This is a genomic window from Stenotrophomonas sp. YJH_SMC_94-11, assembly GCF_059370435.1.
Window position 1 is genome coordinate 1 of sequence record NZ_JCAFTR010000009.1, and the last position, 55,100, is coordinate 55,100.

The 55,100-nt window shown below is 66.3% G+C and carries 55 protein-coding genes, 1 tRNA gene and 1 pseudogene (1 of these 57 running past the window's edge); 21 read left to right on the plus strand and 36 right to left on the minus strand.

All coding sequences use genetic code 11. The annotated features are described in order from the left end of the window. Positions 1-227: 227 nt before the first annotated feature. Genes AC5P74_RS15345 through AC5P74_RS15355 form a run of 3 tightly spaced genes read right to left on the minus strand, consistent with a single transcriptional unit; the run spans position 228 to position 2,248 of the window. Positions 228-1,178, minus strand: a complete 951-nt coding sequence (locus tag AC5P74_RS15345) for an aspartate carbamoyltransferase catalytic subunit (RefSeq protein WP_049410639.1) — start codon at positions 1,176-1,178, stop codon at positions 228-230. Between the two features lie 16 nt (positions 1,179-1,194). Continuing rightward, positions 1,195-1,689 carry a Holliday junction resolvase RuvX gene (gene ruvX / locus AC5P74_RS15350; RefSeq protein ID WP_005408378.1) on the minus strand — a complete coding sequence of 165 codons (495 nt, stop codon included), beginning with the start codon at positions 1,687-1,689 and terminating at the stop codon, positions 1,195-1,197. Further along, positions 1,682-2,248 (minus strand): YqgE/AlgH family protein, encoded by a 567-nt coding sequence (locus AC5P74_RS15355; RefSeq protein WP_049410646.1) that lies wholly within the window; start codon positions 2,246-2,248, stop codon positions 1,682-1,684. Before AC5P74_RS15355 ends, ruvX begins: the two co-directional genes overlap by 8 nt. Before the next feature lie 91 nt (positions 2,249-2,339). Here AC5P74_RS15355 and AC5P74_RS15360 point away from each other — a divergent pair, with 91 nt between their 5' ends. After that, on the plus strand, positions 2,340-4,127 hold the full coding sequence (locus AC5P74_RS15360; protein WP_346607314.1) for a DUF4153 domain-containing protein: 1,788 nt from the start codon (positions 2,340-2,342) through the stop codon (positions 4,125-4,127). After that, positions 4,124-4,669: a DNA-3-methyladenine glycosylase I gene (locus AC5P74_RS15365; RefSeq protein ID WP_053500765.1), complete on the plus strand. Its 546-nt coding sequence runs from the start codon at positions 4,124-4,126 to the stop codon at positions 4,667-4,669. Before AC5P74_RS15360 ends, AC5P74_RS15365 begins: the two co-directional genes overlap by 4 nt. An 82-nt stretch (positions 4,670-4,751) precedes the next feature. Here the strand turns inward: AC5P74_RS15365 and AC5P74_RS15370 are convergent, their stop codons facing one another. Continuing rightward, positions 4,752-5,459: a YitT family protein gene (locus AC5P74_RS15370; protein ID WP_005415543.1), complete on the minus strand. Its 708-nt coding sequence runs from the start codon at positions 5,457-5,459 to the stop codon at positions 4,752-4,754. 117 nt (positions 5,460-5,576) lie between these two features. Further along, complete coding sequence (locus AC5P74_RS15375; protein WP_053500763.1) at positions 5,577-5,789, minus strand: DUF4287 domain-containing protein; 213 nt, start codon at positions 5,787-5,789, stop codon at positions 5,577-5,579. 406 nt (positions 5,790-6,195) lie between these two features. Between AC5P74_RS15375 and AC5P74_RS15380 the strand changes: the two genes are divergently transcribed. Beyond that, positions 6,196-7,092, plus strand: coding sequence for a LysR family transcriptional regulator (locus tag AC5P74_RS15380; RefSeq protein ID WP_053499791.1), 897 nt, complete (start codon positions 6,196-6,198; stop codon positions 7,090-7,092). A gap of 82 nt (positions 7,093-7,174) precedes the next feature. Here the strand turns inward: AC5P74_RS15380 and AC5P74_RS15385 are convergent, their stop codons facing one another. The 3 genes from AC5P74_RS15385 to AC5P74_RS15395 form a co-directional block, all read right to left on the minus strand. Next, entirely contained in the window at positions 7,175-8,158 is a 984-nt protein-coding gene (locus AC5P74_RS15385) for an aldo/keto reductase (RefSeq protein WP_346607312.1), read from the minus strand. A 121-nt stretch (positions 8,159-8,279) separates the two neighbouring features. After that, the gene (locus tag AC5P74_RS15390; protein WP_005415539.1) at positions 8,280-9,422 is read right to left on the minus strand and encodes a PilT/PilU family type 4a pilus ATPase; all 1,143 of its coding nucleotides are present in this window, start codon (positions 9,420-9,422) and stop codon (positions 8,280-8,282) included. A 98-nt stretch (positions 9,423-9,520) separates the two neighbouring features. Then, a complete protein-coding gene (locus AC5P74_RS15395; protein ID WP_004147099.1) occupies positions 9,521-10,558 on the minus strand; it encodes a type IV pilus twitching motility protein PilT in 1,038 nt (345 codons plus the stop codon). A gap of 87 nt (positions 10,559-10,645) precedes the next feature. Between AC5P74_RS15395 and AC5P74_RS15400 the strand changes: the two genes are divergently transcribed. Together AC5P74_RS15400 and proC are read left to right on the plus strand one after the other, a co-directional pair. Next, the gene (locus AC5P74_RS15400) at positions 10,646-11,323 is read left to right on the plus strand and encodes a YggS family pyridoxal phosphate-dependent enzyme (RefSeq protein WP_065197107.1); all 678 of its coding nucleotides are present in this window, start codon (positions 10,646-10,648) and stop codon (positions 11,321-11,323) included. A gap of 18 nt (positions 11,324-11,341) precedes the next feature. Continuing rightward, the gene (gene proC / locus AC5P74_RS15405; protein WP_065197108.1) at positions 11,342-12,163 is read left to right on the plus strand and encodes a pyrroline-5-carboxylate reductase; all 822 of its coding nucleotides are present in this window, start codon (positions 11,342-11,344) and stop codon (positions 12,161-12,163) included. 60 nt (positions 12,164-12,223) lie between these two features. Here proC and AC5P74_RS15410 read toward each other — a convergent pair whose 3' ends face one another. Then, positions 12,224-13,099 carry a LysR family transcriptional regulator gene (locus AC5P74_RS15410; RefSeq protein WP_065197109.1) on the minus strand — a complete coding sequence of 292 codons (876 nt, stop codon included), beginning with the start codon at positions 13,097-13,099 and terminating at the stop codon, positions 12,224-12,226. Between the two features lie 98 nt (positions 13,100-13,197). On the opposite strand from AC5P74_RS15410, the gene AC5P74_RS15415 reads away from it, so the two are divergent. Then, a complete protein-coding gene (locus tag AC5P74_RS15415) occupies positions 13,198-13,800 on the plus strand; it encodes a short chain dehydrogenase (protein ID WP_171957813.1) in 603 nt (200 codons plus the stop codon). 78 nt (positions 13,801-13,878) lie between these two features. On the opposite strand, the gene soxR is transcribed toward AC5P74_RS15415, so the two are convergent. After that, positions 13,879-14,313, minus strand: a complete 435-nt coding sequence (gene soxR, locus AC5P74_RS15420; RefSeq protein ID WP_111175615.1) for a redox-sensitive transcriptional activator SoxR — start codon at positions 14,311-14,313, stop codon at positions 13,879-13,881. Positions 14,314-14,394: 81 nt separating this feature from the next. Between soxR and AC5P74_RS15425 the strand changes: the two genes are divergently transcribed. Further along, positions 14,395-15,765: an MFS transporter gene (locus tag AC5P74_RS15425; RefSeq protein ID WP_053499781.1), complete on the plus strand. Its 1,371-nt coding sequence runs from the start codon at positions 14,395-14,397 to the stop codon at positions 15,763-15,765. 86 nt (positions 15,766-15,851) lie between these two features. On the opposite strand, the gene AC5P74_RS15430 is transcribed toward AC5P74_RS15425, so the two are convergent. Both AC5P74_RS15430 and AC5P74_RS15435 read right to left on the minus strand, forming a co-directional pair. Further along, positions 15,852-17,873, minus strand: coding sequence for an esterase/lipase family protein (locus tag AC5P74_RS15430; RefSeq protein ID WP_495204981.1), 2,022 nt, complete (start codon positions 17,871-17,873; stop codon positions 15,852-15,854). Further along, complete coding sequence (locus AC5P74_RS15435) at positions 17,873-18,847, minus strand: Lnb N-terminal periplasmic domain-containing protein (protein WP_346607327.1); 975 nt, start codon at positions 18,845-18,847, stop codon at positions 17,873-17,875. The genes AC5P74_RS15430 and AC5P74_RS15435 overlap by 1 nt, the downstream gene beginning before the upstream one ends. 171 nt (positions 18,848-19,018) lie before the next feature. Here AC5P74_RS15435 and AC5P74_RS15440 point away from each other — a divergent pair, with 171 nt between their 5' ends. Next, on the plus strand, positions 19,019-19,423 hold the full coding sequence (locus AC5P74_RS15440) for a GFA family protein (protein WP_138953024.1): 405 nt from the start codon (positions 19,019-19,021) through the stop codon (positions 19,421-19,423). A 278-nt stretch (positions 19,424-19,701) separates the two neighbouring features. Here AC5P74_RS15440 and AC5P74_RS15445 read toward each other — a convergent pair whose 3' ends face one another. Beyond that, positions 19,702-21,219, minus strand: coding sequence for an MFS transporter (locus tag AC5P74_RS15445; protein WP_346607310.1), 1,518 nt, complete (start codon positions 21,217-21,219; stop codon positions 19,702-19,704). A 107-nt stretch (positions 21,220-21,326) separates the two neighbouring features. Here AC5P74_RS15445 and AC5P74_RS15450 point away from each other — a divergent pair. Beyond that, positions 21,327-22,251, plus strand: a pseudogene (locus AC5P74_RS15450) (LysR family transcriptional regulator). 48 nt (positions 22,252-22,299) lie between these two features. On the opposite strand, the gene AC5P74_RS15455 reads toward AC5P74_RS15450, so the two are convergent. Further along, complete coding sequence (locus AC5P74_RS15455; protein ID WP_053499773.1) at positions 22,300-23,163, minus strand: DMT family transporter; 864 nt, start codon at positions 23,161-23,163, stop codon at positions 22,300-22,302. A gap of 132 nt (positions 23,164-23,295) precedes the next feature. Between AC5P74_RS15455 and AC5P74_RS15460 the strand changes: the two genes are divergently transcribed. Together AC5P74_RS15460 and AC5P74_RS15465 are read left to right on the plus strand one after the other, a co-directional pair. Next, on the plus strand, positions 23,296-24,675 hold the full coding sequence (locus AC5P74_RS15460; protein WP_346607308.1) for an aminotransferase-like domain-containing protein: 1,380 nt from the start codon (positions 23,296-23,298) through the stop codon (positions 24,673-24,675). A gap of 99 nt (positions 24,676-24,774) precedes the next feature. Next, positions 24,775-25,449 (plus strand): class I SAM-dependent methyltransferase, encoded by a 675-nt coding sequence (locus AC5P74_RS15465; RefSeq protein ID WP_346607307.1) that lies wholly within the window; start codon positions 24,775-24,777, stop codon positions 25,447-25,449. 3 nt (positions 25,450-25,452) lie between these two features. On the opposite strand, the gene smqnr is transcribed toward AC5P74_RS15465, so the two are convergent. After that, positions 25,453-26,100 (minus strand): SmQnr family pentapeptide repeat protein, encoded by a 648-nt coding sequence (gene smqnr / locus AC5P74_RS15470; RefSeq protein WP_134808564.1) that lies wholly within the window; start codon positions 26,098-26,100, stop codon positions 25,453-25,455. A gap of 162 nt (positions 26,101-26,262) precedes the next feature. Between smqnr and AC5P74_RS15475 the strand changes: the two genes are divergently transcribed. Next, entirely contained in the window at positions 26,263-27,039 is a 777-nt protein-coding gene (locus AC5P74_RS15475; protein ID WP_495204982.1) for a DeoR/GlpR family DNA-binding transcription regulator, read from the plus strand. Positions 27,040-27,050: 11 nt separating this feature from the next. After that, positions 27,051-28,184 carry an MFS transporter gene (locus AC5P74_RS15480; protein ID WP_111205527.1) on the plus strand — a complete coding sequence of 378 codons (1,134 nt, stop codon included), beginning with the start codon at positions 27,051-27,053 and terminating at the stop codon, positions 28,182-28,184. 9 nt (positions 28,185-28,193) lie between these two features. On the opposite strand, the gene AC5P74_RS15485 is transcribed toward AC5P74_RS15480, so the two are convergent. The 3 genes from AC5P74_RS15485 to AC5P74_RS15495 form a co-directional block, all read right to left on the minus strand. Continuing rightward, positions 28,194-29,699: a PepSY domain-containing protein gene (locus tag AC5P74_RS15485; protein ID WP_053499762.1), complete on the minus strand. Its 1,506-nt coding sequence runs from the start codon at positions 29,697-29,699 to the stop codon at positions 28,194-28,196. An 11-nt stretch (positions 29,700-29,710) separates the two neighbouring features. Next, positions 29,711-31,849, minus strand: coding sequence for a TonB-dependent receptor (locus tag AC5P74_RS15490; protein WP_329841401.1), 2,139 nt, complete (start codon positions 31,847-31,849; stop codon positions 29,711-29,713). Positions 31,850-31,978: 129 nt separating this feature from the next. Then, a complete protein-coding gene (locus AC5P74_RS15495; protein ID WP_346607305.1) occupies positions 31,979-32,374 on the minus strand; it encodes a DUF2946 family protein in 396 nt (131 codons plus the stop codon). Positions 32,375-32,615: 241 nt separating this feature from the next. On the opposite strand from AC5P74_RS15495, the gene AC5P74_RS15500 reads away from it, so the two are divergent. Beyond that, entirely contained in the window at positions 32,616-33,191 is a 576-nt protein-coding gene (locus tag AC5P74_RS15500; RefSeq protein WP_346607304.1) for a hypothetical protein, read from the plus strand. Positions 33,192-33,430: 239 nt separating this feature from the next. Then, complete coding sequence (locus tag AC5P74_RS15505; RefSeq protein WP_495222498.1) at positions 33,431-34,330, plus strand: XVIPCD domain-containing protein; 900 nt, start codon at positions 33,431-33,433, stop codon at positions 34,328-34,330. Between the two features lie 34 nt (positions 34,331-34,364). Here AC5P74_RS15505 and AC5P74_RS15510 read toward each other — a convergent pair whose 3' ends face one another. Continuing rightward, positions 34,365-34,745, minus strand: coding sequence for a tautomerase family protein (locus AC5P74_RS15510; protein WP_235647416.1), 381 nt, complete (start codon positions 34,743-34,745; stop codon positions 34,365-34,367). 566 nt (positions 34,746-35,311) lie between these two features. Here AC5P74_RS15510 and AC5P74_RS15515 point away from each other — a divergent pair. Then, entirely contained in the window at positions 35,312-35,719 is a 408-nt protein-coding gene (locus AC5P74_RS15515) for a hypothetical protein (protein ID WP_346607302.1), read from the plus strand. Between the two features lie 52 nt (positions 35,720-35,771). Then, the gene (locus AC5P74_RS15520) at positions 35,772-36,335 is read left to right on the plus strand and encodes a hypothetical protein (protein WP_346607301.1); all 564 of its coding nucleotides are present in this window, start codon (positions 35,772-35,774) and stop codon (positions 36,333-36,335) included. Between the two features lie 209 nt (positions 36,336-36,544). Here AC5P74_RS15520 and AC5P74_RS15525 read toward each other — a convergent pair whose 3' ends face one another. The 16 genes from AC5P74_RS15525 to AC5P74_RS15600 form a co-directional block, all read right to left on the minus strand. Beyond that, complete coding sequence (locus tag AC5P74_RS15525; protein WP_425524660.1) at positions 36,545-37,456, minus strand: DUF6414 family protein; 912 nt, start codon at positions 37,454-37,456, stop codon at positions 36,545-36,547. Positions 37,457-37,573: 117 nt separating this feature from the next. After that, entirely contained in the window at positions 37,574-37,984 is a 411-nt protein-coding gene (locus tag AC5P74_RS15530; protein ID WP_134955755.1) for a hypothetical protein, read from the minus strand. Positions 37,985-38,146: 162 nt separating this feature from the next. Continuing rightward, a tRNA-Val gene (locus tag AC5P74_RS15535) sits at positions 38,147-38,221 on the minus strand. A 174-nt stretch (positions 38,222-38,395) separates the two neighbouring features. Further along, positions 38,396-38,749: a PilZ domain-containing protein gene (locus AC5P74_RS15540; protein WP_005412452.1), complete on the minus strand. Its 354-nt coding sequence runs from the start codon at positions 38,747-38,749 to the stop codon at positions 38,396-38,398. After that, the gene (locus AC5P74_RS15545; protein ID WP_171955845.1) at positions 38,746-39,702 is read right to left on the minus strand and encodes a DNA polymerase III subunit delta'; all 957 of its coding nucleotides are present in this window, start codon (positions 39,700-39,702) and stop codon (positions 38,746-38,748) included. Before AC5P74_RS15545 ends, AC5P74_RS15540 begins: the two co-directional genes overlap by 4 nt. Beyond that, positions 39,699-40,364, minus strand: a complete 666-nt coding sequence (tmk, locus tag AC5P74_RS15550; protein WP_171957833.1) for a dTMP kinase — start codon at positions 40,362-40,364, stop codon at positions 39,699-39,701. Before tmk ends, AC5P74_RS15545 begins: the two co-directional genes overlap by 4 nt. Further along, a complete protein-coding gene (gene mltG / locus AC5P74_RS15555) occupies positions 40,361-41,422 on the minus strand; it encodes an endolytic transglycosylase MltG (protein ID WP_346607300.1) in 1,062 nt (353 codons plus the stop codon). Before mltG ends, tmk begins: the two co-directional genes overlap by 4 nt. A 232-nt stretch (positions 41,423-41,654) precedes the next feature. Next, the gene (locus AC5P74_RS15560) at positions 41,655-43,019 is read right to left on the minus strand and encodes an aminodeoxychorismate synthase component I (protein WP_495204983.1); all 1,365 of its coding nucleotides are present in this window, start codon (positions 43,017-43,019) and stop codon (positions 41,655-41,657) included. A gap of 134 nt (positions 43,020-43,153) precedes the next feature. Continuing rightward, positions 43,154-44,416: a beta-ketoacyl-ACP synthase II gene (fabF, locus tag AC5P74_RS15565; protein ID WP_329841386.1), complete on the minus strand. Its 1,263-nt coding sequence runs from the start codon at positions 44,414-44,416 to the stop codon at positions 43,154-43,156. 142 nt (positions 44,417-44,558) lie between these two features. Continuing rightward, positions 44,559-44,798 carry an acyl carrier protein gene (gene acpP / locus AC5P74_RS15570; protein ID WP_005415509.1) on the minus strand — a complete coding sequence of 80 codons (240 nt, stop codon included), beginning with the start codon at positions 44,796-44,798 and terminating at the stop codon, positions 44,559-44,561. A gap of 152 nt (positions 44,799-44,950) precedes the next feature. Beyond that, the gene (gene fabG / locus AC5P74_RS15575) at positions 44,951-45,694 is read right to left on the minus strand and encodes a 3-oxoacyl-ACP reductase FabG (RefSeq protein ID WP_005408312.1); all 744 of its coding nucleotides are present in this window, start codon (positions 45,692-45,694) and stop codon (positions 44,951-44,953) included. An 82-nt stretch (positions 45,695-45,776) separates the two neighbouring features. Beyond that, entirely contained in the window at positions 45,777-46,721 is a 945-nt protein-coding gene (gene fabD / locus AC5P74_RS15580) for an ACP S-malonyltransferase (RefSeq protein WP_005415507.1), read from the minus strand. 160 nt (positions 46,722-46,881) lie between these two features. Further along, positions 46,882-47,664 (minus strand): BUD32 family EKC/KEOPS complex subunit, encoded by a 783-nt coding sequence (locus AC5P74_RS15585; protein ID WP_053499577.1) that lies wholly within the window; start codon positions 47,662-47,664, stop codon positions 46,882-46,884. 76 nt (positions 47,665-47,740) lie between these two features. Beyond that, the gene (locus AC5P74_RS15590; protein ID WP_014036188.1) at positions 47,741-48,718 is read right to left on the minus strand and encodes a beta-ketoacyl-ACP synthase III; all 978 of its coding nucleotides are present in this window, start codon (positions 48,716-48,718) and stop codon (positions 47,741-47,743) included. A 91-nt stretch (positions 48,719-48,809) separates the two neighbouring features. Then, entirely contained in the window at positions 48,810-49,004 is a 195-nt protein-coding gene (gene rpmF / locus AC5P74_RS15595) for a 50S ribosomal protein L32 (protein ID WP_005408308.1), read from the minus strand. 107 nt (positions 49,005-49,111) lie between these two features. Next, complete coding sequence (locus AC5P74_RS15600; RefSeq protein WP_005415504.1) at positions 49,112-49,621, minus strand: YceD family protein; 510 nt, start codon at positions 49,619-49,621, stop codon at positions 49,112-49,114. A 113-nt stretch (positions 49,622-49,734) separates the two neighbouring features. Between AC5P74_RS15600 and AC5P74_RS15605 the strand changes: the two genes are divergently transcribed. Then, on the plus strand, positions 49,735-50,304 hold the full coding sequence (locus AC5P74_RS15605; RefSeq protein ID WP_005415503.1) for a Maf family protein: 570 nt from the start codon (positions 49,735-49,737) through the stop codon (positions 50,302-50,304). 102 nt (positions 50,305-50,406) lie between these two features. On the opposite strand, the gene AC5P74_RS15610 is transcribed toward AC5P74_RS15605, so the two are convergent. Then, positions 50,407-52,242 (minus strand): glycosyltransferase family 39 protein, encoded by a 1,836-nt coding sequence (locus AC5P74_RS15610; protein WP_053499579.1) that lies wholly within the window; start codon positions 52,240-52,242, stop codon positions 50,407-50,409. Positions 52,243-52,284: 42 nt separating this feature from the next. Between AC5P74_RS15610 and AC5P74_RS15615 the strand changes: the two genes are divergently transcribed. The 3 genes in view from AC5P74_RS15615 to AC5P74_RS15625 are tightly spaced (at most 23 nt apart) and all read left to right on the plus strand, a layout consistent with a single transcriptional unit that may run on beyond the window. Then, positions 52,285-53,238: an AAA family ATPase gene (locus tag AC5P74_RS15615; RefSeq protein ID WP_005415501.1), complete on the plus strand. Its 954-nt coding sequence runs from the start codon at positions 52,285-52,287 to the stop codon at positions 53,236-53,238. A 23-nt stretch (positions 53,239-53,261) separates the two neighbouring features. Then, positions 53,262-54,185: a DUF58 domain-containing protein gene (locus AC5P74_RS15620; protein WP_053499582.1), complete on the plus strand. Its 924-nt coding sequence runs from the start codon at positions 53,262-53,264 to the stop codon at positions 54,183-54,185. After that, positions 54,178-55,100, plus strand: the 5' end (the start) of a protein-coding gene (locus AC5P74_RS15625) for a transglutaminase TgpA family protein (RefSeq protein WP_171957838.1). It continues 1,027 nt past the right edge of the window; only the first 923 of its 1,950 coding nucleotides appear in the window; the start codon lies at positions 54,178-54,180; the stop codon falls past the right edge of the window. Before AC5P74_RS15620 ends, AC5P74_RS15625 begins: the two co-directional genes overlap by 8 nt.

The window sequence follows — 55,100 nt, forward strand, 5'->3', positions numbered from 1 at the left end:
CAACCTAGGCTGGTACCCACCACACCAGCAGTGCCAACCTAGGCTGGTACCCACCACACCAGCAGTGCCAACCTAGGCTGGTACCCACCACACCAGCAGTGCCAACCTAGGCTGGTACCCACCACACCAGCAGTGCCAACCAAGGTTGGCATCTACCAGAGCGGTGCGCGGAAAAGCCGCGCGGCAAGTGTGTCAACCAAGGTTGACACCTACCGCACCCAGGGCGATCAGCCCAGCAAGGTTTCCAGCACGGCCATGCGCACGGCGACGCCGTTGGCGACCTGGCGCAGCACCCACGATTGCGGGCCGTCGGCCACGTCGTCGGTCACTTCCACGCCGCGGTTGATCGGGCCCGGGTGCAGTACCGCAGCGTCCTTGCCGGCACGCGCCAGGCGCTCGCGGGTCAGGCCGTACTGCGCGTGGTACTGCTCCAGCGACGGCACCAGGCCTTCTTCCATGCGCTCGCGCTGCAGGCGCAGCATCATCAGCGCGTCGACACCTTCCAGCATCGCGTCGAAATCATCGCCGACCACGCAGCCCTTCAGGGTCTCATCATCCGGCAGCAGCGACTGCGGGCCGCACACGCGGATCTCGCCCACGCCCAGCGTGCGCAGCGCATGCAGGTCGGTGCGGGCCACGCGCGAGTGCTTCACGTCGCCGACGATCACCACTTTGAGCTTCGAGAAATCCGGGCCCTTGGCCTGGCGCAGGGTCAACATGTCGAGCAGGCCCTGGGTCGGGTGCGAGCTGCGGCCGTCGCCGGCATTGATCAGCGCGGTGCCCTCGCCCGCAGCGTCGGCAAGCGCGGCCACGGCGCCGTCATCGGGGTGGCGCACCACGAAGCCGCGCACGCCCATCGCTTCCAGGTTGCGCAGCGTGTCGCAGGCGGTTTCGCCCTTGCGCGTGGACGAGGTCGAGGCATCGAAGTTCAGCACGTCGGCCCCGAGGCGCTGCGCGGCCAGCTGGAACGAGCTGCGGGTGCGCGTGGACGGCTCGAAGAATAGCGTGCACACCGCCGAACCAGCCAGCACGTGGCGCTTGTTGCCGACACGGCCGACTGCGGCGTCGCGGATCTGCCCTGCCCGATCGAGCAACTGCAGCAGGGTTTCGCGCGGCAGGCCCTCCAGGGTCAGCAGGTGGCGCAGGCGTCCGGAGGCATCGATTTGCTGGGCAGTCATGGCGGGAGTCGTGCAGTCAGGGAATGGGGGTGGCGTCGTCGGGGGACGACAGCCAGCGGTCGATGATCACCGCCGCGGCCACGGCGTCGAGGGCGGCCGCATCACGGCGACGCTTGCGCCCTTCGGCGCGCTCGACGGCGAAACGGCGGGCAGCCTCGACCGAGCTGGAACGCTCGTCGATCATCACCACCGGCAGCTTGAAGCGCTCCCGCAGCTGGCGGGCAAAGCCCTGCGCACGCTTGCGGTTGGGCTGGTCCTGGCCGTCCAGGGTCAGCGGGTCGCCGACCACCAGGCCGTCGGGCTTCCATTCCTTGAGCAGGCGTTCGATCGCGGTCCAGTCCGGGCCGTTGCCGTGCACATCGACCACCGCCACCGCGCGCGCATGGGCGGCGAAGGCACTGCCGATGGCCACGCCGATCCGCCGCGAGCCGACATCAAAACCCAGGACCGTGCCGTCACGACGGATGGCCGGGGCAGCAGAATCCGGTGCGGGCGTGATGGGCTCAGACATGGCCGCTGTAGTCAGTCAGCCGGAACAGGTCGACACCGATACGCGAAGCCGCACCCTGCCAGCGCTGCTCCAGCGGCAGCTGGAACACCAGCTCGGCATCGGCCGGCACGGTCAGCCAGCTGTTCTCGGACAGCTCGCTTTCCAGCTGCCCTGCGCCCCAACCGGCACAGCCGAGGGTGACCACCGCATTGGCCGGGCCTTCACCGCGCGCCATCGCTTCGAGGATGTCGCGCGAGGTGGTCAGGTACAGGCCGTGGCCCACGGTCAGGCTGGAATCCCACGCGCGCGCGTCGTCATGGATGACGAAGCCGCGCTCGGGATGCACCGGGCCGCCATTGAGCACCATGCGCGCCTGCAGGTCGCCATCACCGGTGGTGATGTCCATCTGCGCGAGCACTTCACCCAGCGTGTATTCGGAAGGCTGGTTGACCAGCACGCCCATCGCCCCGTTCTCGTCGTGCTGGCAGATCAGCGCGACGCTGCGGGCAAAGGTCGCGTCGAGCAGCGACGGCAGCGCGACGAGCAGGTGATCGGCAAGGGAGGTCGGCATTACAGGCATGGGCCCATTCTACCTGCTGGGGGCCGGATGGTCGCGCGATGGCGCCGAACCACGATGGGCTAGGATGGTGCTTTGCCACGGAAGGTCATTGATGCCGTCTTCTTCGCCCCTGACCCTGCCGGCACGCAGCGCCATCGTCCTGCTTGCCCTGCTGCAGGGCCTGATGCTGTATGCCGCGCAGGAGCTGTCCGATGCGTGGCCGTTCCGCGATATCGGCTGGCGCTATTGCTGGTACGCCTGGGTGCTGGCCATTCCCAGCGCAGTGGCGCTGAGCCTGGTGGAACTGGGCCAGCGCCGCCTGTGGCTGCAGGCCGTGCTTGGCTCGACGGTGGTGCTGGCGCTGGCCGGCTGGATCGGCTGGAACCTCAATGGCGAAACCGCACTGGAATCGGGCGCGCTGCAGTTTCCGTTGACCCTGGGCATGGCCGTGGCGGTGTTCGTGGCCCTGCCCTGGTGGCAGTTCCAGCTGCAGCATGGGCACTGGCGCGCCAGCTACCCCGAGTTGTTCGAGCGCGCCTGGCAGAACGGTTTGACCCTGGCCCTGGCGGCGCTGTTCACCGGGCTGACCTGGCTGCTGCTGTGGCTGTGGGCAGCGCTGTTCCAACTGCTGGACGTGAATGTCTTCCGCGACCTGTTCCGGCAGGACGCTTTCATCGCACTGGCCACCGGCAGCCTGGCCGGGTTCGGCGTGCTGATCGGGCGCACCCAGCACCGCGCGATCCAGATCACCCGCCAGGTACTGTTCGCGATCTGCCGCGGGCTGCTGCCGCTGCTGTCGTTCATCGCCGTATTGTTCGTGCTGAGCCTGCCGTTTACCGGGCTGGAGCCGCTGTGGAAGACCCGTTCGGCCGCCAGCCTGCTGGTGGTGGTGTCGCTGCTGCTGGTGACGTTCACCAATGCGGTCTACCAGCAGGGGGAAGACAGTGCCCCCTACCCTCTCGTGCTGCGCAGGCTGGTCGAAGCCAGCCTGCTGACACTGCCGGTTTACGCCGCGCTGGCACTGTATGCATTGGGCCTGCGCGTGGCGCAGTACGGCTGGACCCTGGATCGCTTCTGGGCGGTGCTCGTCGCATTGGCCACGGCCGGCTATGCCGTGGGCTACGCGCTGGCGGTGCTGCGCCGGCAGCGCCGCTGGCTGCAGATGCTGGAGCCGGTCAACCGCTGGATGTGCTGGGCGGTGCTGGCACTGGCACTGCTGGGCAACTCGCCGCTGCTGGATCCGGTGCGGCTGACCCTGTCCAGCCAGCTGGCGCGCCTGCGTGCGGATCCGCCGGCGATCACCAGCAGCGACGTCAACGTGCTGCGCTTCGATCTGGGGCGCCGTGGCGTGCGGGCGCTGCGCGAACTGCAGCGCGATCCGGCCATCACCGCCGATGCCAACGCGCCACAGGTGATCGCTGCTGCACTGGCACGCACCTCACGCTGGGACGACGGCCACCGCCTCGACAAGGGGCCGCAGGACGTCGCCGCCCTGCAGCGCGCGCTGAAGCTGGCCAAGGGATCCAGTTCGCCACCGGACGACTGGTGGAAAGCTCTGGCCACCCGATCGATCAATGGCGAATCCTGCGCCCAGAGCGAGCGCGACTGCCTGATCGTGCATCGCGACCTGGACGGCGATGGTACCGGCGAGGTGCTGCTGTGCGAGCTGAACACCCACCGTGGACCGGACTGCGTGCTGTACGCACGTGGCAAGGATTCCCAGTGGCGCCGGGCCGGTGCGCTCTTCGGCACCGTCAGCGGCCAGGCCGAGACGATCAACCAGGCCCTGCGTGACGGCAGACTCACGCTCATTCCACCGCGCTGGCCGATGCTGTCCATCGGCGGGCACCCTGCGGTGGCCATCGATCCCGAATCCGATTCCAACGAGCCTTCCCCATGAGCGGCTACTGCCTCATCGCCCCGGGCCATCCGGTGCACGACCATTACCACGCCAACGAGTACGGCTTCCCGCAGCGTGACGAGCGCGAGCTGTTCGAGCGGCTGGTGCTGGAAATCAACCAGGCCGGCCTGAGCTGGGAAACGATCCTGAAGAAGCGCGAGGGCTTCCGCGCGGCCTACGACGGCTTCGATGTCGACCGCGTGGCGGCGTATGCCGAGCAGGACATCGAGCGCCTGCTGTCGGACGCAGGCATCATCCGCAACCGGCTGAAGGTACGGGCGGCGATCCACAACGCGCAGGTGATCCAGCAGTTGCGGGCCAGCCATGGCAGCTTCGCAGCGTGGCTGGATGCGCACCACCCGCGCAGCAAGGCCGACTGGGTGAAGCTGTTCAAGAAGACGTTCCGCTTCACCGGCGGCGAGATCACCGGCGAATTCCTGATGAGCCTGGGCTACCTGCCCGGTGCGCACGCCGAGGATTGCCCGGTGCATGCACGGCTGCTGATGCTGTCGCCGCCGTGGTTGAAGGCCGCCGCCCGCTGATGGATATCCGCCGGGCATGGCCCGGCGCTGCCATGCATGGGTTCCGGTAGTGCCGGCCGCTGGCCGGCAACACCGTTGAACGTCACACGCCCATGTAGCGGCCGGGGCGGTGGTTGAACATCAGCACCAGGCTGAGCACCACCGCGCCGATGGCCGAATACAGCACCTTCGACGGCGACAACACGAAGAACGCGGCCACCATCAGGCACGCGTCGTAGGACATCTGCACCTTGCCCGCGCTCCAGCCACGGGTGCGCTGCAGGTACACCGCCAGGATGCCGATGCCGCCAAGGCTTGCACGGTGGCGGATGAAGAACAGGATGCCCAGGCCGGACAACGCACCGCCGACAATCGCCGAGTACAGTGGGTTGATGTGCGAGAAGTCGATCCAGCGCGGCAGCAGGTCGGTCAGCACGCCACAGGCGGTGACCGCGGCGAAGGTCTTCAGGGTGAATTCCCAGCCCATGCGGCGCAGCGCCACCCAGTAGAACGGCAGGTTGACCAGCACGAACACCAGGCCGAAGTTCCAGCCCATCGCGTAGTGCAGCAGGAAGGCCATGCCCGCCATGCCGCCGATCATCAGCCCGCCCTTGGCGAAGATGGCCAGGCCCAGCGAGGCCACCATCGTGGCCAGCACCATGCCCTGCACGTCCTCGGCGATCGAGTGACGCAGCGCTTTGTCGTCGGCGGTGGTGCCGGCGCTGTCGGGCGGCGGGGTCAGCGGACCGGCGGTGACCAGGTGGCCGTCAGCGTCGTCGCACGGCGCGGGGCCATGGGAGGGAAGGGACATGCGGGTGGGGAACAGCAGGTGGGGAGCGGTATTAGACACGATCTGCATGACAGTTGCAGATGAAATCGTTCAGCTGAATGCGCCCCAGCCCGCCCTCCGCCGGCCGCCGGCCGCCGGTCACCCCTTGCCGGCGAGATGGTGCGCCACCAGCGCGTTGGCGTGCCCATGGCCCAGGCCGTGTTCGCTCTTCAGGAAGCTGACCAGTTCCATGTGCTTGAGGCCCTTCTTTTTCGACAGCAGGCCGAACCAGTGCGCCACCGGCTGCCCGTAGGTCTTCTCGATTGAGGGGAAGTACGAGGCCGGGCCTTTCGGATTGGTGTCAGTGCTCATCTGCAGCTCCCGTTGAAGTCATTCATTCGACGAACCACAGTCCCTGAAATCGACATCCCTACACGCCCGCCCCAGTGCCGACCAACGGTCGGCACCCACCAAAGCAGAATGCCGTTCCAACAGCTCGCGGGAAACTGTCGAAGGCGGGGTGGGTCCGGTTGAGGGGGCGTGAGCCGCATGGGCCCGAGGCATGCCTCGGGCGGGTTGGGCAAGACGCCCAACCCGGTCTTGCCGTGTGCGCAGGACAGCGCACACGAGCAAGCGGCGACCGCGCCTGCATGGACGTATTTACGGCGCCCCCCTCAACCGGGCCCACCACGCCATCCCACGGAATGCACGCATTTGACGTTGACGTTGCCTTGGCTTGAAGCAGGTGCCGGGCGCAGCCCGGCCGTATCATCCCCGCATGCCCCGCGAAAATCTCAACGATCTGCAGGCCTTTGTCCACGTTGCCCGCGAGGGCAGCTTCACCAAGGCTGCCGCCCAGTTGGGCGTGTCCCAGTCCGCGCTCAGCCATGCCATGCGCGGACTGGAGCAGCGCCTGGGCGTGCGCCTGCTGACCCGCACCACCCGCAGCGTCTCGACCACCGAAGCCGGTGCCCGCCTGCTCGATACCCTGGCCCCGCGCCTGGCCGAGATCGAGGACGGGCTGGCCGCGCTGGCCGAGTACCGTGAACGCCCGGCCGGCACCATCCGCATCAATGCCACCGGCCACGCCGCCGAGTACATCGCCTGGCCCAGACTGGCGCCGCTGCTGCGGCAGTATCCGGATTTGAAGGTGGAACTGGCGGCCGACTACGGGTTGGCCGACATCGTGGCCGAGCGCTACGACATCGGCATCCGCCTGGGCGAGCGGCTGGCGCGCGACATGATCGCCGTACCGATCAGCCCGCCGCTGCGCATGCGCGTGGTCGGGGCGCCCAGCTACTTCCGCCAGCACCTGGTGCCGCGGCACCCGGACGACCTGGCCGGGCACAACTGCGTGACCCTGCGGCTACCCACGCATGGTGGGCTGATGCCGTGGGATTTCGGCCAGGACGGCAATGAACTGAGCGTGCGCGTGAGCGGCCAGTGGACGTTCAACACCATGGGCATGACCCGCACCGCTGCGCTGGCCGGCAGCGGATTGGCCTGGCTGCCGCAAGACCAGGTGCAGCCGATGCTGGACGATGGACGGCTGCAATCAGTGCTGGACGACTGGTGCCCGCACTTCGATGGTTACTACGCGTATTACCCTTCGCGCCGCCACGTGACCGTGGCGATGCGGACGGTGCTTGATGCGCTGCGCGGGCCGATGGGGTGAGGGTTAAGGAGTGCGGACCAACGGTCCGCACCCACCACCAACGGTCCGCACTCACCACCAACGGTCCGCACTCACCGGCTGGTCAGCCCTTGGCCTGTGCCGCACGCTGCGGGTTGTAGCGCTCGCCAACGATCGACACTTCGTCCAGCGCCTGCGCGATGCGTTGCAGTTCTTCCGGCGCCAGTTGCAGGTCGGCCGCGCCCAGGTTTTCTTCCAGGCGATGAACCTTGGTGGTGCCCGGAATCGGCACGATCCACGGTGCCTGCGCGAGCAGCCAGGCCAGTGCGACCTGCGCAGGCGTCGCACCGCGCGCTGCCGCAATCGTGCTGATGCGATCCACCAACGCCTGGTTGGCGCGGCGCGCCTCCACTTCGAAACGCGGCACGGTATTGCGGAAGTCGTTGGCGTCGAAGGTGGTATCGGCGTTGATCGCACCGGTCAGGAAGCCGCGGCCCAGCGGGCTGAACGGCACAAAGCCGATGCCCAGCTCCTGCAGCGTCGGCAGCAGCTCACGCTCCGGCTCGCGCCACCACAGCGAATACTCACTCTGCACGGCGGCGACCGGCTGCACGGCATGCGCGCGACGCACGGTGGCAGCACTGGCCTCGGACAGGCCGAAGTGGCCGACCTTGCCCTCGGCGATCAGGTCGCGCACGGTGCCGGCCACATCCTCGATCGGCACGTTCGAGTCGACGCGGTGCTGGTAGAACAGATCGATATGGTCGGTACGCAGGCGCTTGAGGCTGGCTTCGGCCACGGCACGGATGTTCTCCGGGCGGCTGTCCAGGCCAGCATCGGTGCGCGCGTCCTTGAAACCAAACTTGGTGGCGATCACCAGCCTGTCGCGGTGGGGCGCCAAGGCCTGGCCGAGCAGGTCTTCGTTGGTGTACGGGCCGTACACTTCGGCGGTGTCGAAGAAGGTCACGCCGCGCTCGACGGCGGCGTGCAGCAGGGCGATGCCCTGACTCGGTTCGACCGGCTGGCCGTAGGCATGGGTCAGGCCCATGCAGCCCAGTCCCAAGGCGGAAACCTTCAGGCCACTGCGGCCGAGTTCACGTGTCTGCATCGTCGTACTCCAGAGGGGGAGTGCTGACGATACGCCTGCAGTGGCGATGGATTGAACCGGTTGGACGGCAGTCGGTCATGACTGGAATTCATCAATCCGGTCATGACCGATGCCGGCCGGGTCAGCGGATTTCGGAGATTTCCACTCCATCCAGCCCCTGCGACAGGGTGCGCGCGTCGCCGCCCTGGCTGAGTTTGATGCGCAGGCGCACCTCGTTCTGCGAATCGGCGTAGCGCAGCGCGTCCTCGTAGCTGATTTCGCCGGCCTGGTACAGCTCGAACAGGCTCTGGTCGAAGGTCTTCATGCCCAGCTGGACCGAGTCCTTCATCACTTCCTTCAACTTGTGGATCTCGCCGTCGCGGATGTAGTCCTGTACCAGTGGCGTGCCCAGCAGGATCTCCATCGCCACCTTGCGCGAGCGGCCATCGGGCGATGGCACCAGCTGCTGCGCGACCACGCCCTTGAGGTTCAGCGACAGGTCCATCAACAGCTGGTTGCGGCGGTCTTCCGGGAAGAAGTTGACGATGCGGTCCATCGCCTGGTTGGCATTGTTGGCATGCAGCGTGGCCAGCACCAGGTGGCCGGTTTCGGCGAACGCGATGGCGTGGTCCATGCCTTCGCGGGTACGCACCTCGCCGATCATGATCACGTCCGGCGCCTGGCGCAGGGTGTTCTTCAGCGCGGCTTCCCAGCTGTCGGTATCGATGCCGACTTCGCGCTGGGTGATGATGCAGCCCTCGTGCTTGTGCACGAATTCGATCGGGTCTTCGATGGTGATGATGTGGCCGGTCGAGTTCTGGTTGCGGTAACCGATCATCGCCGCCAGCGAAGTCGATTTACCGGTACCGGTAGCACCGACGAACAGGATGATGCCGCGCTTGGTCATCGCCAGCGTCTTGATGATCGGCGGCAGGCTCAGCTCTTCCACGGTCGGAATGCGCGTCTCGATGCGGCGCAGCACCATGCCGACCTGGTTGCGCTGGTAGAAGCAGCTCACGCGGAAACGGCCGACACCGGACAGGCCGATGGCGAAGTTGCATTCGTGGGTCTTCTCGAATTCCTCGCGCTGTGCCGGGGTCATCACGTTGAGGACCAGGTCGCGGCTCTGCTGCGGCGTCAGTGGCGTCTGCGTGATCGGCGAGATCTTGCCGTTGACCTTCATCGCCGGTGGCATGCCGGCGGTGATGAACAGGTCCGAGGCGCGCTGGTGCGCCATCAGCTTGAGGAACGAAGTGAAATCGATGGTGGTCGCGGTGGTGTTCACGGCGGGCTCCCGGAAAGCGGTTTACCAGGTAACGGTCGGTGGAGGAAACAACACGGAGCGGCCGCGCCATTGCGCGCGCCGCCCGTCGCTGTCCCGCCTTACTCGAACAGGCGCTTATCCTTGGCGTACTCGCGGGCCTGGTTGCGGGTGATCAGGCTGCGCTTGACCAGGTCCTGCAGATGCTGGTCCAGGGTCATCATGCCGTACTGCTGGCCAGTCTGGATGGCCGAGTACATCTGCGCCACCTTGTCCTCGCGGATCAGGTTGCGGATGGCCGGGGTGCCGACCATGATTTCCCACGCTGCGGTACGGCCGCCACCGACCTTCTTCAGCAGTGCCTGCGAGATCACCGCACGCAGCGACTCGGACAACATCGAACGCACCATCGGCTTTTCGCCGGCCGGGAACACGTCGATGATACGGTCGATGGTCTTGGCCGCCGAGCTGGTGTGCAGGGTGCCGAACACCAGGTGGCCGGTTTCCGCGGCGGTCAGTGCCAGGCGGATGGTTTCCAGGTCGCGGAGTTCGCCGACCAGGATGATGTCCGGGTCCTCACGCAGTGCCGAGCGCAGTGCTTCGTTGAAGCCATGCGTGTCACGGTGCACTTCGCGCTGGTTGATCAGGCACTTCTGCGAGGTGTGCACGAATTCGATCGGATCCTCGACGGTGAGGATGTGGCCGTATTCGTTCTTGTTGATGTAGTCGATCATCGCCGCCAGCGTGGTCGACTTGCCCGAGCCGGTCGGGCCGGTCACCAGGATCAGGCCCTGCGGCTGCTGGATCACTTCGCGGAACAACGGCGGGCAGGCCAGGTCCTCAAGGGTGAGCACCTCGGACGGAATGGTACGGAACACCGCACCGGCGCCGCGGTTCTGGTTGAACGCGTTCACACGGAAGCGCGCCAGCGACGGGATCTCGAAGGAGAAGTCCACTTCGAGGAATTCCTCGTAATCGCGGCGCTGCTTGTCGGACATGATGTCGTACACCAGCGCATGGACCTGCTTGTGGTCCAGGGCCGGGATGTTGATCCGGCGAACGTCGCCGTCCACGCGGATCATCGGCGGCAGGCCTGCAGACAGGTGCAGGTCGGACGCTTTGTTCTTTACGGAAAACGCCAGCAGTTCGGCGATATCCATGAGCGGCTACTCCCCAATAACGGCTTCGACTGGAAGGATCTTTCCCCGGGCGGCAGTATAGCCTCCTGATTCAACGGAACGCGTTACGTGGCCACTCCCCTGCCCCAGATCCTGAGCAACCTGCATGCCGCCGCCGAGGCGGCCGGCCGGCCCGATCCGCGCCTGCTGGCTGTTTCCAAGACCCAACCGGCCGAGGCCGTGGCTGCGCTGGCCGCACAGGGCCAGCAGGCCTTCGGCGAGAACTATGTGCAGGAAGCGCTGGCCAAGATGCAGGCGCTGCAGCACCTGGCGCTGGAGTGGCATCTGATCGGCCACCTGCAGTCGAACAAGGCCGAGGCGGTGGCCACCCATTTCGACTGGGTGCAGAGCGTGGACCGGCCCAAGCTGGTAACGGCGCTGGCGCGCCATCGCCCGGCCGCACGCGGCCCGCTGAACGTGCTGATCCAGGTCAACATCGACGATGAATCCAGCAAGCACGGCTGTGCACCGGAGGATGTCGAGGGGCTGGCCGCTGCGATTGCCGCCGAGCCCTCGCTGTGCCTGCGTGGCCTGATGGCGATTCCCGCGCCATGGCCCGAGGCCGAGCGTCGCCGCGATGCATTCGTGCGCATGCGCACACTTTTCCAGTCGCTGGCCGCCCAGCGCGCGCAGGTCGACACGCTGTCGATGGGCATGAGCAGCGACTACGCCGAAGCCATCGCCGAGGGCGCCACCCTGGTGCGCATCGGCACCGCCCTGTTCGGCGCGCGCGCGCGACCGGCCTGATTTTCCAAGGAGACATCCATGGCAGCTGATTCCATCACCTTCATCGGCGGCGGCAACATGGCGCGCAGCCTGATCGCCGGCCTGATCCGCCAGGGCGTGCCGGCCGCGCACATCCATGTGGCCGAACCGGTTGCAGCGCTGCGCGAGTCGCTGGCTGCCGACTTCGGCGTGCAGGTGCACGACAACGCCACCGATGCCGGCGCACAGGGCGGCACCTGGCTGCTGGCGGTGAAGCCGCAGGTGCTGCGTGAGGTCTGCCAGTCGCTGCTGGCACTGGCCCAGGCAAACCGGCCGCTGGTGGTGTCGATCGCCGCCGGCATCACCAGCGCGCAGCTGGAACGCTGGCTGGGTGGCAACCTGCCGGTGGTGCGTGCGATGCCCAATACCCCCGCTCTGCTCGGCGCCGGCGTGACCGGCCTGTATGCCACTGCATCGGTGGATGCGCAGCAGCACGCGCAGGCCGAACAGGTGCTGGCCAGTGCCGGGCGCACGGTGTGGATCGATAGTGAGGCGCTGATGGATTCGGTGACTGCCGTGTCCGGCAGTGGACCGGCCTATGTGTTCCTGCTGGCCGAAGCGATGGAAGCGGCGGGTATCGCCCAGGGCCTGCCGGCCGACGCCGCGCGCACGCTGGTGGTGCAGACCCTGCTGGGCGCCTCGCGCATGCTGGATGAGGCCGGTGAGAGCCCCGCAGAGCTGCGCCGACGCGTGACGTCACCCAACGGCACTACCCAGGCCGCGATCGAGAGCTTCCAGGCTGGCGGCTTCGAGGCACTGGTGGACAAGGCACTGCGCGCCGCGCAGGTGCGTGGACAGGAATTGTCTGCGGCGAATGATTGATCCCCTGGGGTCAGATCCCTTTGCCTCGGCAAAGGGATCGGACCCCATCTATCCCGATGATCATTGCCCCAATGTGGTCATGACGAAATCGACGAAGCACTGCAAACGCGGGCGCGGGCGTCGATCGGGCAGGTAGATCAGGTGCATCGGCCGCGGTTCGGGCAGGTAGTCGCGCAGCAGCGGCTTCAACCGCCCCGCTGCGATCTCCGCCGCCAGCAGTGCGGTGGGCTGCAGTACCAGCCCGGCCCCGGCCACGGCGGCTTCACGCAATGCGAAGCCATCGTTGCTGCTCAGCCGCGCCTCCCAGTCGACCTGTTCGCCGTTGGCCAACTGCCAGCCATGCCCGCCGCGCCAGGCCAGATGGCTCAGGCAGTCGTGCCCTTGCAGGTCATCCGGTGTTCGCGGCGTGCCGCGCCTGCGCAGGTAAGACGGCGCCGCGCACAGGCTCATCGCATACGGCGGCAGCGGCCGCGCCACCACCTCCTGCGATGGCAACGGCCCGACCCGGATCGCCGCGTCGAAGCCATCTTCGATCAGATCCACGCGGCGGTTGCTCAGGTCCAGCTCGATGTTCAACTGCGGCTGCGCACGCAGCAGGCCAGCCAGCTGCGGCGCCAGCACGCAGCTGCCCCAGGTGGTGGGCGCGCTGACCCGCAACAGGCCACGCGGCTGTACCTGCAGGCCGGCCACATCGGCCTCGGCCTGCTGCACCTGCTCCAGCACCTGCCGGCACCCGGCCAGGTAGGCGCTGCCGGCTTCGGTCAAGCGCTGGCGGCGGGTGTTCCGTTGCAGCAACGCGGTGCCCAGATGTGCTTCCAACTGCTGGATGTACTTGCCCACCATCACCGCCGACACCTGCAGCTGTTCGGCGGCGCCGGCGAAGCTGCCGCGCTCGGCCACTGCCACAAAGGCCTGCATGCAGCGAAGGGTATCCATTGCTAATCCAGAGTTAGGAATCTGCGAATCATACGCCGCTTACCTAACCCCACTGTGACGGCGCAGACTGCGCTCACTCCCACACGCAAGGAACGGCCATGAAGATTCTCCTCGTCGGTGCCAGCGGCACCCTCGGCCAGGCAGTCGCCCGCCAGCTCGGCCAGCAGCACCAGATCCTCGCCGCCGGTCGCCACAGTGGCGAACTGCGTGTGGACCTGACCGACGACGCCAGCGTTGCCGAACTGTTCGCGCGTACCGGCCCGGTCGATGCGGTGATCTCAACCGCTGGAAAGCTGTACTTCGGCCCGCTGCAGGAGATGACGCCCGAGCAGTTCAACATCGGCCTGCAGGACAAGCTGCTGGGCCAGGTGCGGCTGGCACTGGCCGCGCAGCACCAACTCAACAGCGGCGGCTCGATCACCCTGACCAGCGGCATCGTCAGCGCACAACCGATCCGCGACGGCGTCAACGCCACCGCAGTGAATGCCGCACTGGAAGGCTTCGTGCGCGCTGCCGCACTGGAGCTGCTGCCGCGCGGCCTGCGCATCAACGTGGTCAGCCCGAACGTACTGATCGAATCGATGGCGGCCTACGGCCCCTACTTCCCGGGCTTCGAAGCGGTAAGCGCGCAACGCGCCGCACTGGCCTTCCAGCGTGCAGTGGAAGGCATCCAGAGCGGCGAGACGATCACGGTCTGGTAAGAAAAAGGGGACGGAGGGGATTAAGTCGTTTTCGTCCGCCGGGCATGGCCCGGCGCTACCGGGAGCGCGTCCCCTTTTTCATTCCCAGCGCATCGGGCCATCGCCGCGTTCGCCGAGAACGTCGCCAGGGTTGGCCAGGCGGCAATGCTGCAGTGACAGGCAGCCACAGCCGATGCAGCCGGTCAGTTCATCGCGCAGCAGCTGCAGCATGTGGATGCGCTGTTCCAGCTCGGTGCGCCAGCGCGCGGACAGCTTGGCCCAGTCAGCCTTGGTCGGTGCACGGCCTTCAGGCAGGCTCTCGAAGGCGCGGCCGACCGCTTCCAATGGCATGCCCACCCGCTGCGCAACGCGGATCACCGCCAGCCGGCGCAGCACGTCGCGGCTGTAACGGCGTTGGTTGCCCGAGGTGCGCAGGCTGCTGATCAGCCCCTTGCGCTCGTAGAAATGCAGTGCGGAAACGGCCACGCCACTGCGCTGGGAGACCTCGCCAACGCTGAGTTCCTGGGATGCCATTGCTTGACCTCAACTACAGTTGAGGTGGCATGCTGCTATCTTCGCCGCCCGTTGACAAGCGCGGCCCGCCCCCTGACCGGTATGACCCCGACCCTCTCTCCCGCCGACACCCGCCTGCCGGCTGACACATCGATCCTGTCCGCGCGCTACCGCGCCACCACCCTCGGCATGGTCGCGCTGGTCGCGCTGCACGCCTTCGAAGCATTGGCCGTCGCGGCCGCGATGCCCACCGTGGCCGAAGCACTCAGTGGCCTGCGCCTGTATGCGCTGGCCTTCGGCGGCACACTGGCCACCAGCGTGATCGGTATGACCCTGGCCGGACGCTGGGCCGACCGCCAGGGCCCGGCACGGCCGCTGTGGTACGGCCTGGCCTGCTTCGTGCTGGGCCTGCTGCTGGCCGGCTTCGCCGTGCGCATGGGCATGCTGGTGGCCGGGCGCCTGCTGCAGGGCCTGGGTGCGGGCGCGATTTCGGTCTCGCTGTACGTGATGGTCGGCCGCAGCTACCCCGAGCACCTGCGGCCGAAGGTGTTCGCGGCATTCTCGGCGGGCTGGGTGGTGCCCTCGATGGTCGGCCCGGCGCTGAGCGGCCTGATCGTCCAGCATCTCGGCTGGCGCTGGGTGTTCCTGGCGGTACCGCTGCTGGCAGTCCCTGCTGCCCTGTTGCTGCGGCCTGCGCTGGCGTGCACGCAGCCTTCCGCCGACAGCAGCAACGACGAGGGGCGCGGGAACATCGTGCGCTGGGCAAGTGGTGCATCGCTGGCGGCGCTGCTGCTGTACTTCGGCGGCCAGCAGCACGGTCCGACCGCCCTGCTCTGCATCGGCGTGGCGATGCTGGCGCTGCTGCTATGCGTGCACCGGCTGCTGCCGGCCGGAACGCTGATCCTGCGCAGGGGCCTGCCCAGCGTGATCGCACTGCGCGGCGTCGCCGCTGCCGCATTCTTCGCCTGCGAAGCCTACCTGCCGCTGCTGCTGCAGCGCGAACGCGGACTCCCGCCCAGCTGGGCCGGCGCGGTGCTCAGCCTCGGCGCACTCGGTTGGTTCGCCGGCTCCTGGCTGCAGGGTCACCAGCAGCGCGGCTGGTCACGCCAGCAGCTGCTGCGCGTCGGCACGGCGATGATGACGGTGGGCATCGCCGCAACGCTTGCGGTGTTGTTCAATGCAGTGCCATTGCCGGTGGCCCTGGTGGGCTGGACGGTCACCGGTTTCGGCATGGGCATGATCTACGCCAGCCTCTCGGTACTCACGCTTTCGCTGTCAGCAGCGCATGAGCAGGGTGCCAACACGTCGGCCCTGCAGCTGAGCGAGGCCCTGTCGGTGACCACAGCGCTGGCGGTCTCCGGTGCGCTGTTCGCGCTGTTCGTGGAAAGCGCGCCGCACACCGGCTACCTGCTGTGCCTGGCGATCACTTTCGGCCTGGCGGTGCTGGCCGCGGCGATCGCACGGCGGGTGTAGGCAGCCACATTAAGGTAGTGCCGGCCGCTGGCCGGCAACCTCCGCGCACACAGGAATGCCGTGATGATGCCGGCCAGCGGCCGGCACTACCTGGTAGCGGCGCCCACGTCATCGATATCCCGGTGCAGGATGCGCCGCACTTCCAGCACCGCTTGCGGGGTCTCCTGCACACTGTGGCCGGAAATGATGACCTTCTCCGACAGCGCCCCCGGCAGGTGCGCACTCCAGTACGGCACCAGTCCGTCATCGGACTTGTCCACTGGCAGCTCCGGCTTGCGCTGGGCGATGATCGAGTGGTACTTCAGTCCCGCTTCGATCGGCAGCTGCGCTGCGGCCTTGACGAACGGGTCGCTGGCCTTGAGGTTGTCGATGCTGTTGGGAATCTTCGGCTTGGCCGTGCCATCGACCTGCTGCTCGGCCTGCGCCAGCGCCATGAACACGTCCTCGAACTTGCCGAGGATGGTCAGTGGCAGGCGCACCAGCCGGCCCAGCAGGCGCCCGACCTTGTTGCCGGCAATATCGGTGCCCTGGTGCGGCGCAGCGATGAAGATCGCACGCTCCACGTTCGGCTGTGCCTTGAAATGCAGCAACGGCCCCAGCTTGTTCTGCACGCGCTTCAGACGCTCGCCCTTCAGGTCATAGTTGGCCAGCAGGTCGTTCCACAGCACGTCACCGGAATCGCTCACCAGCAGCCGCGCGAGCACGCCGCCCATGCTGTGGCCGATGTAGACCATGTCCTTCGATGCACGCGTGCTGCCATTGGGATCGAAGTGCTTCAGCGTGTCGTTGAACGCATTGGCGATCTCGTAGCGGTTCAACGCGATCGGTGCGTTGGTCGGGTAATAGACCTGCCACACCTGGAACTGCTGGCGCAGCTCGGGGTCGCCCATGATCTCATTGGCCAGGTTCACCCAGGCTTCCGGGCTGCTGGCCAGGCCGTGCAGCATGAAGATGATGCGGCGGTTCGGGTCCCACGGCTGCATCAGGTAGATGTGTGGCTCGCCGATGCCCTCGCTCATGCCGAACAGGGTGCGCAGTGACTGCCGGGCGAAACCGCTCTGGGCAAGCCACAGGCCGTAGGCCGCGGTGAAATTGCCGGCCAGCGGCACCTGTTCGCCGTGCAGGGTGATGCGCTCGGTAGCTTCCGGCGAATAGGCATCCAGTTCAACCCGGCGCGTCCGCATCACATCGTCCAGGCTGCTGCCTTCGAAGCGCAGCAACGCGGTGACGTTGATCGAGGACATCTCGCTGAACTCGGGCACCGAATCGTCATGCCGATGACGGCGGCCACGGCGTGCGCCCTCTTCGTCATCCTGCGGTGTCTCCGCCTTCGGGCCCTCAGGCGCGATCACCGTTGCGACCAGCTTCGGCGGGTCCATCACCATCACCAGCTCGGCACCGAAGCCATCACGGCGATAAGTACTGCGCAGCCCGACGAAGCTGACCGTGCCAGCCGGCACCAGCTGCGCGGGAATGCTCTTCAGGTTCAGCTGCTGGTAGTTGGAAGCCAGCGACCAGCTGCCAACCGAGATCGGCTTCGTGTAGTCCTCGCCAGCCAACGCAGCGGCGCGCGCGCGGACGAACAGCACCACCGCCGCCTTCTCGGCCGCGTAGTTGTAGTAGTCACGCACCTGCGTCTGCCGGTCTTCGAAGGCGCGATCCGATGGTGAGCGGCCGCTGTAGAACAGGTAGGCATAGGCGTAGCGCGCGGCTTCCAGCCAAGCGTCCAGCGCCGCGTCGCTCATCGGCGGATCGCCGGCTGCGGTCTTCTTCGGCGTCAGCGCCAGCGCGGCCTTCACCCACAGTTCGGACAGCGCAGACAGCCGCTGCTCGACATTGAGATCGTCGGTCATCAGCAGCGTGCTACGGCAGACCAGGAAGTCCTTCTCGCACTGCGATTCGTCCAGGCCTGCCGCGCTTAGCGTCTCGCGCGCAGCGGGGCTGAGCTTGCCGGTATTGAGCACGTCGGCACGCTTGTTGACCAGCGAATCGCTGGATTTGACCTGCTTGACGGTGACCATCGCGCAACCACTGCTGCCCAGCAGCAGGAAGGCGGCGAACAACACCGGCAGCGCACGCTGCCAGCGGATCAGGAGGAGTCGAGTCATTACTGCGGGTCCTGCTCGGTGCCAGGTACGCCCTGGCGGATCACGGTGGAGAAGTGGTCGCCGCTGCCCAGGTCCAACGCACGCTGGGTGATGCGGCCCTTGTCATGCAGCTCGGCATAAGGCACGCCTGGGGTGAGTGCGCCGACCTCCTGCGCATACTCGGCCAGATACCCGGACAGCAGCAGGCGGTAGTCCAGCGGCAGGCGCGGCGCGATGTGGCGGGCCAGGTCGAAGACGATGGTGGTGCAGTTGCTGGTGAGCGTGTTGTAGAAGCCCGGCTTCGCATCCAGTTCGCGCGCCTGCGCGATGTACGCGGCAAACAGTTCCTTCAGCTGCGCGTGGTCCATGCCGTGCAGGCGGTACAGATAGACATCCTCGCCACGCGCGTTGGTGCGGGTGCGGATGATGTCGGTCTCTTCCGAGGCCACCAGGGTCATCTCGAACTTGCGGAAGAACCCGCCCAGTGCCGAAAACGATTCGCCGCGCTCCTTGCGGATCTCCAGCGAGAACACCACGTGGCGACCGTCCTCGAAACCGAACGAGATGAGGGTGTGGGCGATCGCCGGGCCCATCCAGTACGACAGCACCAGATCGGCCGAGCGCAACTGGTCCAGGTCGTATTCGCGGCGCACCCAGCGCGCGTCGTAGTCGGTTTCGCTGCGCCAGGTGAAATCACGCACGTTGTCGAACACCACGTGGCGCCCGTCGAAGGACACCACATGCAGGCGCTGGGCCACGTCATCGGCCCACACGCGGTCCTGGCGTGGGGTCAGCAGCAGCCACCACAGGCCGGCCAGCGCCAGCGCAGCGCCATACGCCATGCCGAGGCGGCGGTTGCTGCGACCACGCGCGACCCGCCACGACGCCCACAGCGCAACCAGCAGCCACAGCACCGCAATGCCGTTCGCCAGCCAGCCCGGCCCCGGCATCTGATAGGCCAGCAGCCCGGCCACCCACAGCGCTGCCAGCGCCATGGCACTTCCTGTCATCCAACGTCCTGCGGCTTTCACTGGCATCCTGTCGCGGTCCCGAAGCCGCATAGTTAGCCACAAGCGGGTTCACCGTGGCATCTACGGCCTGTTCAGGCACGCCGGCGCACCGTCTGCGGCGGTCCATGCGGCCAGGTTCACTTCACAGGAGCAACGATGGGCATCACTTCCGTGGCCGGCGTTCCGGTCCAACCCCAGCACCGCGCCACCTGCCATTGCGGCACGGTCGAGCTGCTGCTGGACCTGCCGGACGGCATCGTCGACCCGCGCCGCTGCGACTGCTCGATGTGCCGGCGCCGGGGTGCCATTGCAGCCAGCGTTGCCCGTCAGGGCCTGCAGGTGGTGCGCGGGCAGCATCACCTGCAGAAGTACCAGTTCAACACCCATGTGGCCGAGCACTACTTCTGCGGCGTGTGCGGCATCTACACCCATCACCGGCGCCGCTCCAACCCGGACCAGTACGGCTACAACGTGGCGTGCCTGGAAGGCATCGACCCGTTTGCGCTGGGGGTCATTCCGGTCAGCGACGGGGTCAACCACCCGTCAGACCGCACCGGCTAGTGGCGCGTGCGCCGCGGCGGCGTGGCGATCTTCTGCCAGGGCGCCATGCCGCTGCGCCCGGCCCGCACAGGGCGTTTCAGCCAAGGCCGGCGCGGCGGTGCCTGCGGCGCGTCCGCGACCGGGGGAGGAAGCGGTCTACGGCCGGGCCAGAGATGGTCGAGCAGCCACATGGCGGGTCTCCGTGGGGGACGGGGACGATCAACATTAGACCTGGGTGGGCATGGGCGGCGTGAGCGGAAGACGACAACGGGATGACGGCGGAGGGGGCGATGAGCCTGCTACGCCGTATGCCCGGCCAACGCGCCTTTGCGTTTCCGCAGCAACAGGTGCAACAACACAGCACACGCAGCCGTCAGCAGCGCCAGTACACGCAGCAGTGTTGCCATCGCCTTGGTGCTGACCTGCTGCAGCTGCTCAGCGCTCATCGCCGGCAGCAGCGCCACAGCCTGCGCGCGGGACCCGCTCGCCAGATAAGCGCCGGCACGCGCCAACGACGCGGGCGAAGCCCCTTGCAGCTGCCGACCGATCAGCAACGCGAGCAGTGCAGTCACCGCAGCCAACGCGATGCCTTCGCCGGCCACCCGTACGGTTCCAAAGATGCCTGCAGCCATGCCCGCACGTTGCACCGGTACCACGCTCACCGACAGCCCATCCATCAGCCCCCACGGCAACGCCGTTCCTGCGCCGATCAGCATCAGCAACGGTACCCACTGCGAGGGCGATGGGTGCGACGCCTGCCGCGACAGCAGGTACAGACCGGAGGCACACACCAGCAGTCCCAAAGTGCAAAGCCGCGCACTTCCCACGCGCTCCGCCCAGCGCGCGGCAAGCAAGGGCAGCACAAGCATCGGTGCGGACAGGGCCAGCATCTGCAGCCCCACCTGTGTCGGGCTCTGTCCAAGTACGCCGAGCAGCTGCAGGGGCAGTACGACCAGCAGCACTACGTAGCCGAAGCAGGTCGCCACCGGCAGCAGCTGGACGCCGAGGAACGCCGGTTGCGAGAACAGTGAGAGGTCCAGCAATGGTGATGGGTGCCGTCGTTCGATAGTGACGAACACCCCGCCCAACAACAGCGTCGCCAGCAGCGCCAGTTGTACACGCACGGCGTGCAGGCCGAACTCGCCCAGCCACAGCAGGGCCAGGGTCAACGCAGCCAGCGTCAGGCTGAAACTCAGCATGCCGCCGATATCCAGCCGTCGGCGCTCGCCATGGCTTTCGGGCAACGCGCGCGCGGCCAGTGCGAACGCCGCCAACGTCAGCACACCGCCCGCAGCGAACACGCTGCGCCAGCCCAGCGCCTGCAGCAGCAGGCCCGCGAGCAGCGGCCCCAGCGCCAGGCCCGCACCGAATGTCGTGCCCAGCAGGGCGAAGACACGGGCACGCCTCGGTCCCTGCCAGCCCTGCGCCAGCGCAGCGGTGCCCGAGGCCAGCGCTGCGGCGGCGGCAACGCCCTGCAGGCCACGCGCCAGATCCAGCCACAGCAGCGTAGGCGACAGGCATACAGCGGCCGTCGCGAGGGTGAAGCCGGCCGTGCCCAGCAGGAACATCCGCCGTCGGCCATGGCGATCAGCCAGGCCACCGGCAGCGAGCAGCAGGCTGCCGAAGGTGAGCATGAAGGCGTTGGTCACCCAGGCCAGCGCAGTGGGCGATGCCACTGCGGAGCGGGCCAGCACCGGCACCGCGACGGCACCGGCGGTGAAGGACAACGGCAGCGCCAGCGCGGCCAGGCAAACCGCAAGCAGCGTCCAGCGTTGCGGCGTTTGGGCAGGTACAGGGAGCATCGAAACCGGGGCCATGCGGGCCTCCATCCATCAGGGGCATTGATGATGGGCGGGCCGTTATTCCTGAAAAACAGGCTCTATGGACGTTGATTGCGGCCATATGTTCCGCAATCATGTCGGTCATGGACTCCATCTCTGCCCTGCTCGCCTTCGTCCGAACCGCAGAGGCGGGCAGCATCGTCGGCGCCGCCCGCGTACTCGGCCTGTCCGCCTCGGCGGTAGGCAAGCGCATCGCCCGCCTTGAACAGAACCTGGGCACCCGTTTGTTCCAGCGCACCACCCGCCGCGTGCACCTCACCGACGAAGGCGAACTGCTGCTGCAGCGCTGTCGCCGCGCACTGGATGAGCTTTCCGAAGCGCAGGCGGACCTGGCGCAGCGACAGCACGCCCCCAGTGGGCTGCTGCGCATCGGCCTGCCCACCATCGGCTACCGCTTCCTGCTGCCGGTGCTGCCCGGCTTCCAGCAGCGCTACCCGCAGGTGCAGCTGGAACTGGACTTCAACGACCGCATCGTCGATGTGGTCAGCGAAGGCCTGGACGCGGTGATACGCAGCGGCGAACTGGCCGATTCCAGCCTGACCGCACGGCGGCTGGGTGGTTTTCGTTTCATCCTCTGTGCGGCGCCGGGCTACCTGCAGGCGCACGGCACACCCGGCGATGTAGGCGACCTGCGCATGCATACCGCGCTGCGCTTCCGTTACCCCACCACCGGAAAGCTGCATCCGTGGCAGCTGCCGGGTATCGAAGGCGATGCCGGGGCGCGGCTTCCCACGGCGATGACCTGCAACAACATGGAAGCCGTGCTGGCCGCTGCGATCGGTTGCATGGGCCTGGCCTGGATGCCGGACTTCCTCGCCGCTGACGCGCTGGGCGATGGCCGCCTGCAACGGGTGCTGCCTGCGCTGCCCACGCACCAGGGGCAGTTCTCGTTGCTATGGCCCGGTGGGCGCCATCCCAGTGCACGCCTGCGGGTGTTCATCGACTACGCCGTTGCCAACCTGTTCCAGGACGCCTCATAAAAAGGGGACGGAGGGGATTAAGTCGTAATCGGCCCTACTGTGCCTGTTACGACTTAATCCCCTCCGTCCCTTTTTCCTAGCGACTGAAGCGGCGGGCGCCTGCCACGCAGATCACCGCGACCGCGGTCACCAGCACCATGCTGAGGCTGACCGATTCGTGCAGCAGCAGCGCGGCCAGGGCCAAGCCGAAGAACGGCTGCAGCAACTGCAACTGGCCGACAGCGGCGATGCCGCCCTGCGCCAACCCGCGGTACCAGAACAGGAAGCCGATCAGCATGCTGAACACCGCCACGTAGCCCAGCGCCCACCACGCCGAGGCACCGACCGCAGTGAACGAGGCCGGGCGCATCAGCACCGTCAACGGCAGCATCACCGGCAGCGCCAGCAGCAGTGCCCAGCTGATCACCTGCCAGCCGCCCAGGTGACGGGCCAGCCGGCCGCCTTCGGCATAGCCCAGCCCGCACACCACGATGGCCGCCAGCATCAGCAGGTCAGCTTGCAATGACGCCTCGATGCCGTTGCGCACCGCATAGCCGACCACGCAGGTACTGCCCAGCAACGAGAACAACCAGAACGCCGGGCGCGGCCGTTCGCCACCGCGCAGCACGCCGAACAGCGCAGTGCTCAGCGGCAACAGGCCGAGGAACACGATGGTATGTGCCGATGACGCGTGGCGCAGCGCAAGCGCGGTCAGCAGTGGAAAACCGACCACAACGCCGAGGCTGACCACCACCAGCCCAGGCAGGTCACCGCGCCGCGGCCACGGCTGGCGCAGCATAAGCAGCAGCGCCAGGCCAAGCACGGCGGCGATGGTGGCGCGTGCGGCGGTGACGAACCCGGCATCCAGCTGCAGCACCGCCAGGCGGGTGGCCGGCAACGAGCCCGCGAAAATCACCACCCCGATGAAGCCATTGATCCAACCGCTCGCCGACCGTTCCACGCCTGTGATCCTGAAGTGCCAGGCGACGCCTGGCGGAGCCTGTATGGAAGCATCCATGGCGGAACCGCCCCAGCTACAATCCAGTACAGTCGCAAAGAACTGTATTGCCCACACTTCCACTACAGTGCTGACATGCCACGTCCGCTTACCCGCATCGAATCGGTCATCCAGGCGGTCCGCAACCGCATCACCGCGCGGGTCGATGGCCCCGGCTCCCGCCTGCCTTCGGTGCGCGCGCAGGCGGCAGCGATGGGGGTGTCGGTCTCCACCGTGGTCGAAGCCTACGAGCGCCTGGCGGCCGAAGGGCTGATCAGCGCGCGTGCCGGTTCCGGCTTCTACGTCAGCGGACCGGCCGCACCGCTCGCCCTGGCCGAAATGGAACCGCGGCTGGACCGCGCGGTGGATCCGTTGTGGGTGTCGCGGCAATCGCTGGAAACCCCGCCGGGCCACCTCAAGCCGGGGTGCGGCTGGATGCCCAGTAACTGGCTGTATCACGATGGCATGCGCCGCGGCCTGCGTCGGCTGGCGCGTGCCGATGCAGTGCATCTGGTCGACTACGCCGGCCCACTCGGGCTGCCCGCGTTGCGCCAGCTGCTGCAGAGGCGCAGCGCCACGCTCGGCATCGATGCACCGATGGAGCAGATCCTGCTGACCGAATCCGGGACGCACGCGGTCGACCTGATCTGCCGTTTCCTGCTCAAGCCCGGCGACTGCGTGCTGGTCGATGACCCGAGCTACTTCAACTACCACGCGCTGCTGAAGGCGCACCAGGTACAGGCAGTGGGGGTGCCGTACACGCCCACCGGCCCGGATCTTGAAGCGTTCGATCGTGCATTGCAGGACCATTCGCCGCGGCTGTACATCACCAATTCCGGACTGCACAACCCGACCGGTGCGGTGCTTTCGGCCAGCACCGCGCACCGTCTGCTGGGCCTGGCCGAGCGCAGCGAACTGATCATCGTCGAGGACGACATCTTCGCCGACTTTGAACTGCACCCCGCGCCGCGGCTGGCGGCACTCGATGGGCTGTCACGGGTGATCCACGTCGGCAGTTTCTCCAAGACGCTGTCGGCAGCCTCTCGCTGCGGCTACATCGCTGCACGCCATGACTGGATCGAAGCGTTGACCGACCTGAAGCTGGCGACCAGCTTCGGCGGTGGCCATCTGGCCGCGCAGCTGATGCACATCGCGCTGACCGACAGTGGCTACCGACGCCACATGCAATCGGTGCGTTCGCGATTGGCCGATGCCCGCCGGCACACGCTGCGCAAGCTGCACACGCTGGGAATCACCCCGTGGCTGCAACCGGAAGCGGGCCTGTTCCTGTGGTGCCAGCTGCCCGATGGCCGCGATTCCGCCGCGCTGGCGCGGCAGTGCCTGCGCGAGGGCATCGTGCTGGCCCCGGGCAACGCGTTCAGCCAGTCGCAGCGCGCGGCCGACTATCTGCGCTTCAACGTATCGCAATGCCAGGACGCACGGATCTGGCAAGTGCTGGCGCGGGCATTGCGCTGAGCTGGATGCAAGCCGGTCAACGCAGCTAGGAGTGTCCCGCGGCAAAGGCACTTGCATGCCACGGTACAGTGGTATGTCCCCTGCTGCAGGAATCCGCGCATGTCCACGTTCTCCGACCCGCAGGCGGTGGCCCGCTATGCCGAAGCGCCACTGCGCCAGGTGCCTGGGTTCCTCGCGTTGCAGCAGATGAGCCGCCTGCTGCTGGCCGAACGTGTTCCTGCGCAGGGCCGCGTACTGGTACTCGGTGCCGGTGGCGGGCTGGAGCTGAAAGCCTTTGCCGAGGCGCAACCGGGCTGGCAGCTGCTGGGCGTGGACCCGGCTGCACCGATGCTGGCCCTGGCCGAACAGACACTGGGCCCGCTGATGTCGCGCGTGCAGTTGCTGGAAGGCTACATCGACGATGCCCCCGACGTGCGCTTCGATGGTGCCAGCTGCCTGCTGACCCTGCACTTCCTCGACGGCGCGCAGCGCCTGCACACGCTGCAGGAGCTGCACAGGCGCCTGCAGCCCGGCGCGCCGCTGGTGGTGGCCCACCACAGCGTGCCGCAGGATCCGGCCGGCAAGCTGCGCTGGTTGCAGCGCTACGCCGCGTTCGCCGAAGCCTCCGGCGTTGCCCACGCCGATGCACAGCGCGCGATCGACGCCATTGCCGAGCGGCTGCCGCTGCTGGCCCCCGAACAGGAGGTCGCCCTGCTGCAGGAGGCCGGCTTCGACGATGTGGAGCTGTTCTATGCGGGCTTCAGCTTCAAGGGCTGGGTGGCGTACGCCGGCTGATGCCTACGGCACCACCGTGATGCCGATGCGCTGCATCAACAGCGCCACCTGCTGGACATCCAGCGTGGCGCCACGCAGGTTGGTGCTGCGCAGGTCCAGCTCGCCCAGATCGGAATTGGTCAGGTCGCAGTCGGTGAAGTTGGCGCTGTTCCAGTCGATTCCCTCGAACTGGCCACCGGACAGGTCCGAGCCGGCAAAGCTGGCGCCGCTGACGTTTGCACCGTCCCAGCGGTTCTCCCACAGTTCGCATTTCTCCAGCGTGACCCGCGAGAAATTGGCATAGCGCAGGTTCGACTTCTTGATGAAGGCGCTGCAGAACCAGCTGCGCGTGGTGATCTGGTTCATGAAGCTGGCGTTGCTGAAATCCGCACCCTGCGCGCGGCACTCGCTGATCTCCAGGCCCAGCGCCTTGATGAAGTTGAAGTGGCACATGCTGATGTCGCAGCTGCGGAAGCTGGCCTCCTTCAATGTGGCGCCATTGAAGCGGCAGCCGCTGCGGCTGTCGGCATCGTAGAAGCTGCAGTTGATGAACTCGGTGGCGGTCAGGTCGGCACCGGAAAAATCGCACTCATGGAACTGCTGGTCGACCACTTTCTGGCCGGTGTACTGGTCCGCGTCGATGCGCAGCTTGCGGTGAACGGTGGGGGACATCAGGGATTCCATGCCAGGTGCCCCGCCATCATGCCGGGCCGCGAGGGCGATCCATAGACGTGGGCACGGGCGGATTCACCGGCAGTCCAGCCGCCCTGTGCCCCGCCCAAACGCAGCATTCACGTTGTTGCACGTTAATGCACGAACGTGCAGACTTGCAGCATGAGCTCCGATCCCAGCCCCCTCCCCGCCCAGCGCACCCGGCAGATTCTGGAGGAACTGCGCCAGCAGGGCCGCGTGGTTGCCGTCGAGCTGGCGCGCCGCTATGCCGTGTCCGAAGATTCGATCCGCCGCGACCTGCGCGAGCTGGCCGCGCAGGGCCTGTGCCAGCGCGTCTACGGTGGCGCCGTGCTGCCACCGCCCAAGGAACGCCCGCTGCGCGAGCGGCTGACCCGCGACCGCGGCGACAAGGCCGAGCTGGCCGCCCGCGTCTGCGCGTTGCTGCAACCCGGCCAGGTCGTACTGCTCGACGCCGGTTCAACCAACCTGGCGATCGCCCAGCAGTTGCCGGCCGCCCTCGGCTTGACGGTGATCACCAACGCGCCACAGATCGCCACGGCCGCCAGCCTGCTTGAAGGCACCTCGGTGCAGCTGATCGGCGGGCGCCTGGCCAGCGGTGGCGGCGCGGTCGGCGCCGAAGCACTGGCCCAGGTGCGGCGCCTGCGCGCCGATGTGTACCTGCCCGGCCCCTGCGCGGTGGACGGCGACACCGGCGTGTGGGCAATGGATGCGGAAGAAGCCACGCTGAAGCGCGCGATGGTGGCCTGCAGCAGCCGTGTCATCGTCGCCGCCACGACTGAAAAGCTGGGTGCACGCGGCAACTGGCAGATTGCCAGCCTCGACGAGATCGACGACCTGGTGCTGACCACCACCGCACCGCCCGCATTGGCGGCACGCTTCCGCGCCGCAGGCATCGCGGTACACCCCACTCCCCCCTGACCGTACCGCTCATGTCCGTTGCCAACCGCGCGCGTGCCGAACAGCACGCGACCCGCGCTGCGTTCTTCATTCCCGGCTTCGCCACCGCGCTGTGGGCCACTCTGGTGCCGTTCGCAAAGGCACGCACCGGGATCAACGACGCCACGCTGGGGCTGGTGCTGCTCTGCCTCGGTGCCGGTTCGCTGCTGGCGATGCCGTTGTCCGGCGTGCTGGCCGCGCGCCTCGGTTGCCGGCGGGTGATGGTGGCCAGCAGCCTGCTGATCTGCCTGACCGTGCCCGGCCTGGCGCTGGCCGGTTCGGCCTGGACACTCGGGCTGGTCCTGTTCGTGTTCGGCGCCGCCGTGGGGGCAATGGACTGCACGATGAACGTACAGGCCGTCATCGTCGAGCGCGAAGCACGGCGCGTGATGATGTCCGGCTTCCATGCGTTCTTCAGCATCGGCGGCTTCCTCGGCGCGGCCACCATGACCGTGCTGCTGTCTGCTCACCTGCCTCCCTCGGCGTCCGTGCTGATCGGCGTTGGCGCCATGCTGCTGGTGATGCTGCTGTCGGCGTCGTACTGGCACAGCGAACGCATGCCGCACGACACACCGATGCTGGCCCTGCCACACGGCATCGTGCTGTTCATCGGCGTGCTGGCGTTCGTCGCGTTCCTCGGCGAAGGTGCGATGCTCGACTGGAGCGCGGTGTTTCTCAGCGACGTGCGCCGCGTCGATGCCGGCCTCGCCGGCATCGGCTATGTGACCTTCACCCTGACCATGACCGTCGCACGCCTGTTCGGTGATGCACTGGTGGCACGCGTGGGCCGCCAGCGCGCGATCGTGTTCGGCGCGTTGCTTGCCGCCGCGGGCGTGCTGGTGCTGACCCTGGTCACGCCGTGGCAGGCGTCGCTGATCGGCTATGTGCTGGTCGGCCTCGGCTGCGCCAACATCGCACCGGCGCTGTTCTCGCTGGCTGGCCACCAGACCCGCATGCCCGGCGCGCTGGCCATCACCGCCGTTTCCACGCTGGGCTTTGCCGGCATCCTTGCTGGCCCGGCACTGATCGGTTTTGCCGCCAACCACTTCGGCCTGATCGCTGCATTCATCGGCGTGGCCACGGCCTTGTTGCTGGTGGCGATGTCCACGCGTTGGCTGCGGGTGTAGCCCAGGGCATCAGCGCCGCCTGCGCCGCAGCTTCATCCGCAATCGCCGATAGCCGATCACCGTCGCCGTGGCACACAACGCGGTGCCGGCAGCGCTCAGCAGCAGCAACACCGCCAACCGGGCACCTTCTTGGCGCAGCATCGCCGGCAGGTCCCAGCTATGCAGGAAGTAGAACAGCCAGCGCCCCACCCGCTCACGATGCCCCATCGTCAGCAACGGATCGCCGGTCGCCAGATCGAGATAGACGCGTGTCGCCTCGGCATCACCGAAATCCACCACTGCCACCGGGAAGCGACGTACCGCTGCACCATTCATGGCCTCGGGCGCACGCGGGTAGAAGTAGGCATCCGGTACATGTCGGACCACGAAATCCTGCATCGGCGCATCGGACAGCGCCCGCACCTTCTGCTGCAGCCACACGGCCGGCAGCAACCGCGCAACCTGCAGGCGCCCATGGGGGCTGGACACGATGCGGGTGCCGCCCTTCCCATCCAGCAGCACCGCGAACAGCTCACCACCGATGCGCCGCCACTGGATCTCAACTGGCCGGAAGCACTCAGCATCGGCCACCGCCAGAAGCTTCGCCGGGTCGCCCAACGCGCCATCCACCGCCACCGCGCCGCCACGATAGCGCCCACCGTCGATCGCAGCATGCGTGCTGCTGAAGACGCCCAATGGATTCATCGACATCAGGCCACTGAAGATCCAGGTGAACACGAAGGCCGCTGCCACCAGACCGATAAGATGGTGCCAGCGCATCCACGGCTCGACGTACGGTGTCTTCGCACCGGAACGATAGTGCCCACGGAAACGCCAGCGCCACACACCCACCACGATGCCGCTGACCGCCGCCAGCGTGCACAGTGCGGACAGCACGATCACCACCCACGTCCACACCGGGTCCACCGACTGCATGCGCAGGAAATACAACCAGTGCAGCCAGGCGCCCACATAGTTCCAGCGCTGCTGCACATGCGGCGCGTCCAGCACCACTTCGCCGGTACGCGAGGACACATACAGGTCGCCCGGCTGCGCACCGCCCACCTCGACGCGATACAGCGGCCGATGCGCGTCCAGTGCACGCGAATGCGTCCAGCGGTCCTCGTCCACGCGCATCGCCCCCACGAAGGCCGGGCCGCCGGCGAACTGTGCAGCGGACGCTTCGGCACGCTGTGCCGACACCGGCAGCAGCGCCTGGCCGGTCACGGCAGACCAGGCGCCCACGTTGCTGCCACTTCGCACCACATACGCCGGCTCGCCACGCAGTGTGGTCAATGCCACAGCCTCCGGCTCGGCCTGCACGGCAGCCGGCAGTACCGACAGCCCCTGCAGGTCGCGGGCCTCACCCAGCACCGGCAACGCCGCCAGCCGCTCACCGGGTGTCAGCTTCGGGTAACCAATGAACAGCATCACCATGCCACTGACGAACCACAGCAGCATCAGCAGGCATCCGCCGATGCCCAGCCAACGATGCACCAGGTAGGTCCAGCGCTTGGCGGTGGATCGCAGCGACATCGCCGGCGTCCTCAGAAGCGGTGGTCGAGCGTGAACTCGACGCGGCGGTCCGCACCCAGCAACCATTGTGTGCTGGTGTAGTACGCCGTCGCGTAGGACGCCTTGTCGAACACGTTGAACAGGCGCGCGCTCACCCGCATGCGCGGTGCCGCCTGCCAGGTCAGTGCCAGGTCGGTGGTGCTGTAGCCGGGCAGCTCCAGTGTGTTGGCGTTGTCGGCGTAGCGCTTGCCGACGTAGCGCACGCCACCCGCCGCACTCCAGTCCGGTGCGAACTGCCAGCTGAGCCACGCACTGGCCAGGCGCTCGGCCACGTTAGGCGGCATGTTGCCATCGCGCGACACCACCATCACGGGCGAACCTGTGGTTTCCAGGAAGTCCTCGAACTCGGCCTTCAGCACCGTGGCATTGGCATCCAGCGACCAGCGTGGCGCGAACGCCCAGTTCAACGACGCCTCGATGCCGCGCGACGTCTGCGCGCCCACCTGTACCCGGCGATCCGGCACCAGCGGATCGCGGCTGAGCAGCCCGGTCTTGCGGATGCGGTACGCCGCCAGCGTCCACTCGCCGCCATCGAAGGCCTGCTTCAGGCCCACCTCGATCTGCCGCCCCTTGGCCAGATCGAACGCTCCATTGGCGGGGCTGATCATCAGCAGTCCACTGACCGGATCTGCCGCCTGCGAGTACTGCGCATACAGGCTCAGCGTCGGCCGCAGAGCGAATACCGTGCCTGCACGCCAGCCGGTGCTGCTGTAGGTCTTTGAAAACGCGTTCTGGCCGCTGATCAAATCGGTGCGATCGATGCGCGCGCGGTCGTGGCGCAGCCCACCCAGCACCGACCAGCGCTCGCTCAGCGCCAACCGGTCTTCCACGAACAGCGCGTATTGTTCGGCGGTGTTGCGGTAGCGCGGCAGGTTCGGCGCATCGCTGGCGAACTGGCCCGGCACCGGATGGAACGGATCGACCGGGCCGGAGCTGCCGGCGTAGGTGTTGTTGGTGTGCTTGAAGTGCGCGCGGTTGGCGTCCAGGCCCACCGCGAAGCTGTTCGCCCTACCGCCCACATTGCCCTGCACGCGCAGCGTCGAGGTCAGCCCGGTCTGGTCCTGGTTGTGGGTGATCTGGGTGTTGCCCGAGCGATCGATCAAACCGGTGCGCGGGTTGTAGACATAGGCCTCGGCATTGCGCCAATCACGCTGGCTGTCGATCTGGTAGACGCGGGTTCGCCATTCCACGTTCGCGTTCGGTGTCCACAGCGCGTCGAGCTGGGTCCAGCGGTCGCGGTAGCGGATCTCGCTGTCGTCCACGTTGTAGTTGCGATGGCGCAGCGCGTCCAACTGGCGTCCCTCCACCAGCGGCGTGCCGAAGTAGCGCATCGGCTTCTGATGGCCCTGCGCATGAGTCAGGGTCAGCTGCAGGTCGGTACGCGGTTGCCACAGCAGCGCGCCGGAGAAGGTGGCATCGCTGTTGCGTCCCCGATCGACCCAGCCACCGCTGTAGTTGCCGCTCACATCCAGCCGGTAGGCCAGCTCGGGCGTCAGCGCGCCACCACTGCCGAAGCCCAGGCGCGCGGTGTCCTCGCTGCCCACGGTCACGCTGATCTCGTTTTCGATGGCGCCGCGCGAGGGCTTCTTCGGCACGATGTTGATCACCCCGCCGATCGCACCGTCGCCGTGGATGACCGAGGCCGGCCCGCGCAGTACTTCGATGCGCTCGATCGACCAGGTATCGAACGGGAAGGTGATGCCCACGCCGCCGTACTGGCGCAGCCCGTCGTACAGGCGCATCACCGAGGCGCCATCGGTGAAGCCGCGGCTGGACAGCGCACTCAGGCCATTGCCCGGGTGCGGCATCGCACTGATCGCGCCCGCCCGGCTGATCGCATCGTTGAGGTTGCTGTCGCCGCGCTGCTCCAGTTGCTCGCGCGAAATCACCGTCAGGCTGGCCGGCGTCTGCAGCACGCTCAGGCCCAATGCAGAGCCTGCGCTGGCAGTGGAGGACAGCTCGCCGCTGCGGGTATCGACCACGCGCACGGTATCCAGCGTGGTCGGGGGTGCCGCGTCGGCGGCAAGCAGGGGCGCGGCATGCAGGAGCAGCGCGCACAGGACAGGCAGCGTCGCCCGGCACAGGCGCGCGGAGTTGGGGTTCGTTTTCATTTGTTCACGGCATGCAAGGCCACCCCGCAATGGCAGGGCAGCAATCAGAAAGGGACAGACACGCGCGTGCGGGCACCGGCCGTGGCCGGCAACCTCATGGAAGAACGAGCAGTGCAACGCGCGTGCGGCTCAGGCAGCCATCAAGGCCGGTGGCCCACGCGCTCCCAACGTGCCGCTGATCCGTTGCGGCAACGTCTGCACCGCACCGCGCAGTGCGCGGCACACCGGTGCCATCGGCATCAACAGCAGCACTGCCGCCACCAACAGCGTGATCAACCGCGCTGCAATCAGGCAGTAATCACAATCCACGCCCATCTCATGATCGGCATGCGGATCGGCGGGCGGCTTCTTTGCGGCCTCGCCGTGCGGCATCGCCATCCCGTGATGGTCGCGGTGCCCTTCCATCGCGTGCTGCGCATGCTCTGCGTGCATTGCGTGGTCCATGGCTGCCACCGGCGCAGCGGCAGCCACGTGACCGTGCGCCAGCCAGCGGCTCACCAGCGGGGCGAGCAGCACCAGCAGCATGGCAAGCCATGCCAGGGCCTGGAACCGGCGGTGGAGGACAGAATGACGCACCCGGCCATTCTACGGGCCTGTGCCCAACCTTGGACCCCGTTCAGGGTTTGCCCCCTGCGACACGGTGACGCAGGAGCTCGCCTCGCGCGGCGACATGTGAATGCACCACACCGCGGTCCCTGCGCTTGCGGGCTCTGCCTCGCCAACGTTAGGGTTCAATTGGCCACGGCAAGGAGCCAGAGGAATCTGCATGACCACCCGCATCACACACCGGCAGCGCATCCGCCTGCTCGGCCTGACCACGCTGCTTGCCGCCTGCGCCGACAAGGGGCCGCCCCCACCGCCAGAGCCGCTGGAACTCTCACAGCCCATCGCCGTGGACGCGCCCGGCCAGCAGGTGCAGTTCGAGTTCGAAACCACGGCGCGCAATTTTGCCAGCTACCGCACTTATGCGGTGGAACTGGATCTGCAGCACGTCTCCCCATCGCCAGATGCTGCTTCTCCGCGCGACCTGCACATTCCTTTACGCGTTGGACTTCAGCAATGGTCCGGCGGCACTTGGCAGCCGCTGGCAAGCCCCGACGCGTATCAGATCGCACAGTCGCGATCTGGCCAGCCACTGCCAGACTGGCACCGCGGTAAGGGTCTGAACTACGCCCAGATCCAACGGGGCAGCGATGGCGCATACCGATTGCATGTCGCGTTGCTGCCGTTGCAGGCGCATGGCCGGTATCGGGTCCAGGTCAGCACGGTTGAAGACATCGCACCACTTCGTGGCGCAAGCGCCAGGATGCTGATTCACGAATCGCGTCCGCTCGCCAAGTAGCACAGCGCCTTCGTACACCTTCCAGGAGGAACACCACGCACATGGACAAGCCACGCTACATCGTCGATATCGTCATTGCGGCACCGGGTACACCGCTTCTCGACCCCGTAACGCAGCAGCCGCTGAGCAATCCGGATGGTTCCCCGCAGACATCCGGGCCCGGTCATATGTTCTACGTCCTGCGAGCACCGGGAAAAGATCCGGCGAGCTACGGCTTTGCACCGATCAAGCACGGCAGCATGAACGGACCTGGCGACATCGTGGACAGCGATGCAAAGACCTACAAGAACCCGCATTACACGCGCTCTCTGGAAATCACCGAAGCCCAGTACAACAAGCTCAAGGCGTTCGGCGACGATCCAGTGAAATACGGCTTCAGCAAGCACTACGCCGACGTTCGCCACAATTGCGTGGACTTCACCTGGGACGCATTGAATCACGCCGGCATCCAGCGCAAGCACAGCCTGGACGTGAACAGCATCGGCGGCCCCGTCGGCCAGTTGCTGCCCGATGTCCGCATTCCGCTGGGCGTCCAGTCACAGGGCAAGGACGGCTATCGTCCGCTGCGCAACATCCATGGCGTGGACAGCATTGAGCCCCCTTTCCCCAACAGCGAACTCAACCGCACCACCACTCATCCCCTGCCCGAGCGCAGCTTGAAGCAGCGTCTGCTCAGCGAAACCGATGGCATTGATGGCCCCTTGGGCGAGCGTCTGGCTGCGGACGCGCGCGCACCGGGGCACAGCCTTCATGCCTTGGACCAGAAAGTGCGTACCGCACTCGCCCAGGCCAGCGAACAGCAGGGGCTGCCCCCCGGCCAGGAGCACGAACGACTGGCCGGCCATCTGACCCACGCGGCGGTGCAGGCCGGCTTCAGCGAAAAGGACACGCTGCAGGTGGCATTCAGTTCAAACAGCACCGCCGAGGCACCCGGCTACGTATTCCTGCATCGCAGCGGCGACACCGCCTCGCCGGACCCTGCCGCCAATCGCCAGCGCCTGTCCCTGCTCGATACGCAGCAGGGCGACGCGGATACGCTGTATCAGCAGGCCAATGTGCAGCAGCAATCCCGCGACGCAAGCCGACTGGCGCAGGACGAGCAACAGGCACAGCAGCAGGCGTCGCCGCGCATGGCCTGACCCAGCCGCGTCAGGCGCAGGCACCGTTCCCGCATCAACTCACGTACTGCGCCTGACCGTTCCCGAACGACCAGTTCTCCTTCTTCACCTCCACGAGGTTGATGAACACGTCCTCGCGGCGGATGCCCACCGCTGCATGCAGTCCATCGGCGATGCCGGCATACAGCGCCTTCTTCTGCTCCAGCGTGCGCCCTTCGTTCCAGGTGATCTGGATGCAGATGAAATCGTCGGTGCGGTCCACGCCCAGGTAGCCGGGGTCGTAGATCAACGTGCCGGCGTCGTGTTCCTGGAAGATCTGGAAGCGGTCGTTTTCCGGCACACCCACCGCGCGCATGGCCTGGTAGATGGTTTCGCCGACGCGTTGCAGGTAGTCGGCGGATTTACCTTTGCGAAGATCGATGCGGGCGAGCGGCATGGCGGCACTCCAGAGTGGATGGGCACGGCAACGGGCTGAGACTACGCCTGCCCGGGGCGGCGGGACAGCGCAGGGATGGAACCCTCTGGCTCCATGCGTGGCATGGTCCCGCCTCCGCCGCGCGGGATGACGCGATTGCCGTGGCGGCATCCCTCCGGAGTCGCCATGTGCACGGTCGGCAGGGGCGGCGATGCGCGCCATCAGTGATGGGCCGCACTACTTGCAGGTGTCGGACGACACACAACGGGAAACGTCTGGCCTGCCTAGGGACAGTTGAGAATTTTCCTTACAGACCGATGTGATTGCCCGGCTTGAAGATCGCCGCGCCGAGGCAAGACGCCTTGGCCGGGATTGGCGTCTCGAATAAACGAATGAACACCCATCGCTGCGGTTTACGTCGCAGCAGAGAGAATGCACCGATTGCCTTCAATGGCGGCCGGTGCGTGGGGATCGACAGATCCGCCAGGCCTTCTTCTCGATGGGAGTTCGTTTGCCTTGGTACGCCAACCCGCACCGTCCGCCACCTTCGCTCCGGAAGGTGGCCCTACGCCAGTGAGGGTTTCGCCATGACCAACCGCACCGCCATCCATCCCCGCCTGCACGCTCTGATCGGCGACGTCGCAGCCGACGTGCCGGAAGACCTCGCACGCGAGATCGAGTGCGCCCTGAACGCGCAGAATTTGCCCGCGCAGCTGCCCACGTTCTTCGCCCGTCTCAATGCGATCAACCATGCCGACGGTGATGACGGACAACCGTGCATCAGCCTCACCCTCGGCGCCAGCAATCACGCTTCATTGCGCCGCTCACTATCTGGGCTCGGTGCATTGCTCGATCTGCTGCAGGCCGCCGACCATGCGCGCAACGAAGGCGGCCCGGACGAACAGTTGGGCGCCTTCCATATCGACGGACTGATCGTGGCCGCACGACAACTGGTGCGCGAGGCACATCATTGCCTCTCCAGCGGCGACGCCTGACCGGCGCGGATGTGCTCCCGCTACAATCGCGCAGGGAGCGCAGGAGACCGCAATGGACGCCGAACACCTGGAGTACTTCAAGGCCGCACTGGAAGGCCGCGCAACCGTTGGCTGGAACGTCTGGTTCGCCGCCAACCAGCACGCGCTGGCACAACAACTGAGCCGCCCTGCACTGTTGCGCTTGAAGTTCAGCAAACTGGATGAAGCCGAACGCCTGCTGGCCGAGGCCGGCATCGCGCCCTGCAGCACAGCAGGCAAGCGCTACGAAATGTACTGCGCGCAGTTCACGGCGGACGTGGTGGACGCGAACGGTCGCCCGCTACCGGCCCTCTGGCGCGCGGCGCACGGCGGTGCCATCGGCCTGCTTGCCGATGGTGAGCAAGTGGCCGGCCAGGCGAAGCTGCTCGCGGAGTTCCGCCGCGTCCGCAAGCGCGGGCTGCAGCAGGCCCATGAATGGTTGGCCGATCTGTGCTTTGAGGGCGAGATGGAACTGACCAGCGGCAATGCCGAGGTGGGCCGTAGTCTGTTGACGGTGGTGGTGCAGGCGGGCAACGGCCATGACCTGTTGGATGCCACGGCGATGATCGCGAAGTGTCTTTTAGCAAATCACGACTGACATCGGCAAAGCTAGCATTCAATTATGACCTTCGAACGGCAGTCAATGCCGGCGGGCGTCGTGGTCAGATGGGAAAACCACTTCAGAAAACAGACTCCTGTGCAGCCGGAATCATTAACAGCACTCACCAACATTCGAGAAAATCCCCCAAACGCCCCTAGCTCAGCAAAATTCTCAAGATTCACAAGCCCCTCAATTTTCACAATAATTTATAGCTCAACATAAATAGCAATAGGATCTACAATTATTTCATTTTCAAGCCGCCCAGTAAAGGTTGACTCCACCCCAATCAAACTCGAAATCAAATTCATTAGCGCCCCCTTGATACCATCCACACCTACAGCCCCTTCAGAGGCTCCAGCCCCTCCTTTATACTGCGTCACAATCCCAAAAAGCGTGAACTCAACCTCCGTTCTTCTTGAGTACTTCCGGACCAATAAATCTTCAGATTCACGCAAGAACAACCTATTTAGATTAGATGAAAAAATATTCTCACCCACATTCATCTGAATCTCCAATTGATCTTGAAATCCATACTCAAGAAGCAACGCCAAATCATCAAGGAATTTCTTGTCCTGATAAAGCCCCGAATTTTTGGCAATTCTATCCACGTTCATCAGCGACTTTAGCTCGGCTTGCAGCTTAGGCCCACCCTTACCCGCCCGTCTGAGTTCACCAAGCTGCCTATCTGCAGCAGAAATTTCTTCGAAGTTGGTTACGTGGGCCATAGCCCGCCCAACATCATTAAAATTTCCTAGAGTTTTCTTGATTGAATTGATGTCATTGAAAACCACACGAGATGAAACCTTAGCGAAGGATCGACCATCAAAGTCAACATCGCTGGCCGAAGCAGAAACAATAGAAACAGCAGAATCGTCAATCAACCTTTTCTCAAAGATCGAAAAAGAATAATCATTAAGAAACTTTTTCTCAGTCCTTCTATCACCACTTCTCAGGATATCACCCAGCACCCTCCCACTCCCCACAGGCCCCTTCTGATCTTCAGACTCGCTCTTCTCCGAGAATGATTCATTCAAAACATACTCAGTTACACCCTCGAACAACTGAGACGACAAGGAATACATCTTATCCTCATCAAGATATATGAAATTTCTAATCACGCATCTTCCTCCCCTTATATTCAAGGTAGTATTTTTTTCTAGTTGTATAGATCGACCACAAGGAAACTACCAGCCCAGAAATCGAGAAAACCATGGACGCAATCACTACCAGTAAAGTCATATACGCCCCTCCTCCACGACAGCCTCGACCTTAGAAATCCGATCATAGACGGAATAACTGATCAAGAATGAGACCATCGAAAGAATTAAAGTGCACATATTCATGGCAGCGCCATCAATTAGCCCTCCGCCAATTACATTCAACGCAAATAGAACGCTATACAAAGCTATGAATGCAATTGAAGTTCCATTTTGAATGGTCTTCCATTCCCTATCCACTCCTGAAAAATGCTCAATCTCGTTTATGTTTGAGATATGCAACACCAATCCAAATGCCACAAAATCGGAGGACGATATGAGAGCAACACTTCCCGGAGAGGTGACACTCCAGACCATCAACCTAGACAATACCGGAATGAGGCCAACAAGCACCGTATATATCAGCCACTTAACTTTCTTTCCCTTCATTCATCCCCCGCGCGGAATTGCAAGATGAGCGAACTCTAGAACGAGTACGGCTATCCAACAATCAGGAATCCATGAGCTCCTGAGCATGATTGTACAAATGCTCACAATTTTTCGCGCAACAAAAAAGCCCCCATCGCTGGAGGCTTCTTTCGTTCTGCAACATGGTGGGCGGTACAGGGATCGAACCTGTGACCCTTGCCGTGTGAAGGCAATGCTCTACCGCTGAGCTAACCGCCCGGTGTGTTGCTGAGCCGCTCATTATAGGGGCTTTTCAGAGGCCGTCAACACTTTTTCACATTCGTGTTCACGGGTGTTTTCGGGGTGTGCAGCCGAGCATGGCTCGGCTCTACAGAACAGCGGGTTCACGGCGTTTCGGGGCACGCAGCCGGGCATGGCCCGGCGCTACCGGAATCACATCGTATGGGTCGGCTTGTCCGAGCCGGTAAGCCCGGCCAGCAGGGTCTCGATCTTGTGGCGCACGCCCTCGCCTTCGGCACCATCGGCCAGCTGCACGCCGATGCCGGCGGTGCGGTTGCCCTGCGCGCCGGCCGGGGTCACCCAGATCACCTTGCCGGCCACCGGCAGGCGCTCACTGGAATCGGGCAGGGTCAGCAGCAGGAACACCTCGTCGCCCAGGAAGTAGCGCTTGGGCGTGGGCACGAAGATGCCGCCATTCTTCACGAACGGCATGTACGCGCTGTACAGCGCGGCTTTGTCCTTCACGGCCAGGGACAGGATGCCCTGGCGGGCGTTGCTGGCACTCATCGATTTCCCCTTGCGGCAGGCCGCTCGTTCACCTTGTTCCAGGCCAGCAGCAACTCGACCACCGCAAGGTCTGCACGCACCGTGGTGCGCAGCAGGTCGCGGGTGCGGTTGGCCGCATCGAACCAGGCTGCAAGCTTGTGCAATCGCTCCGGCGTGGTCAAGGCATCGGTGCTGGCCTGGGCCAGCGCCAGGTCGGCGGCAAAGCGCAGGCGCAGCGCCGCGTTGTCGTCACCGCACCACTTCTGCGCCAGCTCCACCGCGCCGGTCTTGCCGGTGACCAGCTGTTCCAGATCTCGACCGACTTCGCGGCGCAGGCTCAGGCCGTCTTCGCGCAGCCAGTTGTCGGCCTGGCCGGGATGGCCGCGGGCGGCCTCCAGCGCTTCGTGCGCCGATGCTTCGCTATGGCCCTGCTGCTGCAGCCAGGCCAGTGCCTCGTGCTGCGGCGGCAACTTGAATTCCAGGCGCTGGCAGCGGCTGCGGATGGTCTGCGGCAAGCGTGCCGGGTCGCTGCTGATCAACCACAGGTAGCGGCCGGGCTGCGGCTCTTCCAGGGTTTTCAGCAGCGCGTTGGCCGCCGAGCGGTTGATCGCATCGGCCGGGTCGACGATCACCACCTGCGCCACGCCGTACTGCGGGGTCAGCGCCAGCTTGTCGGTGATCTCGCGCATCTGCTCGATGACGATCTCGGTACGCAGCTTGTCGCCGCTCTTGTTCGGAATGAAGCTGACCAGCTGCAGGTCCGGGTGCGTGCCCGCCGCGATCAGCTGGCGCGTGCGCGTGGCGTGGGCTGCATCGCCCTGCGCCAGCACGTGGTCGGCCAGCGCCAGCGCCACCTCATGCTTGCCCAGCCCGGCCGGACCGCAGATCAGCAGGCCATGACCGAGGCGACCGGCGTCGAGCGCGGCCACCGTCTGTTCGAACGCGCGCTGCTGCCAGGGCGAAAACGTGCTCATGCGCCCTCCCCGCCCTGCAGCCAGCGCTCGACACGCGCGACCACGTCGGCGGCCACGCGTTCCTGCACCTGGCCGGCGTCGATCAACGCAAAGCGCTGCGGGTCCTGCTGCGCACGGCTGCGGAACACTTCGCGCACACGCTGGAAGAAATCGTCCTGCTCGCTCTCGATGCGGTCCGGCCACAGGTCGCGACCGTTGGCGCGGGCGCGACCCACCGCCACGTCCACGTCCAGCAGCAGGGTCAGCCCTGGCAGCAGGCCGACCGCGCGGCGCTCCAGGTCGGCAATCCACTGCGGATCCAAGCCGCGGCCACCGCCCTGGTAGGCGTAGCTGGAATCGGTGAAGCGATCGCTCAGCACGTAGGCACCGCGCTGCAGCGCCGGCCGGATCACCTGGCGCACATGCTGCGCGCGTGCGGCGAACACCAGCAGCAGCTCGGCTTCGGCGCTGAGCGGTTCGGCGGCGATCTCGGCATCGGGTTTCAGCACCAGGCCGCGGATGCGCTCGGCCAGTGGCGTACCGCCCGGCTCGCGGGTCAGCACCACCTCGTGGCCGTGGCTGCGCAGGCAGTCACGGATGGCATTGATGGCGGTGGTCTTGCCCGCGCCTTCGCCGCCTTCCAGGCTGACGAAACGCGGGTGGCGAAGCAGCGCGGGACTCATTGCGCCGGGGTCTCCTGGGTACGTTGCTGGCGCAGCTGCTGCAGGTAGCGGGCTACGGCCGCGTTGTGCTGGTCCAGGCTGGGCGAGAACACGTGCGCGCCGCTGCCATCGCCCACGGCGACGAAGTACAGCGCGTCGCCCGCCGCGGGTTGCGCGGCCGCCATCAGCGCATCGCGGCTGGGCATCGCGATCGGGGTCGGGGTCAGGCCGGCACGGGTGTAGGTGTTGTAGGGCGTATCGGTAGTCAGGTCGCGACGGCGGATGTTGCCGTCATACGCGGCACCGATGCCGTAGATCACGGTCGGGTCGGTCTGCAGGCGCATGCCGATCTTCAGGCGGCGCATGAACACGCCCGCAATCTGCGGGCGCTCGCTGGCCAGCGCGGTTTCCTTTTCGATGATCGAGGCCAGCGTCAGCAGTTCGTAAGGCGTGTTGATCGGCAGGTCCGGCGCGCGGCTTTCCCAGGCTTCGTCCAGCGCCTTTTCCATTGCGGCATGGGCGCGCTTGAGCACGTCCAGATCACTGTCGCCGCGCTGGTAGACGTAGGTCTCCGGCAGGAAGCGGCCTTCCGGATGCTGGCCACCGAAGCCGAGGCGCTGCATCAGCGCGGCGTCATCAAGATTGTCGGTGGTGTGCAGCAGCGGCTCGGCGCGCTTGAGCGCGGCACGCAGCTGGCGGATGTTCCAGCCCTCGACAATGGTGACGCGGTGCTGCAGCACCTTGCCGGCGCGCATGCGCAGCAGCAGCTCGCGCGGGGTCAGCTCGCCGCTGAGCGCGTACTCGCCTACCTTCAGCTTGCCGGCGGCATCGAGCTGGCGCGCCAGCAGCTGCCACTGGGCATCCTGGCCCTCGTCCACGCCGGCTTCGCGCAGCTTGCGCAGCACGCTGTTCATGCCATCGCCACTGGCGATGACCACGCTCTCGGCGGACGGGGTGATCGGGGCATCGGCGAACCGGGTCTGCTGGTAGAAGAACCACGCGCCCGCGCCGGCCACGACGGCGGCCAGCACCACCACCAGGGTTACCACGAACAGACACCCGCGCTTGGCTCCCGCCATGGACTACCTCTGAACTCGATTCCGTCGTGCAGGATACCGTGCCGGTGGATTGGGGTCATGACCGGGGTGGCGTCGCCGTGCCGACCAACGGTCGGCACCCACCACAATCCATGCCTGGCGCGGCGATCAGTAGATCCACGCCATGCGTGGATGAATGGCCATGGAGGACTCCGTGCCGACCAACGGTCGGCACCCACCGTGGGGGAATGGCGTTGCCGGCCAGCGGCCGGCACTACCCTTGCTGGCCCAGCGCGCGCAGCAGGCCGCGGGCCTTGGCGCGGGTCTCGTCCAGTTCCTTGTCCGGGTCCGAATCGACCACGATGCCGGCGCCGGTGCGGAAGCTCACCTCGTGGCCATCCACTTCGGCGGTACGGATCAGGATGTTCAGGTCCAGGTCGCCATCCCGGTTCAGCCAGCCGAACGCGCCGGTGTAGGCACCGCGCGGCACCTGCTCCAGTTCGCTGATGATCTGCATGCATCGCACCTTGGGGCAGCCGGTGATGGTGCCACCCGGGAACGTGGCGGCGATCACCTCGCCGGGCGTGACCTCCGGGCGCAGGTGGCCGCTGACATTGCTGACGATGTGGTGCACATGGGCGTAGCTCTCCACGGTCATCAGCTCATCGACCACCACGGTGCCGGGCAGGCAGATGCGGCCCAGGTCGTTGCGTTCCAGATCGATCAGCATCACGTGCTCAGCACGCTCCTTGGGGTGGCCGACCAGCTCCTGGATGCGCGCAGCATCATCGTCCCCCTCGAAGCGCGGACGCGTGCCGGCAATCGGACGGGTCTGCGCGTGGCCGGCATGCACCGACACCAGCCGCTCCGGCGAGGAACTGACCACATGGCGGCCGTGCGCGCTGAACAGGCCGGCGAACGGTGCCGGGTTGGCACGACGCAGCTGCGCGTACAGCGCCTGCGGGTGGACCGGCGCAGCGAACTGCGCGCTCCAGCGCCGCGACAGGTTCACCTGGAACACATCGCCGGCACGCAGGTAGTCGATCACCCGGCGCACGCCGTCGGTGAAGCGCTGTGGCGCATCCTCGCCCACCGACTGCGGCGGCTGCCAGCCCTGCCCGGCCTCCGGCAGTGCCTGCGACGCCATGGTCACCAGCGCCTCCAGCAGGCCCTGCTCACCTGCTTCGGCGATGACGAAGCTGGCGTCGTTCTGGTGGTCGTGCAGCACCGCAGCCGGGCAGCGCAGCGCCAGCGCGGTCGGGCGGCCGTCCTCGCGCGCGCGCGCCGGCAGCACCGGTTCAATCTGGCTGGCCACTTCGTAATCGAGCATCAACGCCCAGCCGCCACGGAACGGCAGGTTGTGGCTGCCGTCGTGCGGCAGGCGTTCGTGCTGCCAGGCACGGTCCAGCACCTGCAGGAAGCTGCCGGCGTGTACCGCGTCGTGCTGGTCGCGCACCTGGCCATCGGCATCCAGCCGCAGGCAGTCGCCCTGCGCGGCCAGCAGCAGGCTCCAGCGGCCCTGAGCGGTGCCCGAGGCGGTGGATTCCATCAGCAGCGGGAAGCGCGCCGGGTCATGATGCTGCAGGGCCAGCAGATCGATCGGGTGCGGCAGCGGTTGGATCAGCGGTGCGTGGGTCATGATGGCCAGTTCAAGGATTCAGATGCACGGAAGCCGCCTTGCGGCGGCCTCCTCGTGCGTAACGCACGTTCAGTCGAGCATGGCTCGACTCTACACAACGGCGACGCCGAGCATGGCTCGCCGCTACAACTCGGTCAGACGCGCTTGAAGATCAGCGTGCCGTTGGTGCCGCCGAAGCCGAAGCCATTGGACATCACCACGTCGACCTTGGCCTGGCGCGCTTCGTTGGGCACGTAGTCCAGGTCGCAGCCTTCGCCCGGCTGCTGCAGGTTGATGGTCGGCGGAATGACGTTGTCCTGCAGCGCCATCACCGAGAAGATCGCTTCCACGCCACCGGCCGCGCCCAGCAGGTGGCCGGTCATCGACTTGGTGGAGCTGACCATCATCTTGTAGGCGTGGTCGCCGAAGGCGGTCTTCATCGCCATCGTCTCGCCCAGGTCGCCCAGCGGCGTGGAGGTGCCGTGCGCGTTGAGGTAACCCACCTGCTCCGGGCTCACGCCAGCGTCCTTCATGGCCATGACCATGCAGCGGGCGGCGCCTTCGCCGTTCTCGCTCGGGGCGGTCATGTGGTACGCGTCGGAGCTGGCGCCGAAGCCGGCCAGTTCGCAGTAGATCTTCGCGCCACGCGCCTTGGCGTGCTCGTACTCTTCCAGGATCAGGATGCCGGCGCCGTCGCCCAGCACGAAGCCGTCACGGTCCTTGTCCCACGGGCGCGAGGCCTGTTCCGGAGCATCGTTGCGGGTGCTCATCGCCTTCATCGCGCAGAAACCGCCCAGTGCGGTCGGCGAGGAGCCGCGCTCGGCACCACCGACCACCATCACGTCGGCATCGCCGTACTGGATCATGCGCATCGCGGTACCGATCGAATGGTTCGAGGTCGCGCACGCCGACACCGCCGAGAACGACGGGCCCTTCAGGCCGGTGATGATGCTCAACTGGCCCGGCAGCATGTTGATGATGGTCTTGGGCACGTAGAAGGGCGAGATCTTCTTGCCCTCGTGGAACTCGATGGTCTGCTCTTCGATACCGAGCAGGCCGCCGATGCCGGCGCCGACAATGGCGCCGATGCGCTCGGCATTGGCGTCGGTGATCTCCAGGCCCGAGTCGTGCAGGGCCATGAACGAGGCACCGAGGCCGTAATGGATGAACGGGTCCATCTTCTTGGCATCCTTGCCGCTGACCCGGTACTTGCCGAACAGTTCGTTGTCGGCGGTGATGTCAAAGCCCTTGACCTCACCTGCAATCTTGGTGGTGAACCGGTCCAGGTAGGCATCGGCAACGTTGGTCAGCGGACCGATGCCCGAACGACCGTGGGTGATGCCTTCCCAGCTGCTGGCCAGATCATTGCCCAACGGCGAGACGATACCCAGGCCGGTTACGACGACGCGACGCTTCATTGCTGATTCTCCTGACCCGAAGGTTCAATCGGGTAACACGGTTTGCTTCGGTGTGATGCTCAAACACACGGGGCCGCAACTGCGGCCCCATGGGGTGCGGTGCGCGGCGAGCGGAGACCCGCGCGCGCACTGCCGTCTGACATCAGGCCTTGACGTGGGCCTTGATGTAGTCGATGGCGGCCTGCACGGTGCTGATCTTCTCGGCTTCTTCGTCCGGGATCTCGCACTCGAATTCTTCTTCCAGGGCCATCACCAGCTCGACGGTGTCCAGCGAGTCAGCGCCCAGGTCATCGACGAACGATGCGCTGTTGGTGACTTCTTCTTCCTTGACGCCAAGCTGTTCGACGACGATTTTCTTGACGCGTTCTTCGATGGTGCTCATGGGATCTCGCTCCAGATGGAGTTGTGGTTCAAAAGTGGTCGCCATCAAGGGCGATGGCCGTGGGATAGTGTAGTGGAAACCGGCGCGGCCTTGCATTGCAGCAAAAACCTCAGCAGATCAACCACTTGCGGCGCAATCCCTGCGCCCCTTGCTTACGGCATGTACATGCCGCCGTTCACATGGAGGGTTTCGCCGGTGATGTAACCGGCAGCCGGGCTGGCCAGGAACGCCACCGCATGGGCGATGTCCTCCGGCGAACCCAGGCGTTCGAGGGCGATGTCGTTGATCAGCGCGGTACGCGCTTCTTCCGGCAACGCCTTGGTCATGTCGGTGTCGATGAAGCCGGGTGCGACAACATTGACGGTGACGCCGCGCGAGCCGATTTCCTTGGCCAGCGACTTGCTGAAGCCGATGATGCCGGCCTTGGCGGCCGCGTAGTTGGCCTGGCCGGCGTTGCCGGTCACGCCCACCACCGATGCGATGTTGATGATGCGGCCCTTGCGCGCCTTCATCATGCCGCGCATCACCGCCTTGCTGGTGCGGAACACGCTGGTCAGGTTGGTGTCGATGATCGACGCCCAGTCCTCGTCCTTCATGCGCATCAGCAGGTTGTCGCGGGTGATGCCGGCGTTGTTGACCAGGATCGAGATCGGGCCGAATTCCTTGGCGATGCCATCGAGCACGCTGTCCAGCGCAGCGGCATCGGTGACGTTCAGCGCGCGGCCGTGACCGCCGTGGGCGGCCAGGCGCTCACCGATCGCGGCGGCGCCGGATTCGGTGGTGGCGGTGCCGATGACGGTGGCGCCCTGGGCGGCCAGCAGATCGGCGATGGCGGCACCAATGCCACGGCTGGCACCGGTGACCAGTGCGATTTCACCCTGCAGGGGCTTGCTCATGTTGTTTTCCTCAGACGGGAGCGGCCGCCGCACCGTGCCGCTTGCAGCGGCCACCGGTACGGTCGGCAGGAAACAGGGAAGGTCAGGCCGACCATGCCTCGCGGGCGGCTTCAAAGTCGCCCGGCGTGGCCAGAGGACGGCCGTCGATGGCCTTGTCGATGCGCTTGACCAGGCCGGTCAGCACCTTGCCTGGGCCGCACTCGGCGATCTGGGTGATGCCACGGGCGGCCAGCGCCTGCACGCAACCGGTCCACTGCACCGGCTGGTACAGCTGCTGGACCAGCGCGGTGCGGATGGCGTCCACGCCGTCGTGCACCTGGGCATCGACGTTCTGCACCACCGGCAGCTGCGGCGCCTGCCAGGACAGGCCGGCCATCACTTCGGCCAGGCGGTTGGCGGCTTCGCGCATCAACGGGGTGTGCGAGGGTACGCTGACGGCCAGCTTGACCGCCTTGCGCACGCCCTTCTCGGCCAGCAGCGCCAGCGCACGGTCGACCGCGTCGGCGTCGCCACCGATCACGATCTGGCCCGGCGAATTGAAGTTGGCCGGCACCACCACCTGGCTGCCTGCGGCTTCGGCGCAGACATCCAGCACCAGCTGGTCTTCGGCACCGAGCACGGCGGCCATGGCACCGACACCGGCCGGTGCCGCTTCCTGCATCAGCTGGCCACGCAGGCGCACCAGGTGCGCGCCGTCATGCAGGCTCAGCGCGCCGGCGGCAACCAGGGCGGTGTACTCGCCCAGACTGTGGCCGGACAGCACCGACGGGCGCGGACCGCCCACGGCGTTCCAGGCGCGCCACACACCAATGCTTGCGGCCAACAGGGCCGGCTGGGTGTATTCGGTACGGTTGAGCATTTCCTCCGGGCCACCCTGGGACAGCGCCCACAGGTCGACGCCGGCACCATCGGATGCCTCGGTGAAGGCTTCACGCACCTGCGGGTGCAGTTCGGCCAGCTCGGCCACCATGCCCACAGACTGCGAGCCCTGGCCGGGGAAGACAAAAGCGAGGGTGGATACGGTCACGCGGTCATCCGCTTGCTGCAATCGAAGCGGGCCATGATAAGGGGGAATCCGCTGTGTCGTCTGTACGTGCGCGTATGCAGGCGTATGGAGGGCGGCCGGGCAAGCGCAATGGGGTCAGATCCCTTTTCCGCAGGAAAAGGGATCTGACCCCTATCAGCCATCAGCAGAACAGCTGCAGCACGTCCAGATCGCCGTCGGCGAGGAAATCCACGCACAGGCCCACCAGCATCAGCACGCCAGCAGTGCTGGCACCGTGGGTGATGAAGATCGAATGGGCCAGCGCGCGCGCTGAGCGGCCAAGCTTCATGCAGACCCTGGCCAGGCTGCGCAGGCGGCCACTGACCGCATGCACGTGCTCGCGCACCGGCGCCTGGACCTCGCCCATCGCCTCGGCCATCATCGCCTGCAGATGTTCGGGGCGATCAGCGTAGTACTTGGCCACGCCATAACCGAACATCAGCCAGTCGCGGGCCTGCGCTTCGGACAGGTCCATCACTTCCAGCGGATCTTCCTCGAAATCGATGAAGCCGACCTGCTGCCCATCCCAGGTGAGATTGCGCGGCAACGGCTGGCCGAAATAGGCGCCGCGCGCATGCGCTTGGGCAATGGCCTGCATCGCCGCCATCACCAGCCGATCACGACCGGCCTCATCCGCTTCACGCAGGCAGGTATTGAACGAGCTGCCGTTGTCGCCGATCACCAGCGCGGCATGGCCGGTGCCCAGCACGTCCGGCACGTTCACGCCTTGCGCCTGCAGCTCTGCAAGGCGGCGGGCCTCGGTTTCGCGCGCGGCGTCACCACCACGGTGCGGCGGCGGGCGCAGGGCATCGAGATGGAAACGGCGCGCAACAAAATTGAGCAGGCCCAGGGCCAGTGCTCGGCTTCCCTTGCCGTACTGCTTCAGCCAGGCACGTTGCCCTTCGATGACGATGGGCTCAACCATGACAGGTCCTCCTTAAACGCGTTACGGCCCCGGAGGGCCGTAACGACAAGACTTCACATTGTCGTAACTTGCACTATCAATAGCGCAGCAGGGCCGAACCCCACGTGAAGCCGCCGCCGAAGGCTTCCAGCAGCAGCAGCTGGCCGCGCTCGACCCTGCCCGACCGCACGGCGGCATCGAGCGCCAGCGGCACTGAACCGGACGAGGTGTTGCCGTGCTTGTCGACGGTCACCACGACCTGGTCCATCGACATGTCCAGGCGCTTGGCGGTGGCTTCGATGATGCGCAGGTTGGCCTGGTGCGGAATCAGCCAATCCAGGTCGGACTTGTCCAGGCCGTTGGCGGCCAGGGTCTCGTCCACGACCGAGTCCAGCGCCTTGACGGCGTACTTGAACACGTCGTTGCCCTTCATGTTGATGGTGCCACCACCGTTGGCGCCGTCCTTGAAACCGCTCGAGACGCCAACCGGGTTCCACAGCAGTTCCTTCTTGCTGCCATCGGCATGCAGGTGGGTGCTGAGGATGCCGGTTTCTTCGTCGGCCTTGAGCACGACGGCGCCGGCGCCATCACCGAACAGCACGCAGGTGGTGCGATCGTTCCAGTCGACCATGCGGGTCAACGTTTCGGTGCCGATCACCAGCACGTGCTTGCAGTCGCCGGAGCGGATGAATTTGTCGGCCACGCCCAGCGCGAACACGAAGCCGGAACAGGCTGCGTTGACGTCGAAGGCGGGGCACCCGGCCACACCGAGCTTGGCCTGGATCAGGCACGCGGTGGACGGGAAAATAAGGTCAGGGGTGGTCGTGCCGACCACGATCATGTCGAGCTGCGAGGCATCGATGCCTGCGGCTTCAAGCGCGCGCAGGGCGGCGTTGTAGCCAAGGTCGCTGGTGGTTTCGCCTTCGGCCGCGATGTGCCGTTCACGAATTCCGGTGCGCGACTGGATCCACTCATCCGAGGTTTCGACCATTTTTTCCAGGTCGGCATTGGTCAGGACTTTCTCCGGCAAATAGCTACCGGTGCCCGCGATCCTCGAATAGATCCGCTTGCTCATCATGTTTCCTGTTGCGCGGGCCGCCGATCACCGGCACGCCCGGGAAAGAAGGCAAAGGCCGCTGCCCGGAGGCAGCGGCCTTCCCGGCACATCAATCTTCTTCGACGGCCGAGGTCTTGGTCTGGATGACCTTCTTGCCGCGGTAGAAACCATCGGCAGTGATGTGGTGACGCAGATGCACTTCGCCGGTGGTCGGGTCGGTCGACAGCTGCTTGGCGCTCAGGGCGTCATGCGAACGGCGCTGGCCGCGGCGGGACGGGGTAACACGGGATTTCTGGACAGCCATGGGATTGCTCCAAACTCGGTTCGTTTTGCTTCGTCGTTTCGTCGCACAGGACGCCAGCGCCCAGCACACTTTTCGCTTTCGCCGCAGCCGCCGACGACAACCGGCTGCTATTGTTTCTTCAATGCCGCCAACGCCGCAAACGGGTTGGCCTTCTTTGTTTCTTCTTCGCTCGGTGCCCAGTCCTGATCGACTGCCTCACCGTCGGGCGACAGCGGCACCACAGGCACCGCCAGCACCAACTCGTCCTCGACCAGGTCCAGCGGACGCAGCTGCCCGTCTTCCGGCACCAGCAACGCCTCGTACTCCTCCGGCAGGGACGATTCCTCGTCCTCGTCGCGGATCAGGCCAAGCCTCTGGGTCACCTTCACCGGCAACAGGAATCGCTGCATGCTGCGCTGACACGTCAGCGGCAACGCGGTGTCGATGGTCAGTTCCACATAGGATACCCGCAAGACGTCGTCGCGACCGAATTCAAGCGAGTAGACACACTCGCCGTCGGTATCTGCGACCAACCCCTGCAGGCGGGTCAATTCAGCCAGGGAGACCTGACCGTCGAAGCGCCTTCGCGCTACAACCATCCGCCAGGCATCCAGCGTTTCGGGCACGTTCGCGGACATAAGCCGCTGAATACTAAGGATCGCACCGCCCGCTGTCAAATGCCCGCCATACAGGACTTGCTGCTGGCGTTGCCGGCGGGCCAGACTGCCGCGCCCTGCCTCGGTATTCTCGCATGTCACTGGTCCTGGCCTCCACCTCCCGCTACCGTCGCGAACTGCTGCAACGGCTGGGCCTGCCCTTCGACTGCGCACGCCCGGAGGTGGATGAAACACCGTTGAACGGCGAGGGCCCGATGGCCCTGGCCACGCGCCTGGCCGCCGCCAAGGCGGCCGATGTCGCCGCGCGCCATCCGGGTGCCTGGGTGATCGGCTCGGACCAGGTGGCCGACCTGAACGGCCAGCCGCTGGGCAAGCCTGGCACGGTCGAGGCGGCCTGTGCGCAGCTGGTGGCGATGTCCGGGCAGACGGTACGCTTTCACACGGCAATCAGTCTCAGACGGGATGGAGAATCCCTCGCCGCCCTGGATCTGACCGAAGTGCACTTCCGCGCGCTGGACTCGCAGGAGATCGCCCGCTACGTCGCCACCGAGCAGCCACTGGACTGTGCCGGCAGCTTCAAGTGCGAGGGCCTGGGCATCAGCCTGTTCGAGGCGATCGACAACCGCGACCCGACCGCGCTGGTCGGCCTGCCACTGATCGCGCTGTGCGGCCTGCTGCGCAGGGCCGGATTCGCGGTGCCGTGAACGGTAGAGCCGAGCCCATGCTCGGCTGCTTTTTTCGAGGCTGCCTGCCATCTGAATCGGAAGCAGCCGGGCATCGGCTCGGCTCTACAGGACCAGAGAACCTCAACGAACCTCGAACGGTTGCTCCTGCCACGCCTCCACGCTGCCATCGCGCCCGTGCAGGCGCAGGCCGAGCCAGTGCCGGCCCGGCGCCAGCGTGGTGGTGTCCAGCGACGCGTCGAAGCCCACCGCCGGATGCTGCGGATCGGTACTGTCCGGCCAGGCGGGGCGAATGTCGAACACGCGCCCGTAACGCGCGTCACCGATCGAGCGGCCATCAACCAGCACTTCAACCCGCGCCAGCCCGACCCCATCCTTGAATGCCCAGCCCTTGATGGCGAGCGTTCCGGAGACCTTTTCACCGTTGGACGGCGCATCCAGCCAAGCCATTGAGGGCGTTACGCAGGCCCCCTGTGCACGCTTGGCCGGCAGCCGGAACAGCAGGAACCGCTGGAAGCCATGATCGCTGCTGACCACGCGTGGCGCCGGCAACGGCCCCACCTGCTCGCAGATGGTGTGATAGCGCGCCAGCAGGTCGCGGTAGCGCTGGTCACTGGGTGACAGCACCAGCAGCATCGGCACACTGCGCGGGCCTTCGTGCAGCAGGTCCCACTGCGCCAACTGTGCGGTGCGCCCATGCTTGTCGTTGAGCGGATGTGGCAACACCTCGATATCGCCATTGCCCAGCTGGAAGCCCAGTTCGGCACCGACCTTGAAGTTGCCCGCCAGGACACGCGTACCCGGTGGCATCTGCCGCAGTTCGTCACGCACCGCCACGGCCAGTGGCTGCCAGCCGGCAAAGTTGCGCGGGTAGTACTTGCTGCCGGCCATCTGCTCGCGAAGTGCCGGCGTGGACGCCATCAGGTAGTAGCCGAACGCCAGCACGGTACCTGCAGCGGCCAGCCACCAGCCGGTACGGCGCAGCCAGCGCGGCCAACCGTTGAGGACCACCGGCACGGCCACCAGCAGCGCCAGGTAGCCTGGCAGCGGCCAGTGGAAACTGATCCGCTCGACATCGGTGAAGAAGCCCAGCAGGAAGATGCCCAGCGTCGACACCCCGCCCACCAGGCCGAAATAGCGCCACTGCACCCGCGCCCCACCGCCACTGCGGGTACCCGCGAGGGCGACCTTCCACATCGCCATGCACAGGATCGGCGTCACCAGCATCGGCTGGATCACCAGGAACCACAGCCCCTCCCACTCGAACGTCCACGGGTGGCGCTCGACCACCTGGAACTTCAGGCCGGCGTCGTGGTTGTCGGCATTCCACGCCAGCAACGGCAGCCAGGCCAGCACGCCCACCGCCAGCGCCACCCATACGCGCGGGTCGGCCAGCATGCGACGGCCCTGCGGCAACGCCAGCAACGCAATGAAGCCGACACCGATGACACCAATGAAACGGTAGTGGCTGAGCGCACCGATCAGCAGGCCCAGCGCCAGCTTCATCGCCGAGGACGCGTCCACGCTGTGCAGCAGGCGTGCACCTGCGTGCAGGCAGATCACCGCCGCCAGCGCCATCGGTACGTCCGGCACGGCCAGCAGGCCCAGCGTGGCCGACAACGGCATCAGCAGCGTCAGGCTGCCCGCCTGCCAACCGGCCACGTTGCCGAACCAGCGCGTAGCGATGCGCACCACCAGCAACGGCAGCAGCGCACCGATGGCCAGGAACGGCAGGCGCAGTGCGAGTACGTGATGGCCACCGATCTCCACGCCCAAGCGTGCAAGCCAGGCGGTCAGCCCCGGCAGGTCGGAATAGGCAGCGGCCAGGTGCTGGCCTTCCTGCCAATAGAACGCCTCATCGACGAACAGCGGCAGGCGCGCAGCCACCACCAGCTTGGCCGCTGTGATCAGCGTCCATAACCAGAGAAATATTGTCCGCGCGCGCTGTTCGCCTTGCATTGCTCTATGGATAATCGAGTGGATTCCAGACCTGAGACGATCATGCCAGCCTCGTCCCCCAATCCCAGCATGCTAACCGATCAACTGCGCCAGGCCCTGCGGGAGGCACAGGATCAGGTGAACGCACTGGTGCTGGGCAAGGTGCCGGAAGTCAGGCTGGCCTTTGTCGCCCTGCTTTCTGGCGGCCACCTGCTCATCGAGGATCTGCCCGGGCTGGGCAAGACCACGTTGGCGCACGCATTGGCCAGCAGCCTCGGCCTCAGCTTCCAGCGCGTGCAGTTCACCTCTGACCTGCTGCCGGCCGATGTACTTGGCGTTTCGGTGTACGAGGCCGGCAGCCGCCAGTTCCAGTTCCATCCCGGCCCGGTGTTCACCCACGTGCTGCTGGCCGATGAGATCAATCGTGCACCGCCGCGGACACAGAGTGCGCTGCTGGAAGCGATGGCCGAGCAACAGGTCACACTGGATGGACAGACACATCCACTGCCCGACCCGTTCTTCGTGATCGCCACGCAGAACCCGGTCGACCTGTCCGGTACCTTCCCGTTGCCGGATTCGCAGCTGGATCGTTTCCTGCTGCGCCTGGCGATGGGCTACCCCAGCGCGCAGGCCGAGCGCGAGCTGCTGCGCGGCACTGATCGCCGCGACCTGATCGCACGCGCGCTGCCAAAGCTGGACGACACCCAGGTGCGTGCATTGCGTGAAGCGGTTGACCAGGTGCATGCCAGCGACGCGTTGATCGACTATGTGCAGGCGCTGCTGACCCGCAGCCGACACCATGCCGGCGTGCGCGTAGGCCTGTCACCGCGCGCGGGACTGGCCCTGCTGCGTGCCGCCAGGGCACATGCGCTGCTGCTCGGCCGCGGGCATGTGGTGCCCGAAGACGTGCAGACCCTGTTCGTGGCGGTGGCCGGCCATCGCCTGGTGGCCGAAGCCGAATCCAGCTCCGGGCCGGCGCTTGCGCGGGCGATCCTGCAGACCGTCGCGGTGGACTGAAGGTGGCCACACGCTGGGCACGCATGCAGCTGCTGGCACGCCCCCGCAGGCCCGAAGCCCTGCCGCAGCGACTGGACCGCCATCGCATCTATGTACTACCAACCCGCTTCGGCCTGTTCGTCGCCACCCTGCTGTCGGCGATGCTGCTGGGCGCATTGAACTACAACAACAACCCGGCCCTGCTGCTTGCGCTGCTGCTGGCCGCGGCAGCGATCGCCAGCGCCATCGCCGCGCACCTGCAGCTGTCCGGCATACAGATCGATGCAATCTCCGCCGAACCGGTACCGGCCGGGCATCCCCTGCGCCTGCGCGTGGACCTTTCGTTGCGTGACCCGCGCGCGCGCCACGGGCTGCACCTGCAGCTGGGCGCAAGCGAGGCCTGGGTTGCACTGCCTGCACACGGTCGCGGCGAAGTGGAGCTGGATGTTCCCAGCGAGCGGCGCGGCTGGCTGGAACTGCCCCGCATCCGCCTGTCGAGCACGCAGCCGCTGGGACTGGTGCGGGCATGGTCGTGGGTGTGGCCGGAGCAGCCGCTGCTGGTCTATCCACTTGCCGAGGCACTGGCACCGCCGCTTCCGGAACGTGGCAACGACCCACTGCACACCCGCGCCCATGCCAGTGGCGATGAGCTGCACCAGTTGCGCCCCTATCGTGCCGGCGATGCCCCGCGCAGCATTGCCTGGAAACACTCGGCGCGCCGCGACAGCCTGCTGGTACGCGAATACGAGAAGCCGATCGGCATCGAAGTGGTGCTGGACTGGCGCACGCTGGCGGCGCTGGGCCATGAAGCGCGCATCGCGCGGCTGGCACGCTGGGTCGACATGGCCGAGCGCGAAGGCCGTCGCTATACGCTGCTGCTTCCGGCCCATCCGCCGTTGGGGCCCGGCCAGGGCGCCAGCCACCACCACCTGTGCCTGCGCGCACTGGCATTGATGCCCCATGACTGAGCCTGCCGTTCTGCTCGACCGCAACGCCCGCAGCTGGACCCTGGCCAGCGCAGCGCTGGCGTTGCTGCCACTGCTGCTGCAGCTGCCACCGGTACTGGCCAGCGTGATCGCGATCACTGCGGTGCTGACCGCTGCGCTTTCGTGGCGGCGGGTGCTGCCGATGCCGGTTCGCCTGGTGCTGGTGCTGGCCATGCTTGCCACCATCGTCTGGCAGATGGGCATGGTGCGGCCGGGCCGCGATACCGGCTGCGCATTGCTGGCGGCGATGCTGGCGATCAAGTCCAGCGAACTGCGCAACCTGCGCGATGCGCGCAGCCTGCTGGGCTTCGCGTTGTTCTCGCCGTTCGCCGCCTTCCTGCTCGACCAGGGGCCGTTGACCACCGGGCTGGCAGCGCTGGCCGCAGTTGCCGCACTGCTGGCCCTGCAACGCCTGGCCCTGGACGAGGGCCACAGCCCTCGACTGCCGCTGCGCGGACAACTGCGTGGTGTCGGCCGCCTGCTGGGGATCGGCCTGCCACTCGCGCTGGCCTGCTTCTGGCTGTTCCCGCGCTTGTCCACGCCGCTGTGGGGCGTACCCGAGCGAGCGGTGGGCACACCGGGCCTGGCTGACAGCATGGCGCCGGACCAGTGGCTGGACCTGATGGCCGACGACACCCCGGCGTTGCGCGTGCAGTTTTTCGGCGCGGTGCCCGAGCCTGCGCAGCGCTATTGGCGCGGCCCGGTGCTGACGTCGTTCGACGGCCACCGCTGGAGCCGCGATCGCGCGACGGCCGGACGCCCCGCACCGGTGGTCGAAACCGCCGCACAGGGTTGGGACTACCAGATCGACTACGAGCCCACCGACCGTCGCCTGCTGGTGGCACTGGACCTGCCCAGCCGCGCACCGGAGGGCAGCAGCTTCGATGCCGACATGAG

Excerpts from the sequence above, each read along its gene's own strand:
- AC5P74_RS15345 (WP_049410639.1), bottom strand. The coding sequence starts at position 1,178 with ATGACTGCCCAGCAAATCGATGCCTCCGGACGCCTGCGCCACCTGCTG.
- ruvX (WP_005408378.1), bottom strand. The coding sequence starts at position 1,689 with ATGTCTGAGCCCATCACGCCCGCACCGGATTCTGCTGCCCCGGCCATC.
- AC5P74_RS15355 (WP_049410646.1), bottom strand. The coding sequence starts at position 2,248 with ATGCCTGTAATGCCGACCTCCCTTGCCGATCACCTGCTCGTCGCGCTG.
- AC5P74_RS15360 (WP_346607314.1), top strand. The coding sequence starts at position 2,340 with ATGCCGTCTTCTTCGCCCCTGACCCTGCCGGCACGCAGCGCCATCGTC.
- AC5P74_RS15365 (WP_053500765.1), top strand. The coding sequence starts at position 4,124 with ATGAGCGGCTACTGCCTCATCGCCCCGGGCCATCCGGTGCACGACCAT.
- AC5P74_RS15370 (WP_005415543.1), bottom strand. The coding sequence starts at position 5,459 with ATGTCCCTTCCCTCCCATGGCCCCGCGCCGTGCGACGACGCTGACGGC.
- AC5P74_RS15375 (WP_053500763.1), bottom strand. The coding sequence starts at position 5,789 with ATGAGCACTGACACCAATCCGAAAGGCCCGGCCTCGTACTTCCCCTCA.
- AC5P74_RS15380 (WP_053499791.1), top strand. The coding sequence starts at position 6,196 with ATGCCCCGCGAAAATCTCAACGATCTGCAGGCCTTTGTCCACGTTGCC.
- AC5P74_RS15385 (WP_346607312.1), bottom strand. The coding sequence starts at position 8,158 with ATGCAGACACGTGAACTCGGCCGCAGTGGCCTGAAGGTTTCCGCCTTG.
- AC5P74_RS15395 (WP_004147099.1), bottom strand. The coding sequence starts at position 10,558 with ATGGATATCGCCGAACTGCTGGCGTTTTCCGTAAAGAACAAAGCGTCC.
- proC (WP_065197108.1), top strand. The coding sequence starts at position 11,342 with ATGGCAGCTGATTCCATCACCTTCATCGGCGGCGGCAACATGGCGCGC.
- AC5P74_RS15410 (WP_065197109.1), bottom strand. The coding sequence starts at position 13,099 with ATGGATACCCTTCGCTGCATGCAGGCCTTTGTGGCAGTGGCCGAGCGC.
- AC5P74_RS15415 (WP_171957813.1), top strand. The coding sequence starts at position 13,198 with ATGAAGATTCTCCTCGTCGGTGCCAGCGGCACCCTCGGCCAGGCAGTC.
- soxR (WP_111175615.1), bottom strand. The coding sequence starts at position 14,313 with ATGGCATCCCAGGAACTCAGCGTTGGCGAGGTCTCCCAGCGCAGTGGC.
- AC5P74_RS15425 (WP_053499781.1), top strand. The coding sequence starts at position 14,395 with ATGACCCCGACCCTCTCTCCCGCCGACACCCGCCTGCCGGCTGACACA.
- AC5P74_RS15430 (WP_495204981.1), bottom strand. The coding sequence starts at position 17,873 with ATGACTCGACTCCTCCTGATCCGCTGGCAGCGTGCGCTGCCGGTGTTG.
- AC5P74_RS15435 (WP_346607327.1), bottom strand. The coding sequence starts at position 18,847 with ATGGCGCTGGCAGCGCTGTGGGTGGCCGGGCTGCTGGCCTATCAGATG.
- AC5P74_RS15440 (WP_138953024.1), top strand. The coding sequence starts at position 19,019 with ATGGGCATCACTTCCGTGGCCGGCGTTCCGGTCCAACCCCAGCACCGC.
- AC5P74_RS15445 (WP_346607310.1), bottom strand. The coding sequence starts at position 21,219 with ATGGCCCCGGTTTCGATGCTCCCTGTACCTGCCCAAACGCCGCAACGC.
- AC5P74_RS15460 (WP_346607308.1), top strand. The coding sequence starts at position 23,296 with ATGCCACGTCCGCTTACCCGCATCGAATCGGTCATCCAGGCGGTCCGC.
- AC5P74_RS15465 (WP_346607307.1), top strand. The coding sequence starts at position 24,775 with ATGTCCACGTTCTCCGACCCGCAGGCGGTGGCCCGCTATGCCGAAGCG.
- smqnr (WP_134808564.1), bottom strand. The coding sequence starts at position 26,100 with ATGTCCCCCACCGTTCACCGCAAGCTGCGCATCGACGCGGACCAGTAC.
- AC5P74_RS15475 (WP_495204982.1), top strand. The coding sequence starts at position 26,263 with ATGAGCTCCGATCCCAGCCCCCTCCCCGCCCAGCGCACCCGGCAGATT.
- AC5P74_RS15480 (WP_111205527.1), top strand. The coding sequence starts at position 27,051 with ATGTCCGTTGCCAACCGCGCGCGTGCCGAACAGCACGCGACCCGCGCT.
- AC5P74_RS15485 (WP_053499762.1), bottom strand. The coding sequence starts at position 29,699 with ATGTCGCTGCGATCCACCGCCAAGCGCTGGACCTACCTGGTGCATCGT.
- AC5P74_RS15490 (WP_329841401.1), bottom strand. The coding sequence starts at position 31,849 with ATGAAAACGAACCCCAACTCCGCGCGCCTGTGCCGGGCGACGCTGCCT.
- AC5P74_RS15495 (WP_346607305.1), bottom strand. The coding sequence starts at position 32,374 with ATGCTGCTGGTGCTGCTCGCCCCGCTGGTGAGCCGCTGGCTGGCGCAC.
- AC5P74_RS15500 (WP_346607304.1), top strand. The coding sequence starts at position 32,616 with ATGACCACCCGCATCACACACCGGCAGCGCATCCGCCTGCTCGGCCTG.
- AC5P74_RS15505 (WP_495222498.1), top strand. The coding sequence starts at position 33,431 with ATGAACGGACCTGGCGACATCGTGGACAGCGATGCAAAGACCTACAAG.
- AC5P74_RS15510 (WP_235647416.1), bottom strand. The coding sequence starts at position 34,745 with ATGCCGCTCGCCCGCATCGATCTTCGCAAAGGTAAATCCGCCGACTAC.
- AC5P74_RS15515 (WP_346607302.1), top strand. The coding sequence starts at position 35,312 with ATGACCAACCGCACCGCCATCCATCCCCGCCTGCACGCTCTGATCGGC.
- AC5P74_RS15520 (WP_346607301.1), top strand. The coding sequence starts at position 35,772 with ATGGACGCCGAACACCTGGAGTACTTCAAGGCCGCACTGGAAGGCCGC.
- AC5P74_RS15530 (WP_134955755.1), bottom strand. The coding sequence starts at position 37,984 with ATGAAGGGAAAGAAAGTTAAGTGGCTGATATATACGGTGCTTGTTGGC.
- AC5P74_RS15540 (WP_005412452.1), bottom strand. The coding sequence starts at position 38,749 with ATGAGTGCCAGCAACGCCCGCCAGGGCATCCTGTCCCTGGCCGTGAAG.
- AC5P74_RS15545 (WP_171955845.1), bottom strand. The coding sequence starts at position 39,702 with ATGAGCACGTTTTCGCCCTGGCAGCAGCGCGCGTTCGAACAGACGGTG.
- tmk (WP_171957833.1), bottom strand. The coding sequence starts at position 40,364 with ATGAGTCCCGCGCTGCTTCGCCACCCGCGTTTCGTCAGCCTGGAAGGC.
- mltG (WP_346607300.1), bottom strand. The coding sequence starts at position 41,422 with ATGGCGGGAGCCAAGCGCGGGTGTCTGTTCGTGGTAACCCTGGTGGTG.
- AC5P74_RS15560 (WP_495204983.1), bottom strand. The coding sequence starts at position 43,019 with ATGACCCACGCACCGCTGATCCAACCGCTGCCGCACCCGATCGATCTG.
- fabF (WP_329841386.1), bottom strand. The coding sequence starts at position 44,416 with ATGAAGCGTCGCGTCGTCGTAACCGGCCTGGGTATCGTCTCGCCGTTG.
- acpP (WP_005415509.1), bottom strand. The coding sequence starts at position 44,798 with ATGAGCACCATCGAAGAACGCGTCAAGAAAATCGTCGTCGAACAGCTT.
- fabG (WP_005408312.1), bottom strand. The coding sequence starts at position 45,694 with ATGAGCAAGCCCCTGCAGGGTGAAATCGCACTGGTCACCGGTGCCAGC.
- AC5P74_RS15585 (WP_053499577.1), bottom strand. The coding sequence starts at position 47,664 with ATGGTTGAGCCCATCGTCATCGAAGGGCAACGTGCCTGGCTGAAGCAG.
- AC5P74_RS15590 (WP_014036188.1), bottom strand. The coding sequence starts at position 48,718 with ATGAGCAAGCGGATCTATTCGAGGATCGCGGGCACCGGTAGCTATTTG.
- rpmF (WP_005408308.1), bottom strand. The coding sequence starts at position 49,004 with ATGGCTGTCCAGAAATCCCGTGTTACCCCGTCCCGCCGCGGCCAGCGC.
- AC5P74_RS15600 (WP_005415504.1), bottom strand. The coding sequence starts at position 49,621 with ATGTCCGCGAACGTGCCCGAAACGCTGGATGCCTGGCGGATGGTTGTA.
- AC5P74_RS15605 (WP_005415503.1), top strand. The coding sequence starts at position 49,735 with ATGTCACTGGTCCTGGCCTCCACCTCCCGCTACCGTCGCGAACTGCTG.
- AC5P74_RS15610 (WP_053499579.1), bottom strand. The coding sequence starts at position 52,242 with ATGCAAGGCGAACAGCGCGCGCGGACAATATTTCTCTGGTTATGGACG.
- AC5P74_RS15615 (WP_005415501.1), top strand. The coding sequence starts at position 52,285 with ATGCCAGCCTCGTCCCCCAATCCCAGCATGCTAACCGATCAACTGCGC.
- AC5P74_RS15620 (WP_053499582.1), top strand. The coding sequence starts at position 53,262 with ATGCAGCTGCTGGCACGCCCCCGCAGGCCCGAAGCCCTGCCGCAGCGA.